49 protein-coding genes and 5 pseudogenes (2 of these 54 running past the window's edge) are annotated in these 57,671 nt (G+C 59.5%); 31 read left to right on the top strand and 23 right to left on the bottom strand.

Features of this window, described 5'->3' with window-relative positions:
• The 10 genes in view from trbB to X728_RS158760 are tightly spaced (at most 36 nt apart) and all read left to right on the top strand, a layout consistent with a single transcriptional unit that may run on beyond the window.
• On the top strand, window positions 1-414 hold the end of the coding sequence (trbB, locus tag X728_RS158715) for a P-type conjugative transfer ATPase TrbB (protein WP_023831004.1). The gene continues 555 nt to the left of window position 1, outside the view; the window shows 414 of its 969 coding nt (coding positions 556-969); its start codon lies off the left edge, out of view; its stop codon occupies window positions 412-414.
• Between the two features lie 11 nt (window positions 415-425).
• A complete protein-coding gene (locus X728_RS158720; RefSeq protein ID WP_023818709.1) occupies window positions 426-734 on the top strand; it encodes a TrbC/VirB2 family protein in 309 nt (102 codons plus the stop codon).
• Window positions 734-1,006 carry a VirB3 family type IV secretion system protein gene (locus tag X728_RS158725; protein WP_023689361.1) on the top strand — a complete coding sequence of 91 codons (273 nt, stop codon included), beginning with the start codon at window positions 734-736 and terminating at the stop codon, window positions 1,004-1,006. The genes X728_RS158720 and X728_RS158725 overlap by 1 nt, the downstream gene beginning before the upstream one ends.
• Window positions 1,000-3,450 (top strand): conjugal transfer protein TrbE, encoded by a 2,451-nt coding sequence (gene trbE / locus X728_RS158730; protein ID WP_023831003.1) that lies wholly within the window; start codon window positions 1,000-1,002, stop codon window positions 3,448-3,450. Before X728_RS158725 ends, trbE begins: the two co-directional genes overlap by 7 nt.
• Window positions 3,447-4,172: a P-type conjugative transfer protein TrbJ gene (gene trbJ / locus X728_RS158735; RefSeq protein ID WP_023831002.1), complete on the top strand. Its 726-nt coding sequence runs from the start codon at window positions 3,447-3,449 to the stop codon at window positions 4,170-4,172. Before trbE ends, trbJ begins: the two co-directional genes overlap by 4 nt.
• Before the next feature lie 36 nt (window positions 4,173-4,208).
• The gene (trbL, locus tag X728_RS158740) at window positions 4,209-5,531 is read left to right on the top strand and encodes a P-type conjugative transfer protein TrbL (protein ID WP_023831001.1); all 1,323 of its coding nucleotides are present in this window, start codon (window positions 4,209-4,211) and stop codon (window positions 5,529-5,531) included.
• Window positions 5,532-6,263, top strand: a complete 732-nt coding sequence (gene trbF, locus X728_RS158745) for a conjugal transfer protein TrbF (protein ID WP_023831000.1) — start codon at window positions 5,532-5,534, stop codon at window positions 6,261-6,263.
• Window positions 6,253-7,281, top strand: a complete 1,029-nt coding sequence (trbG, locus tag X728_RS158750; protein WP_023724107.1) for a P-type conjugative transfer protein TrbG — start codon at window positions 6,253-6,255, stop codon at window positions 7,279-7,281. The genes trbF and trbG overlap by 11 nt, the downstream gene beginning before the upstream one ends.
• A 10-nt stretch (window positions 7,282-7,291) precedes the next feature.
• Window positions 7,292-8,509, top strand: a complete 1,218-nt coding sequence (locus X728_RS158755) for a TrbI/VirB10 family protein (protein ID WP_023830999.1) — start codon at window positions 7,292-7,294, stop codon at window positions 8,507-8,509.
• 13 nt (window positions 8,510-8,522) lie between these two features.
• Window positions 8,523-8,801, top strand: a complete 279-nt coding sequence (locus X728_RS158760; RefSeq protein WP_023692449.1) for a DUF2274 domain-containing protein — start codon at window positions 8,523-8,525, stop codon at window positions 8,799-8,801.
• A gap of 366 nt (window positions 8,802-9,167) precedes the next feature.
• Here the strand turns inward: X728_RS158760 and X728_RS158765 are convergent, their stop codons facing one another.
• The 4 genes from X728_RS158765 to X728_RS158780 form a co-directional block, all read right to left on the bottom strand.
• The gene (locus X728_RS158765) at window positions 9,168-9,440 is read right to left on the bottom strand and encodes a hypothetical protein (RefSeq protein WP_155923938.1); all 273 of its coding nucleotides are present in this window, start codon (window positions 9,438-9,440) and stop codon (window positions 9,168-9,170) included.
• Window positions 9,441-9,841: 401 nt separating this feature from the next.
• Entirely contained in the window at window positions 9,842-10,057 is a 216-nt protein-coding gene (locus X728_RS158770; RefSeq protein WP_023692447.1) for a hypothetical protein, read from the bottom strand.
• Between the two features lie 303 nt (window positions 10,058-10,360).
• Window positions 10,361-10,756 carry an avidin/streptavidin family protein gene (locus tag X728_RS158775; protein ID WP_023692446.1) on the bottom strand — a complete coding sequence of 132 codons (396 nt, stop codon included), beginning with the start codon at window positions 10,754-10,756 and terminating at the stop codon, window positions 10,361-10,363.
• A 392-nt stretch (window positions 10,757-11,148) separates the two neighbouring features.
• The gene (locus X728_RS158780) at window positions 11,149-11,916 is read right to left on the bottom strand and encodes a hypothetical protein (RefSeq protein ID WP_023825853.1); all 768 of its coding nucleotides are present in this window, start codon (window positions 11,914-11,916) and stop codon (window positions 11,149-11,151) included.
• A gap of 123 nt (window positions 11,917-12,039) precedes the next feature.
• On the opposite strand from X728_RS158780, the gene X728_RS158785 reads away from it, so the two are divergent.
• The 7 genes from X728_RS158785 (at window position 12,040) to X728_RS1000000167720 (ending at window position 19,418) form a co-directional block, all read left to right on the top strand.
• Window positions 12,040-12,255, top strand: a complete 216-nt coding sequence (locus tag X728_RS158785) for a hypothetical protein (protein WP_023830997.1) — start codon at window positions 12,040-12,042, stop codon at window positions 12,253-12,255.
• A 255-nt stretch (window positions 12,256-12,510) separates the two neighbouring features.
• Window positions 12,511-12,939 carry a hypothetical protein gene (locus tag X728_RS158795; protein ID WP_023830996.1) on the top strand — a complete coding sequence of 143 codons (429 nt, stop codon included), beginning with the start codon at window positions 12,511-12,513 and terminating at the stop codon, window positions 12,937-12,939.
• Between the two features lie 597 nt (window positions 12,940-13,536).
• Window positions 13,537-14,637 (top strand): hypothetical protein, encoded by a 1,101-nt coding sequence (locus X728_RS158805; protein WP_031195063.1) that lies wholly within the window; start codon window positions 13,537-13,539, stop codon window positions 14,635-14,637.
• Window positions 14,627-15,073: a hypothetical protein gene (locus X728_RS158810; RefSeq protein WP_023830993.1), complete on the top strand. Its 447-nt coding sequence runs from the start codon at window positions 14,627-14,629 to the stop codon at window positions 15,071-15,073. Before X728_RS158805 ends, X728_RS158810 begins: the two co-directional genes overlap by 11 nt.
• 29 nt (window positions 15,074-15,102) lie before the next feature.
• The gene (locus tag X728_RS1000000172060; protein WP_023829607.1) at window positions 15,103-15,234 is read left to right on the top strand and encodes a hypothetical protein; all 132 of its coding nucleotides are present in this window, start codon (window positions 15,103-15,105) and stop codon (window positions 15,232-15,234) included.
• Between the two features lie 496 nt (window positions 15,235-15,730).
• Complete coding sequence (locus tag X728_RS158815) at window positions 15,731-17,461, top strand: amidohydrolase family protein (RefSeq protein WP_081732347.1); 1,731 nt, start codon at window positions 15,731-15,733, stop codon at window positions 17,459-17,461.
• Window positions 17,462-17,822: 361 nt separating this feature from the next.
• On the top strand, window positions 17,823-19,418 hold the full coding sequence (locus X728_RS1000000167720) for a glycoside hydrolase domain-containing protein (protein WP_023830991.1): 1,596 nt from the start codon (window positions 17,823-17,825) through the stop codon (window positions 19,416-19,418).
• Between the two features lie 148 nt (window positions 19,419-19,566).
• On the opposite strand, the gene X728_RS1000000170190 is transcribed toward X728_RS1000000167720, so the two are convergent.
• On the bottom strand, window positions 19,567-19,875 hold the full coding sequence (locus X728_RS1000000170190) for a hypothetical protein (protein ID WP_155923848.1): 309 nt from the start codon (window positions 19,873-19,875) through the stop codon (window positions 19,567-19,569).
• Between X728_RS1000000170190 and X728_RS0134545 the strand changes: the two genes are divergently transcribed.
• From X728_RS0134545 to X728_RS158825, 5 genes and pseudogenes are all read left to right on the top strand, one after another.
• Window positions 19,847-20,209, top strand: a complete 363-nt coding sequence (locus X728_RS0134545; protein ID WP_023830990.1) for a plasmid partitioning protein RepB C-terminal domain-containing protein — start codon at window positions 19,847-19,849, stop codon at window positions 20,207-20,209. The genes X728_RS1000000170190 and X728_RS0134545 overlap by 29 nt on opposite strands.
• A gap of 1,126 nt (window positions 20,210-21,335) precedes the next feature.
• Window positions 21,336-21,803, top strand: a complete 468-nt coding sequence (locus X728_RS0134540) for a hypothetical protein (RefSeq protein WP_023830989.1) — start codon at window positions 21,336-21,338, stop codon at window positions 21,801-21,803.
• Window positions 21,800-24,762 (top strand): annotated as a pseudogene (locus tag X728_RS1000000172235) (TrlF family AAA-like ATPase). Before X728_RS0134540 ends, X728_RS1000000172235 begins: the two are co-directional and overlap by 4 nt.
• 11 nt (window positions 24,763-24,773) lie before the next feature.
• Window positions 24,774-25,433, top strand: coding sequence for a hypothetical protein (locus tag X728_RS158820; protein ID WP_155923937.1), 660 nt, complete (start codon window positions 24,774-24,776; stop codon window positions 25,431-25,433).
• Entirely contained in the window at window positions 25,412-26,281 is an 870-nt protein-coding gene (locus X728_RS158825) for a hypothetical protein (protein ID WP_023830987.1), read from the top strand. The genes X728_RS158820 and X728_RS158825 overlap by 22 nt, the downstream gene beginning before the upstream one ends.
• A 278-nt stretch (window positions 26,282-26,559) precedes the next feature.
• On the opposite strand, the gene X728_RS158830 is transcribed toward X728_RS158825, so the two are convergent.
• The 10 genes from X728_RS158830 to X728_RS1000000167715 all read right to left on the bottom strand — a co-directional run bounded on the left by X728_RS158830 (window position 26,560) and on the right by X728_RS1000000167715 (window position 40,918).
• Window positions 26,560-27,546 (bottom strand): PAN domain-containing protein, encoded by a 987-nt coding sequence (locus X728_RS158830; RefSeq protein WP_245266088.1) that lies wholly within the window; start codon window positions 27,544-27,546, stop codon window positions 26,560-26,562.
• 35 nt (window positions 27,547-27,581) lie between these two features.
• Window positions 27,582-28,247: a PAN domain-containing protein gene (locus tag X728_RS1000000168500; protein ID WP_245266087.1), complete on the bottom strand. Its 666-nt coding sequence runs from the start codon at window positions 28,245-28,247 to the stop codon at window positions 27,582-27,584.
• Window positions 28,248-28,275: 28 nt separating this feature from the next.
• Entirely contained in the window at window positions 28,276-29,463 is a 1,188-nt protein-coding gene (locus X728_RS158835) for a glycoside hydrolase family 3 protein (protein ID WP_023692438.1), read from the bottom strand.
• 3 nt (window positions 29,464-29,466) lie between these two features.
• Window positions 29,467-30,399, bottom strand: coding sequence for a PAN domain-containing protein (locus X728_RS1000000168495; protein ID WP_023692437.1), 933 nt, complete (start codon window positions 30,397-30,399; stop codon window positions 29,467-29,469).
• Window positions 30,396-31,139 (bottom strand): PAN domain-containing protein, encoded by a 744-nt coding sequence (locus tag X728_RS158840; protein WP_023692436.1) that lies wholly within the window; start codon window positions 31,137-31,139, stop codon window positions 30,396-30,398. The genes X728_RS1000000168495 and X728_RS158840 overlap by 4 nt, the downstream gene beginning before the upstream one ends.
• Window positions 31,140-31,200: 61 nt before the next feature.
• Window positions 31,201-32,154 carry a hypothetical protein gene (locus tag X728_RS158845; protein ID WP_023830985.1) on the bottom strand — a complete coding sequence of 318 codons (954 nt, stop codon included), beginning with the start codon at window positions 32,152-32,154 and terminating at the stop codon, window positions 31,201-31,203.
• The gene (locus X728_RS158850) at window positions 32,151-34,856 is read right to left on the bottom strand and encodes a virulence factor SrfC family protein (RefSeq protein WP_023830984.1); all 2,706 of its coding nucleotides are present in this window, start codon (window positions 34,854-34,856) and stop codon (window positions 32,151-32,153) included. The genes X728_RS158845 and X728_RS158850 overlap by 4 nt, the downstream gene beginning before the upstream one ends.
• Window positions 34,857-34,867: 11 nt before the next feature.
• On the bottom strand, window positions 34,868-37,993 hold the full coding sequence (locus X728_RS158855) for a virulence factor SrfB (RefSeq protein WP_031195053.1): 3,126 nt from the start codon (window positions 37,991-37,993) through the stop codon (window positions 34,868-34,870).
• 37 nt (window positions 37,994-38,030) lie between these two features.
• On the bottom strand, window positions 38,031-39,293 hold the full coding sequence (locus X728_RS158860; protein WP_023830982.1) for a hypothetical protein: 1,263 nt from the start codon (window positions 39,291-39,293) through the stop codon (window positions 38,031-38,033).
• Entirely contained in the window at window positions 39,290-40,918 is a 1,629-nt protein-coding gene (locus X728_RS1000000167715) for a serine protease (RefSeq protein ID WP_245266086.1), read from the bottom strand. The genes X728_RS158860 and X728_RS1000000167715 overlap by 4 nt, the downstream gene beginning before the upstream one ends.
• Before the next feature lie 496 nt (window positions 40,919-41,414).
• Between X728_RS1000000167715 and X728_RS158865 the strand changes: the two genes are divergently transcribed.
• The gene (locus tag X728_RS158865; protein WP_023692429.1) at window positions 41,415-42,212 is read left to right on the top strand and encodes a PAN domain-containing protein; all 798 of its coding nucleotides are present in this window, start codon (window positions 41,415-41,417) and stop codon (window positions 42,210-42,212) included.
• Window positions 42,213-42,320: 108 nt separating this feature from the next.
• Here the strand turns inward: X728_RS158865 and X728_RS158870 are convergent, their stop codons facing one another.
• Window positions 42,321-43,067: a hypothetical protein gene (locus X728_RS158870; protein ID WP_023692428.1), complete on the bottom strand. Its 747-nt coding sequence runs from the start codon at window positions 43,065-43,067 to the stop codon at window positions 42,321-42,323.
• Between the two features lie 735 nt (window positions 43,068-43,802).
• Between X728_RS158870 and X728_RS01000000166485 the strand changes: the two are divergent.
• A pseudogene (locus X728_RS01000000166485) lies at window positions 43,803-44,506 on the top strand (tyrosine-type recombinase/integrase).
• A 62-nt stretch (window positions 44,507-44,568) separates the two neighbouring features.
• On the opposite strand, the pseudogene X728_RS1000000168490 reads toward X728_RS01000000166485, so the two are convergent.
• Together X728_RS1000000168490 and X728_RS1000000172230 are read right to left on the bottom strand one after the other, a co-directional pair.
• Window positions 44,569-45,051, bottom strand: a pseudogene (locus X728_RS1000000168490) (IS30 family transposase); the annotation flags it as partial.
• Between the two features lie 54 nt (window positions 45,052-45,105).
• Window positions 45,106-45,570: pseudogene (locus X728_RS1000000172230) on the bottom strand (IS30 family transposase); the annotation flags it as partial.
• A 717-nt stretch (window positions 45,571-46,287) separates the two neighbouring features.
• Between X728_RS1000000172230 and X728_RS1000000171420 the strand changes: the two are divergent.
• Entirely contained in the window at window positions 46,288-46,872 is a 585-nt protein-coding gene (locus X728_RS1000000171420) for a hypothetical protein (protein ID WP_245266085.1), read from the top strand.
• A 304-nt stretch (window positions 46,873-47,176) separates the two neighbouring features.
• Here X728_RS1000000171420 and X728_RS1000000167710 read toward each other — a convergent pair whose 3' ends face one another.
• Together X728_RS1000000167710 and X728_RS1000000170180 are read right to left on the bottom strand one after the other, a co-directional pair.
• The gene (locus X728_RS1000000167710) at window positions 47,177-48,217 is read right to left on the bottom strand and encodes a LysR substrate-binding domain-containing protein (RefSeq protein WP_023830980.1); all 1,041 of its coding nucleotides are present in this window, start codon (window positions 48,215-48,217) and stop codon (window positions 47,177-47,179) included.
• 1,196 nt (window positions 48,218-49,413) lie between these two features.
• The gene (locus tag X728_RS1000000170180) at window positions 49,414-49,692 is read right to left on the bottom strand and encodes a DUF1127 domain-containing protein (protein WP_023697496.1); all 279 of its coding nucleotides are present in this window, start codon (window positions 49,690-49,692) and stop codon (window positions 49,414-49,416) included.
• A 576-nt stretch (window positions 49,693-50,268) separates the two neighbouring features.
• On the opposite strand from X728_RS1000000170180, the gene X728_RS1000000167700 reads away from it, so the two are divergent.
• On the top strand, window positions 50,269-50,703 hold the full coding sequence (locus tag X728_RS1000000167700; protein WP_050589861.1) for a hypothetical protein: 435 nt from the start codon (window positions 50,269-50,271) through the stop codon (window positions 50,701-50,703).
• Between the two features lie 183 nt (window positions 50,704-50,886).
• Here X728_RS1000000167700 and X728_RS1000000170175 read toward each other — a convergent pair whose 3' ends face one another.
• Window positions 50,887-51,159 (bottom strand): hypothetical protein, encoded by a 273-nt coding sequence (locus X728_RS1000000170175; protein WP_155923936.1) that lies wholly within the window; start codon window positions 51,157-51,159, stop codon window positions 50,887-50,889.
• 35 nt (window positions 51,160-51,194) lie between these two features.
• On the opposite strand from X728_RS1000000170175, the gene X728_RS1000000172050 reads away from it, so the two are divergent.
• Window positions 51,195-51,323 (top strand): hypothetical protein, encoded by a 129-nt coding sequence (locus X728_RS1000000172050; RefSeq protein WP_023830978.1) that lies wholly within the window; start codon window positions 51,195-51,197, stop codon window positions 51,321-51,323.
• A 949-nt stretch (window positions 51,324-52,272) separates the two neighbouring features.
• Here X728_RS1000000172050 and X728_RS1000000168475 read toward each other — a convergent pair.
• On the bottom strand, window positions 52,273-52,554 hold the full coding sequence (locus tag X728_RS1000000168475) for a helix-turn-helix transcriptional regulator (RefSeq protein WP_081732343.1): 282 nt from the start codon (window positions 52,552-52,554) through the stop codon (window positions 52,273-52,275).
• Window positions 52,555-52,745: 191 nt separating this feature from the next.
• Here X728_RS1000000168475 and X728_RS158880 point away from each other — a divergent pair, with 191 nt between their 5' ends.
• Window positions 52,746-53,120, top strand: coding sequence for a hypothetical protein (locus tag X728_RS158880; RefSeq protein ID WP_155923934.1), 375 nt, complete (start codon window positions 52,746-52,748; stop codon window positions 53,118-53,120).
• 2,958 nt (window positions 53,121-56,078) lie between these two features.
• The gene (locus tag X728_RS158885; protein WP_023713651.1) at window positions 56,079-56,291 is read left to right on the top strand and encodes a hypothetical protein; all 213 of its coding nucleotides are present in this window, start codon (window positions 56,079-56,081) and stop codon (window positions 56,289-56,291) included.
• On the opposite strand, the gene X728_RS158890 is transcribed toward X728_RS158885, so the two are convergent.
• A complete protein-coding gene (locus X728_RS158890; protein ID WP_023830974.1) occupies window positions 56,280-56,564 on the bottom strand; it encodes a hypothetical protein in 285 nt (94 codons plus the stop codon). The two genes, X728_RS158885 and X728_RS158890, sit on opposite strands and share 12 nt — an antisense overlap.
• Before the next feature lie 73 nt (window positions 56,565-56,637).
• On the opposite strand from X728_RS158890, the pseudogene X728_RS01000000166455 reads away from it, so the two are divergent.
• Both X728_RS01000000166455 and X728_RS158895 read left to right on the top strand, forming a co-directional pair.
• A pseudogene (locus X728_RS01000000166455) lies at window positions 56,638-56,858 on the top strand (hypothetical protein).
• Window positions 56,859-57,075: 217 nt separating this feature from the next.
• Window positions 57,076-57,671, top strand: the 5' portion of a protein-coding gene (locus tag X728_RS158895; RefSeq protein ID WP_245266084.1) for an outer membrane protein. The gene runs 16 nt beyond the window's last position; the window shows 596 of its 612 coding nt (coding positions 1-596); it begins with the start codon at window positions 57,076-57,078; the stop codon falls past the right edge of the window.

Below are 57,671 nucleotides of genomic sequence, written 5' to 3'. Positions count from 1 at the left end.
CAATGCGCGGCCAAGGACTGCGTTGCCATGAGGACGAGGCGGGGCTCCATCACACTCGCCGATCTCGTACGCTCGACCTTACGGCTGAGGCCCGACCGCATCATCGTCGGCGAAGTCAGAGGCGCGGAAGCGCTCGATATGCTGAAGGCATGGAACACCGGACATCCCGGCGGCATTGCCACGGTTCACGCCAATTCGGCACGCTCCGCACTCTATCGTATTGAGCAGCTCGCCCAGGAAGCCGTTGTCACCGTTCCCCGCCGGCTGATCGCCGATGCCGTCGACTTGGTCATCTTTATTGCCGGAAGAGGACCCGCGCGCCGCGTTGACGCGATCGCCGAGGTCACGGGTCTCGACGGCAGCGGCGACTACGCCGTCACCCCGCTCACACTTCCGCAACTCCAGCAGCTCTGAAAGGTCACCTCATGCGCAATAAGCTTCGCTTTCTTTCGTTCGCCGCCGTCGCGCTTCTTCTCACGGCCCAGGCCCACGCTGCCGGCTCCGGCATGCCGTGGGAACAGCCGCTGCAGCAGATTCTGGAATCGGTGCAGGGGCCGGTCGCCAAGATCCTCGCGGTGATCATCATCATCACCACCGGTCTGACCCTTGCCTTCGGCGACACGGCGGGCGGTTTCCGCCGGCTGATCCAGATCGTCTTCGGCCTGTCGATCGCCTTCGCGGCCTCGAGCTTCTTTCTTTCCTTCTTCTCCTTTGGCGGCGGGGCAGTCGTCTGATGAGCACCGGAGAGCAGCATATCGAAGGCTTCGAGGTTCTGGTCCATCGGGCGCTCACCGAGCCGATCCTGCTCGGCGGCGCGCCGCGGGCGGTGGCGATCCTCAATGGCACGGTGGCCGCGGCCATCGGCCTAGGCCTGCAGCAGTGGATTGCCGGTCTGATCCTCTGGATCGCCGGCCACACGCTCGCGGTCTTTGCCGCACGGCGTGATCCGGATTTTGCCAGCGTGCTTGTCCGTCATCTTCGTCAAAAGGGCTGGCTTGCATGCTGAAGCTTTCCGAATACCGCGGCAAAGCCGACCGGCTTGCCGACCATCTGCCCTGGGCAGCACTCGTCGCGCCCGGCATCGTGCTCAATAAGGATGGCAGCTTCCAACGGACATTGCGGTTTCGTGGCCCCGACCTTGAAAGCGCGACGGAGGCCGAACTCATCGGCATATGCGCGCGGGCAAACAATGCGCTGAGAAGGCTCGGCTCTGGCTGGGCATTATTCTTCGAGGCCGAGCGCATCGAAGCGCTGGGCTATGCGAGCTCGGCCCTTCCCGATGCTGCCTCATGGCTGATCGATGAGGAACGGCGCGCGGCCTTCGAGGGCAAGGTCGCGCATTTCGAGAGCATCTATCATCTGACCTTGGTCTTCATGCCTGGGCCCGATGGCCAAGCGCGCGCGGAAAGTGCTCTCGTCGACTCGCATGACTTGGGAGGGGAAAGAGACTGGCGCCAGGAGCTTGCCCGGTTCCGAGACGAGACTGACCGCGTTCTCGATCTTCTTTCGGGCTTCGTGCCCGAGGTGCGCGCGCTCGACGATGCCGAGACCCTGACGTACCTGCACGGCACGATCTCGACACGCCGTCATCCGGTTGCCGTGCCGGAAACGCCAATGTATCTCGACGGCGTCCTGGTTGACGCGCCGCTGACCGGCGGCCTAGAGCCGATGCTGGGCGAGCAGCATCTGCGCACGCTCACAGTTCTCGGCTTTCCGAACGTCACCCGGCCAGGAATCCTTGATGCGCTCAATAACCAGGATTTCGCCTATCGCTGGGTGACGCGCTTCATTCCACTCGACAAGGCGGAAGCCACGAAGACGCTGACTCGGCTCCGGCGGCAGTGGTTTGCCAAGCGCAAATCGATCGCGGCTATTCTGCGCGAGGTGGTGACCAACGAACCGGTGCCTCTCGTCGACAGCGACGCCGACAACAAGGCGCTCGATGCCGATGCAGCACTGCAGGCATTGGGCGGCGATCATGTCGGCTTCGGCTATCTCACCACAACGGTGACGGTGTGGGATCAGAACCGTAAAGCCGCCGCGGAAAAGCTTCGCGCCGTCGAGCGGATCGTCAACGGGCTCGGCTTCACCACCATTCGCGAAAGCATCAATGCCGTCGAAGCGTGGCTTGGTTCATTGCCGGGTCATGTCTACGCCAACGTTCGCCAGCCGCTCGTTCACACGCTTAACCTTGCCCATCTCGTGCCGCTGTCGTCCGTGTGGGCAGGTCCAGCGGAGAACGAGCACCTTGCCGAGGTCACCGGCGATTACGCTCCGCCGCTTCTTTTCGCCGAAACCAGCGGCTCGACGCCGTTTCGGCTTTCGACCCATATCGGCGATGTCGGCCACATGCTGATTGTCGGGCCGACCGGTGCCGGCAAGTCGGTTCTGCTTGCCCTGATCGCTTTGCAGTTCCGGCGCTACGCTGGCGCGCAAATCTATGTCTTCGACAAAGGCAATTCGGCCCGCGCCGCCGCGCTTGCCATGGGCGGCGACCACCATGCGTTGGGTGCGAATGGTGCGCTTGGTTTCCAGCCGCTGCGCCACATCGACGACCCGGCCACACAGAGCTGGGCGGCCGAATGGATCGCCGGCCTCATTGCCCACGAGAATGTCACCGTCACCCCGGAGGTGAAGGAGGCAATCTGGTCGGCGCTCACCAGCCTCGCCACCGCGCCGGCGCAGGAACGCACGCTGACTGGCCTGTCGGTCCTGCTTCAGTCCAATGCGCTCAAATCGGCATTGATGCCCTACACGCTCGACGGACCATTCGGCCGCCTGCTCGATGCCGATGACGACCGGCTGGCCATCTCGGATGTGCAGTGTTTCGAAACCCAGGAGCTGATGCACAGCCAAGGCGCTGTGCTGCCTGTGCTCACCTATCTGTTCCATCGTCTTGAGGACCGGTTTGACGGGCGGCCGACGCTGCTCATGCTCGACGAGGCCTGGGTCTATCTCGACAACCCGCTCTTTGCCGCCCGCATCCGCGAATGGCTTAAGGTGCTGCGTAAGAAAAACGTCTCCGTCATCTTCGCGACGCGGTCGCTTGCCGACATCGCCGGCTCTTCTATCGCACCCGCAATCATCGAGAGCTGCCCGCAGCGCATTTTTCTCCCCAATGATCGTGCGGTGGAGCCGCAGGCACGGGCAGCCTATGAGCGCTTCGGTCTTAATGAGCGACAGATCGAATTGGTCGCCCGCGCCACGCCGAAGCGCCACTACTATCTGCAGTCGCGCCGCGGCAATCGCCTCTTCGAGCTCGGGCTAGGCCCGATCGCTCTTGCGCTTTGCGGCGCCTCCGACCCGGCCGCGCAGACCCTGATCGACAATATTCTTTCCGAAGAAGGGCAGGGCAGCTTTGCCGCCCGTTTCTTCAGTGCGCGCGGCCTGGATTGGGCTGCCGAGCTTCTCCAGCAATTTCCTCAACCTAACAAGGAGCAATCGTCATGATCGGACGCCGCCTTTTTACTAGCCTGGTCACCGTTTCCCTGATTGCCAAACCGATCGCTGACTACGTCCAGCCGGCCTATGCGCTCATCGTGTTTGACCCGTCCAACTATACGCAGAATGTGCTGTCGGCAGCACGCGCATTGGAGCAGATCAACAACCAAATCCAGTCGCTTCAGAACCAGGCGACCATGCTGCAGAACATGGCGCGCAACCTTCAGCGCCTGGATTTCTCTTCCGTGGGCCAGCTTACCGGCTCGCTCCAACGGATTGACGGTCTGATGACCCAGGCGAGCGGCCTGAGCTTCGATCTCGACAAGCTGCAGGACCAGTGGCGCCAGCAATATCCGGAAAGCTACGACGCCACCATCAAGGTCAGCGATGTGGCGAGCGCCGCGCGCGAGCGCTGGCAGAGCGCCATGCAGGCGTTCCGCCAGACCATGAGCGCGCAGTCGCAGATCGTCGAGAACGTGCAGGCCGATGGCGACCTGCTTACCGATCTCGTCAATCGCAGTCAGGGCGCGGCAGGTGCCCTCGAGGCAAGCCAGGCTACCAATCAGCTGATCGCGCTTTCGACCAAGCAGCAGATGCAGATCCAGACGCTGCTTGCGACCCAGTTCCGGGCCGAAGCCGAGGATGCGGCGCGCAAGGCGCAGTCTGAGGAAGCCGCTCGCGAGACGACGAAGCGTTTCCTGGGCACCGGCACGGCTTATCCCGGCAACTGAGCGGCAGTTCTTCAAGACAACGAGGAAGGCGGCGACATGAACGACCTCGGAGTCATCGATCGCTTCATGGAGACCTTTACCCGCTACATTGACAGTGGGTTCGGTCTGCTTTCGGGCGACGTCGCCTTTCTCACCACCATTCTGATCGGCATTGACATCACGCTCGCGGGCTTGGTCTGGGCGTTCGGCGGCGAGCCCAACATTCTCGGCCGGCTTGTTCGCAAAGTGCTCTATGTCGGCGCCTTCGCCTTCGTCCTGAACAATTTCAAGAACCTCGCCGACATAATTTACCGCTCCTTTGCCGGTCTCGGCATCAACGCATCGGCCGGCAACCTGTCCGCCGACAGTCTCCTGCGGCCAGGCCGCATTGCCGCGGCCGGCTTCGAGGGCGCCTGGCCGCTCCTCAATCAAGCGAGCCAGCTAGTAGGCTTCCCCGAGATCTTCGGTAACGCGCTCACCATCTTCGTGCTGCTTCTGGCCTGGTTCCTGGTCCTCATCGCCTTCTTCATTCTTTCCATCCAGCTCTTCATCACCATCCTCGAGTTCAAGCTCACCACGCTGGCCGGCTTCGTCCTGGTGCCCTTCGCGCTCTGGAACCGTTCGGCGTTTCTGGCCGAGCGCGTGCTCGGCAATGTGATTTCGTCGGGCATTAAGGTGATGGTGCTTGCCGTCATCGTCGGCATCGGCTCCACGCTCTTTGGCGAGTTCGCTTCCACCCTGCAGGGCCAGGAGCCGGACCTGGCGGCGGCCATGTCTCAGGTGCTGGGTGCGCTGGCGCTGCTTGGGCTCGGCATTTTCGGCCCCGGGATTGCCTCGGGTCTTGTTTCCGGCGCGCCGCAGCTTGGCGCCGGCGCGGCACTTGGAACAACGGCGGCCGCAGCTGGATCAACGCTCGTTGCCGGAGGCGCTGCGTTTGCCGGCGCGCGCATGGCAACAGGCGGCGGCCTCGCCGCAGTCCGTGCCGGCGCGGCCATGGGGTCCGCTGCCACCGTCGCTTGGCAAACGGGGCGCGCGACATCGCCCGAGTCCGGGCTGTCCGGGGTAGCTGCTGGGCTGCATGGGGTTGCGAGTGCCGCTAGCGGCGCCGCGATGCGGGGAATGCGATCCGCAGCAGAACCATTCCGCCGTAGTGCCGACGCCGGTCGCGATGCCGGCTGGACCGCGACCGGCGGCATGCCGACCGCGTCAAAGACAGGAACCTCGCCCGCTGCAGCCTCTGACCCCGCGCCGGTCTGGGCAAGGCGTCTGCGTTCCGAACAGACCGCACGCGCCCATCGCAATGCTGCCACGCAGGCGGTGCGCGATGGAGATCGGGGCGGAAGCGGCGCCAATCCCTCCCTCAATGACAAGGAAGACTAGATGCTCTTCAAGCGACCCGTTCAGCGTTATGGAAAGACGCCCGAACCCGTAACACCCTACCAGAAGGCCAGCCAACTCTGGGATGAGCGCATCGGCACGGCGCGCGTCCAGGCCAAGAACTGGCGCTTCATGGCCTTTGGCTGCCTGGCTCTGACGACGGGGCTTTCCGGTGGGCTTCTGTGGCAGTCGATGCAGGGCCGCGTCGTGCCTTATGTCGTCGAGGTCGACCGCTTTGGCGAGGCGCACGCGGTCGCGCCGGCAGTCCAAAACTACCAGCCCGACGATGCCCAGATCGCCTGGCATCTCAGCCGCTTCATCCAGAATGTCCGTCCGATTTCCACCGATGCGGTTCTGGTGCGGCAGAATTGGCTGTCGGCCTACGACTTTGCCACCGACCGAGCGGCGCTCTTCCTCAACGAATATGCCAAGGCGAACGACCCTTTCGGCCAAATCGGCACGCGCAGCGTGTCAGTGCAGGTGACCAGCGTGGTCAGGGCTTCCGACAGCTCGTTCCAGGTCAAATGGACCGAGCAGGTGTTCGAGCGCGGCAGCCTCGCCAGCACGACGCGCTGGATCGGGATCCTCACCATCCTCATCCGCCCGCCTAGGACAACCGAGCAGCTGCGCAAGAACCCGCTCGGCGTCTTCATCAACGCCATCGACTGGTCGCGCGAGCTCGACAGCGCCGCGCCAACCCCCGTTTCCCCTAAGGAGCCCGCCAATGACAAATAGAGCCCCATTGCTTCGTGCTGCCTTGATCCTGTCGGCGTCTGCTGCGGTTCTTTCGGCCTGTGCCTCGAAGCCAGTGCCGCCGCCTCAGATTTCCTATGACCACGAGGACTTCAAACCAGCCGCGATCGAGAAGGCGCCGGAGAAGCCGGTCAAGGTCGTGGAAGTGCCGAAACCGTTACCGTTGCCTGGTCAGTTGATGCCCGCACCCGGCAAGCCCGCCCCAGATAAGCGCTCGCCGGAAGAACAGGTCGCCGATGCCAACAAGGCGGCGACGCAACAACCCACCAAGTTTGGCTATGTCAATGCGGTGCAGGTTTACCCCTTTGCCGACGGCGCGCTCTACCAGCTCTACGCCGCGCCGGAGCGCGTCACCGATATCTCATTGCAGCGGGGCGAGAAGCTGACCTCGGTCTCAGCCGGCGATACGGTCCGTTGGGTGATCGGTGATACCGTTAGTGGCTCAGGCGATGACCAGCGCACTCATGTGCTGGTGAAGCCATTCGCGCCGGGGCTTGCCACCAATCTGGTCATCACGACGGACAGGCGATCCTATCACCTGCAGCTTCAAAGCACTGAGAAAACTGCCATGGCGGCGCTCTCCTGGATTTACAGCGAAGACCAACTCGTGGCGCTTCGGCGGCGCAACGCTCAGGCAGAGGCTGAAATGCCCGCGGCCTCGAACGTAGCACTCGAAAACATCCGCTTCCGCTATTCGATCACCGGCGACACGCCGCCGTGGAGACCGACGCGCGCCTTCGATGATGGCAGCAAGGTCTACATAGAGTTCCCGAAGCGCATTGATCAGGGCGAGGCGCCACCGCTCTTCATCGTCGGTGCTGACGGGGACAACCAGCTCGTCAACTATCGGATGCACGGCAACTACTACATCGTCGAGCGCCTCTTTGCCGCGGCTGAACTCCGTCTCGGCGCCAAGCAGCAGCAGGTGGTGCGCATCACCAGGACCGACGGACGGCAACTGCCGCGGCGGATATCGCTCTTTTCGCGTTTTGGCAGGTGAGGGGAGGCTCATGACCGACACGTCCCGCCCCAATGTTCCGCCCAAACTCGATCCCGAACAGCTGCAGCTGCGGGCCTCACCGCGCCGGGCCGTGCGCTTCAAGCGCGGCATAATCGTCGCGATCGCAGCTGTTGGCTCCGCCACCATCTTTGGCGTGACGATGATGGCGCTGCAGGGGCCGGCACTGCGCCTGAAGCAGCAGGCTGAAGAGCTTTACAGCACCGACCGCAACCCGACCGCCGAGGGACTTGAATCGCTGCCCAAGGACTATTCCGGGAGCAAGCCGAAGGCTCCGGTGCTTGGACCGCCGCTGCCCGGGGATCTCGGCCGTCCTATTCTCGAGCACCAGCGCCAGCTTGGCATCGCACCTGGGCAAGACGTTTCCGCCGAGGCGCAGCGGCTTGCACAACAAGCGATTGAGGCGCGCGAGTCGCAAGTCCTCTTCCGCATCGAAAACCGGCCCCAGCAGACGGAAGCTTTTGGCAATGGGCAGGGCGGACGTTCGCCTTTCGAGACGGCGTCTCCGCAGCCAGATACCGAAGGCCAGCGAGCTTCCGTCGCGCCGGCCGAGGGCGACCAGAACAATCAACAGCGCAAGCTCGATTTCATCGATCAACGGAACACCGGCGGGATCTACAACCCGCATGCACTGCAGACGCCGGCTTCGCCCTATCAGATCATGGCCGGTAGCGTGATCGCTGCAAGCCTGATCACCGGCATCAATTCCGATCTGCCCGGCCTTGTCGTCGCCCAGATCACCCAGAATGTGCACGACAGCGTCACCGGCAGCATCCTGCTCATCCCGCAGGGCTCACGGCTGATCGGCACCTACGACAGCGTTGTAGCCTTTGGGCAAAGGCGCGCTCTGTTGGTGTGGCAACGCATCGTGATGCCGGACGGCTCCTCTACCGAAATCGACAATCTGCCCGTGACCGACGCGGCCGGCTATGCCGGGCTCGAGGACAAAGTGGATTTCCATACTTGGCAGCTGATCAAGGGCGTCGCGGTGGCCACATTGCTGGGGGTTGGTACCGAGTTGAGCTTTGGGGAAAATGAAAGCGACTTGGTCAAGGCAATTCGTGAATCCGCCCAGCAGAACGTCAGTCAAGCCGGCCAACGGATCACGGAAAAGAACCTGAACGTCCAACCCACGATCACTGTCCGCCCTGGTTGGCCGTTGCGCGTCGTCGTGCACAAGGACCTCGTGTTGCGGCCATATACGGGGTGAACAGGAGGACTTGATGGCTAATTTGAAACTCGGAAAACTTCCGGACCGGACACCTTCGAAGATCACCATCACCGTTGGCGCCGACTTGAGCCAAGCACTTAATGACTATGCCGCACTTTACCGTCAGACCTATGGCGAGTCCGAAACCGTGGCTGAACTGATCCCCTTTATGCTGGTCGGATTTCTGGAAGGTGACCGGGCATTTGCCAAGGCCAGAAAGGAAGGTTTACTGGGCGCTGGCGCGTCGGAGAAACCACGAAGGCAATCATCTTCCACGCTGGACAACGGGTAGCGCTTGGTGTCGTTTGGTCGCACGCTAGGTTCTTGATCCTGACCGCGTTGCGGCCGGTCCCAGCGAGCGCTTCGCAAAATTGAGATCAGGCTTTCGCTTTACGCGTTGAGGTAGGTTTTCTTGGCCGGAGCAGCCTTCCTTCCCAAACCTAACGATTTTGCAGCGCTTATCAGGCGGCGAATAGTTCAGGGCGACCACGGGATAGTCCTTCGCCAGTCCCCACCTCGCCTGGTATGTATCGGGGCCGTGCATGCGTGCGATCTACCGGTGGGAGTTTTTCTCGAGCCTTTCGGCCCGTCCGCCAGTTCCTTCGATCATTTCTTGAGCAGCGAATTCGCTTCCTCCCGGAAATATTCCCCAAGATGGTCAAGCAAAGCATGGATCGAACGCGGATGGCTTGGGGTCTGCGAGGTGAGCGGGGTCGCCACGCCGAATTAGGGCATGTAGCCAAGCCCACTGCCGCGGTTGCGGTTGGTCCGGCAAAGCGGCGATGAGCTCTGCGGTCTCGGCGTCGGCCTGTTGCTGTCGCAACGCGACCAGAGCCGCCTTTTCAACCGCTTCTGACTCGCCGTCGACCAAGCCTTCGAGAAACTCCACAGACTCCTCGATCGGCATCCATCCCGCAAGTTCGGCGACCATCAGACGGTCCGAACTGTCTGTGCACTCGCTCATGCGAGTGATCGTCTCGACCAAGCGTCGCCGTGGTGCGGCACGGCACAGCAAGCGCCTAATTTGATGGCGAACGGGAACCGGCGCTGCGGCGTGGTCGCCCAGCAGGACGTCCGCTGCCCTTTCGGCATGAGCTCCAACAACAGGTAGGCGGCCGACTCTGCGCGGGACGCAGCACGCCGGCGGTGATGAGCCGATCGCGAGTCGCGTCTGCAACGGCCAGTCTGGCAGCAACGCTGGCCGTCCACGGATAGATCGCACTCCCATCAAGTAGCGTGCCAGCGAGACGGAGCAAAGCATATCCGTCGCTGGCATGGAACGCGCCTGGGTGCGGTCTATCGTCGCCCTTCGCCAATATCCGATCGATTAGCTCATATTCGCTGACAGCCGGCCCAGCGCTCGCTTCCGGGAATTCGGCAATAGATCGCCGCCAATGTGGGACGTGTAAGCGACAGCAGCACGTCGTCAGGGAGGAACTTAGGATCGCGGCCGGACCGGCGGAGATGTTCACGCACTTGCGCCAAGGTGAAGTCAGGCACGGCCACTTCGCTCAGCCCCTCGGTCGTCTGATGCAGCAGCCTCGTCATACGATTCTCCGCTGAAATCACCGTCCTGATACCCAGGCGCGCCCAGGGCACCGCTGCCAATTCGGCGGCTAGATCCGGATCGGGCCAGGTGGTCGAGGAACAAGGTCAGCCAGACGCCGTCCTTGTTGCCAAGTTGCGGAAATCCTCGCAATTGGCAAGCTGCGGTCAAAATCGGTGCGCCAAATGGTCTGACGAACTTATACATCCAGGACAGGTAAGACCGGCTATTCTAGCCTTCGTCAGATCACAGGTCCACCATCGCCGAACCTTCGAGCGAGAGCAACAGCCGAAACCTGGCAGCGGCTATTCCCGAACGAATTGATCCGCACCTGCGTTGATTGAAGCCCACATATCGTCGGGTTCCTCGGCATCGGCAACGTTTTGCGTCATCTGCCAAAGAGTGTCGAGAACGTCTGAACCATCTGCAGCGGTAGTCAGTTGCCCTACCCAAGCAGTTATCGCTGCTACCGGCCAGGCGACGACAAACGAGATTAGATCGCCATTTACAAATCCGGCCACGTCTCCGGTCAAGGACTTCCCGCTCCCGCTTTTCGCGGTCGTATATGAACCGGACACTTTGTTCCCCACAACGGCAAGAAACATCTTCGAACCAAGCTCGTTTTTCCAATGTCCGGCAAAGTCGGGACCGTTGCCTGAAGTCATCGAAAGCAGCTTGAGCGCCGTCTCAACTTTTCGCACGTTACATTCCTCCCAAGGTCGACCTTGTGTGGCTTATATCCAAAGGGAGCTTGACGAAGCAAGGCACGTTCCGTCAGTTGTGGGAGAAAAAGGGGTGATAAGCAATCAAGACAGAAAACCAGCCAGCCTAGATTCACCACTCGTCATGGCCGATGAATCCAATGCGCTGACGACGGCGACAAGAGACCGCCGCCCTCCGGAGCCAATCCATCATTCCAACCAATCTTTCTGTCCCGCATTGCGCTTTGTTGCCGGCAATAGAAGAACGACTCTGTCCAGGATCTGATTTCAGACAGAATTGTTGCCCGCACCGGACGGCAGTTTCTAGACGCAGATATTGAATGCACCCCTCAGATCGGCGCACTCCCCCTGCGCCACTGAACATTCGCTGACTAGCATTGGGCTTGTTCTCGGATTGCCGCTTCGTGTTCGCGTACGAGTTCTTGGAAGCTAGCGAACGCGACGTAGAACAGCATCTGTTCTCGCTCCAGCAAGGTCACAATCTTGGCAAGGTCGAGCGGCTCACGTCCGCCGAACCCGTAACGGACCTGGCCCGTCTTCTCGTTGACGATCCGCGTTACGAGTTGCGTCATTCCAACCACAAACCGCGGCGAGAAACGATGATTGTAGGCATTGCGGAAATCGTCGGTGCCACCGCGGAAGGCACTTGCGCCAATGGCGTCAAGCGCGCGCTTAAGTCCTTTGTAGCCTCGCCAAGACTTGCCATACTTGTCAGCCACGTGGGGATAGATGTCGTAGTCGAGCGGCAGGTCGTCGCTCCAGGTGGCTGGCCGCTTGAGCATATTCGCCTGATGGCACAGATGGGCGGCGGCGAAGCCGAAGCGCCCCTTGACTACATAGGGAGAGTTCAAGGCGTTGGTGGCGAGTGTGTCGATGAATTCATGGGTCGCGTCAAATTGTTTCTTCTGCGTTAGCGACTGGATCACCCTTGACCAAGCTGTCAGGCTATGGACGTCGTTGGTAAATCTATTGATGGTATTGGCGAGCTCACGCCCAAATTCGTCGAGCATCCACGAATACGCCATCCATTGGACGCCAATCGGATTGGGCAAGTTCGACCAATTGTAGGGCATATAGCGCCCGGTGAGCGGCGTCCCCTTTAAGGTTTTCCGGAACTGTCGATAGAGCGAGATCCCCATAGCGAGAGTTGTACTCGACGGCGTTCAAAAAGCCATACGCGTCAGTCGCCATTTCAATCGGATCGCGCCGGTATAATTCGGCTTAGGGATTGGGTTCGAGGGCGTCGCGGATATGACGTTTGCATGGCGAACCAGCGCGATGGCGGCGCATTGACGGTCGGGAAATGGAACTTTTCCGGTGTCCTCTACCAGTTGCTTGCAACGTTGAAGGCCGGCCTCACCGCAAAGATCGAAGAAGTGGTAGCCAACCGCGACGGTGCCAGCGTCCGCATCGTCGTCGAGCGCGCGAGAGGCGGCGATGCCCAGACGCTCCAACCTGTGGTCCGCAGGGTCGACTAAATCAAGATCCGCCGGGGAATGGCGCCTTGGACTTCGCGCACGATCGTTGAAGAGGTGCTGCCAGATCTGTTTGAGGCCGCGGGCAATGGTGCACAGCCAACCGAATTCCGGTTCATCACAATCTCGATGGGACGGATGCGTTCGCAAAGTTCGTCGAGTCAATCGGCAACGCGCATCGAAATGGCAAAGGTCCAGCGGATCTCGATACCTTAGAGCTGCGCTTTCGCTGGCGGACGGAAAGAATATCACCGGAAGGTGTTCAGCCACATCGTCGAGACCTTGGACGCTCCTGAAGTGTGGCGTTTTCTGGCGACCCTCATAGTGGCGGGCTGGTCGGAGGCAGCAATCACCGATGAGATCGATGCTATGCAGGCCGAACTCGTCGATGAGCGCGAGGAGATCTCCGTCAAGCGCAAGGCGTTTGTGGCGCAGCTCCTCGGCTTAGGCACGGGGTCGGCGTGTCGCTTTTCGCAAACGCCCTGCTTCAAGCGGTCGATCTCATCCTGCGCGGCTGACCTTGGCGCGGCGCATACCGTGGATCTTCGTCAAATCGAGACGCCCTGCAGGTGGCGAGATATGATCGGACCATTGGATGTGCGGGGCGTGCCGGCGTCGATCGAAGCCCCACTTTCGGTTCCGGACAAGGCAAGACCTGTCGGCTGTGCCGCGCCGCACAGGAGATGATTGATGCCGGCCAATGCGCGATGTTGTTGGCGGCGAGGGGGGAACTTGCCGACATCGAGGCCAAGGAAGGTGTGCTTGTGAAGGTCGGCAACAGGGCGGTATCGCGCTGCGGCGGCGATGAATGCCGCACGGTGCACAGTTGGCTTAGTTGGGCTGTGTTGTGGGTCACTGGAGGCTGCACTGCTGAGAGCCTCACTTGACCAAGGCTGCTTCGCGCCTCATGTCGGTCACAGGCCCGGGCGTTACCATTCCCCGAAAGCGGACATTGCTGACGACGGCTACCCAAAGCGCATGGGCCTCGATCGACATTCATTCAAGCAACCGACAGATAGACACGCTACATTTTGAATCCAGCGCGTCTTTCAATTCCACCGTACCCGGATGCAACCAGCCAGTCCGTTCATGGTCTTTGCAGGGACCCCCGCGACTCCTGCGTGGCTCCCCGATCGCGTATGTGCCACAACGTGTTCGATGAAGTCCAGAGCGGTTTCGCAATGAATTCTGTGCGTTTCAGCTTGCTCAAAGCCGAACGATGCCGGACGATTTTCAATGCAGCCCGCACGCGGGGGTCATGACCATCCATGCTTGGAGCGCCTTATGGTTCGTCTCATCGGAGCTTTGCTCAGGTTTGCCATCGAACCGGCCTTTATCGAGCTGAAGGCAGCCCTACTCGCCTACTTGTTAGCGAGCGCCACCTGGAGCGCTGCGGCAGTAGCGTTTGCCGGGTTCCTTTTCATTGTATCTGTTCCAAATGCGGTAGCGATTTTTGAAGGGACCAAGTCCCTTTGGTCGATCTATTGGATAGTCCACAACTCCGACAAGAACTCAATCCGGACCGCAGACGTCATCCCCAACGAAGTTCTGGCGACAGAGTACGGCTACCTGCATAGAGCATTTAGGTCTGGACCGTTTGCGAAAAATGCGGGCAACATGAGAATACTTTATGATTCGACAGGTCGATTAATGGATTATCAATGCGGTTTTAACATGTTCGGAAACTCGTACTTATTTATCGGCAGCGACCTAAGTATGAAGACTATGCCGGTCTTGCAGAAATACCTTATGCTTCACGAAATCGCTCACGGATCTATGTTGGGAGGTGTCATATGGGTTGGCGCAAAATGGGTGATCTTGAGTGGAGTCGTCGCGTGCGTCTTTGGCCTCGCGGTTGCTAGACTCTCATGGTTCGGCGGCGCCTCCATAGCGCTGACGCTGCTTGTCGCATTTGTGTTTTCTCGAAAGGTCGTAGTCGAAAGCGCAGCCGAGACCTTCGCAGACGGTTATGCGCTCACTCATATCGCTCGCGAGAGTCCGGAGTTAGCGATGGCCTTGATTCGGAAACTTCTGGAGCGAATTGTCGATTCAAATAGCTTCACTTCGCAATATGATCGACTGATTAACAAATCCCGTGTTGCTAACCTCGCGGGCTATCTCAATAGACTAGAGCGGGGAATTTCCGTCGAGAAATTTGCCGGACATCGTCCGACAAATTGGCCGCACTATGCGTCAGCCTGCCTATTGTTCTTCTGGATCTATTTGAATGCCGATATCCATCGTCCCGCCACCGGACTGTTGGCTACAGTATTCGCCCTCCTCGTGATACTAACGATCTTCGCTCGCAATCAGGCCGTCCGGAAGATGCTCACGCTCGACACGGCCATCCAAAAAATGCTGGGAGAAAGTCACCATGCCATCTGAAATCGACCAATGTCTAGAGATTGTGAAGGCGTTGCGCCCTGAGGCGGCCAGTGCGATATCATCGCAGTCGCTCGATCGCCTCCTGACGGAGTTCTATGAGGGCGATCCGAAATTAGGCGAGGCGATAAAAGCACGCTCTGACCAGTACAATCCGAGGGCGCCGATATACCTTTTTCTCTATGAGATTGTTACGTTCTGCTCTGTCGTCTATTCCATATATGATGTTATCGATAAGGTAGATAAAATTACTGACATTATAGCCGATCGAAATATCCAGCTTAGTATCGTTGAGCGCGCTATAAAAAAACTCCGAAAATTTGGATTGTCTTATCCGGCTGACAAGCTGGAGCGGATCCTAGATGAGGTGCTGGACCATCTCACAAGGCCACAGCCGAGCAGCACGGGTCAAGGTGAACCACCCTCGGCAGCAACGTAGTCGATGTCCACTGGATCGGTGCCCTTGCCGTGTTCGAGGTCGAAGGGGGTGAAATCTACAACCGGATTTCTCAGTTGAAGAACATGGAAGAGGAGGCCGACAAGGCTGCCAAAGAGTGGCTGGAGCAGAGCGGCGACCGGCTTATGTTTCGGAATTGGTGACCCAGCGGGTCTGTCTGATAAACCTTTCCCGCTCTTTGAAGATATAGGTGAAAAGTTCCAACTTCTCGTCGGATAGGAGCGAATTGTCGCCCCACCGCTCATAGCGAGATCGGTCCGCTCGACGAACTGAGACCTGAAGTTTCTCATCTGCATTGGTGATGTGGCTGCGGACGATCGAGAGAAACTCGTTATGGGGGTAGTCGCCTCCAAACTCAATATCGGCGGTTGTTGTCTCTTAGATCCCGCGACTCCTGTTGTGGCACCTCAGGCGCGTACGTGCCACACCCCGTTCCGCGGTTCGCAGCGAAACTCTTGCTTTTATGCTCGCTCAATCTAGCCATTTTTGGGACCGCAGACGTTCATTCCCCCAAAGGCTGTGCATCGGCCCGCGTCAGGCGATTGTTCTCTATTAGAGCTGTGATGCTGGGCGATCGGACAGATCGACAGCAGGTCCTTTTTGACGCACATTACCTTGGGGAAACGAGGGGGCAGCCAAATGCGCAACTTGGTTGTGGATGCTGTGGGCATCCCAAATCGACGGATACTGCTACAGTGGCTGGGTGGTGCGGCAGCCGCCGCGATACTGCCCGCCTGCGTAACGCGACCGCTACCCCCGGGAATCTGCGTTGCAGATGGACGGGGCAACATCATTGATGTCCACTGCCACCTCTTCAACGCTTCGGACGTGTCAGTTGAAGGCTTTGTCAGATATGTCGTGCTCGGCGAGCACCGGGAAGAGATCATTCCGGACCTAAAAGTTGCCCGGGCGGGCGGTATTGTCGACGCGCTGGTTGTGTTGCTGGTTTTAATCCTCAGTGCCAATACGATTACCGCGAAGCGAGAAGCCGCCAATCTGCGCCGCCATCAGCCGATGGAAACACCCGAACACTTGGACAACCGCCAGACCGAGGCAGTGGCAGATGCACTGCTGACTCTTGATCAAAGCCAGCGCACGCCAAACAAGGTCGTTCAATCGATCGCCGGCGACCAGGCCGAGCCCGACTACTCTGATCTGCTCAACCAGATCTACGCCGAAGCCGGCGTTGTGACGGCCAAGGCACGTGGAGAGCCGCTCGACAAAGCCAAATCGGTTGAGGTGGCCCGTCAGCTAAAGGGCAAAGGTTCGAAAATTGCACGTTATATAGATTTCGCTCGTCTGCTGCTGGGCAGCCGTGAGGCCATCGCGCGGGAATATATCCGGGTCTTCGCAGACAAGCGCTGCGTGCAGATGATCACGCCGAGCTTTCTCGATATGCATCGTTGGTTGGGCAAGCCGCCAATCTCGTCCATCGCCGAACAAGTGGATGTCATGGATGCGCTTCAGGTTTCCATAGCGCAATCTACCGGAATGCACATGCACAGCATGGTGGGCTTCGATCCGCGCCGCTCGGCAGAAGACCGCGACGTTTTAAAGGTAGTCAAGCATGCCATCAACGACTGCGGCTTCGTTGGCGTCAAGCTCTATCCGCCGATGGGATTTCAGCCCATTGAGAACCGCAAGCTCGGCGTTCCGAAAGTACCAGAAGGCCCAAAAGGGGAGAGCATTGAACACGCGCTTATGGAACTATACGATTGGTGCGCGGCCGAAGATGTGCCGATCATGGCGCATGCGGAAAACAGCCTTGGTTCAGTTTGCGGCTATGGGCGTCGTGCAAGCCCCGAGTGGTGGCGCAAAGTGCTTGCCAAGCCGAACTATGCTCACCTTCGAATCAACCTTGCCCATTTCGGCGGCTTCGACGAAGCACTCGACATTGGGGGCAATGCCCCTCAGGGACTAAGATGCGAGGCAGATAAGTACTCTGGGCCAGTGTGGGAGGAAATTATCGGTGCGACGATCAAGGACGATGGTCGTGGCTTTCTGTTCGCTGATTTGAGCTATCTCAGCGAACTGACAATCCCGGATAGCCAAGAAGAAGAGCGCCCTGAGATCCGCCGCCGTTTGGAAGCGTTCCGTATCGCTTACGATCCAGACGTGCGCCACCTGATGTACGGCACCGACTGGACCATGATCGCCAAGGAACTCGACAACAACAACTATCTCGCAAATCTCGACGCGCAACTTCGCCTCGCCGGCTTCACGCCGGACCAGTTGCAGAATATCTACTGGCGCAACGCCGTCCGGTATCTGGGCTTGGGTCGCGGAGAAAGGACACGCGGTCGCTTGCAGCGCTACTGCGCCAAACGACACCTCCCTGACGCTTGGCTGATGGCCTTCGATGCAGGTTGAGCGCTTCAAATTGGATTTCGCGGAACATGTGGTTGATCATCTCGCGTATAGCGAACCAGCCGAAAGCCAACAATGCACTCGCAAGCGCAAGCAAAGGGCATAACAGAACAACCACAATGGGATCAGAAATTGGCCTCGGGTTGATGAATATACAACGCAGGATGCAATTTGCAGTCTCAAGTACCTCTTAGCTGTCTTAGTGCGCCGCAGCAAAATATGAAATTCTTAAGCAAATCAAATGGTTGGTCAATATTTCAAAATCCACTGAGAATGCATATCAGTGCAGTCGAGATGCATATCTTGACTTTCTAATGTGGCGAGTTCAGTTTGTCGTCGCCAATGTTAAGGGGGAGGATGAGTTATGGTAGCAGAGCTCGAGGGCCTCGATCTTGATATCTCTGAGTATGAATATGACGAATTTGTACTCGAGTACCAGAGATTGGGAGGGAAATTTCCGATCATAGATGCCAGCAGTAAAACGACAAATATCACTAAGTGCCTAAAGAAGGAGGGTATAAACACAGTCATACGTTATTATTGTCGCGCCTCACAGGGATCGTGGAAAATCATCAGGGAACCGGAAGCAACAAAGCTTATTGCGGAAAAGCTGAGCATTGCGGTCGTCCATGAGATCGGAACGAGCCTTTCGCTCTTTTCTTATGCATCTGGGAAGTTGGATGCCGACTATTCGATTAAGTATGGGCGTGAGGCGATCGGCCAGCCCAGCGGCTCAGCCATCTATTTTGCCATCGACTTCGATGTCAGCGAGTCAAGCATAATGCAGCGCATTGTCCCGTACTTTCAAGGTATCAGGGATTCAATGGCTGCTGCCGGCTCTATTTACAAAATCGGCGTGTATGGAAGTGGGCTAACTTGCTCGACGCTGCTCAAAAAGGGCCTTGTTGAGTTTACATGGCTTGCACAGTCCACTGGTTGGAGCGGTCATGGGGCCTTCAAAGACAGCAATCTTTGGAGCCTTCTGCAGAAGTACCCGTCCACTAACCTGTGCGGGATCGGCGTTGACTATAACGAAGCTCAAGGTGGCAAAGATTTCGGCGCGTTTAGCAGTCTTGCTGCTCTCGTAAAGCCAACTGCGGCGGCCGCTGACGAAGAGTGGGAAATCCTGCTCGCCGCGCGTGCACTACAAGGTCTCGATCCGGACATGGAAGCCCGCACCCTTTTGCTCATCCAGGAATGCGCGAAGCAGGGCGTCAAGATGGTGGCGTCCGGCGGAGTTAGAACGCCTCAGGTTCAGGCCAAGCTTTGGAAGCAATCGCGAAGTGCTACGCAGATCAAGGCGGCTGTTTCCTCCCTTCGGGCGCAAGGCGCGCCCTTTCTTGCAGATGTGCTTGAGCAGACGAGTGCACCCAAAGGGCAGCATGTGACGAACGCGCTACCAGGCATGAGTTGGCACCAATGGGGCGAAGCGGTGGATTGCTACTGGGAAGTCAACGGCAAGCCCGAATGGGATCCTGATGCCGTTCATGGCGGGGTCAAAGGGTATCACGTTTACGCCGACCTCGCCGAGACCAAGCAGATCGGGCTTAACGCAGGGGGGCATTGGTCGAGCTTTAAGGACTGGCCGCATGTCCAGCTCAGAAAGGCGGCAGGCCCTAAGAGCCTTTATACTGTTAAGGAAATCGATAAGCGTATGAAGGATCTGTACGGCGAGCGCCTCGACGTCGGACCCGACCTCTTCGAGCCGCATGAGGGCGGTTATGCACAGGCGGACGAGACTGGATTTGTGGAAGCATTCCGGAATGTCATAACCGATCTACGCGAGGCGAGCGGCACGGCCGTGAGCAACAAACCCTATTTGTTCCCGGATGGCATCTACAAGGTCGAACTTACCTTGGGGATAGGTGGAGGAGCTTCGTCGGAAGAGGGAGCAAACAACCCAAGCTTGGCAATTCCCGGGTCTGCCAAGATTATGATCTCCGGGATCAACAAAGAGTAGAAATCGCAAGTCGCGGGCGTCCTTGCGTCGCTCGCTCGGAGTAGCATCATGCCGCTCCTGTATCGATACCCGGAGATCGTGCCGTTCCTCGACGACACGGATGACTACGAGACGATGCGGCGGAGGCGCGCGTCGGCGACGTGACGTACTAGTCGTGACGCAGCGCGGGCTCCACGACGGGGGACAGGTGCTCTTCGAGCAACGCGAGGAAGGCTGGGTCGTCGTCGCCGGCGACACGATCGTGCGCATTACGGCCAAAGAGGAGCCCAAGGAAAAGCCGTCGATAGGTCGCCGAAAGAAAATCGAGGAAGAGGAAGTTTCGACGAGGGCTGCCGACGATATGGCGAGCATTGCGAAGCTCCTCCCGGTTGCCGTGGATAAGCTTTCGTCGAAGACGGGTCCTGACGGGATTGGAAATTGCCCGGCTGATGGTTGCTATGGAGCGGGTCACGTTCACGTACGCAAAGATCCTTGTCGCTTTTACGCCGCGCCCGCTGCTGGCCGAGGGTTTCGATCCGGCGATGATTGCCAACGTGTCTGAAGACCAACTGGGCGCGATGACGGCTGAACTTGGCGGGCTAAGCAGTGAGTTTTTAAGCGCTGTGGAGCGACGTGGCTCCGTGAGCCTGATACTGGTCGTGGCCAGTCGCTATTTTGACCGACTGATGGATAATGCCAGGGTAGTGCGATATCTGGCGCGCAATTTTCCGTGCGATTTCGAAGAGTTTCACAATTTGGCGATGCCGCGCCCAAATGAGTGGATTGGTGTAACCATCATACGTCCTGGCTAGTCCGCAGGCGCATGGCAGCGACGGCGGCTTTGCTTCGATGTCGAGGCGACGCGACTTTCAAATCGATCGATGGCAGGTAACTGCAATGCCATCGGTCCGCGTCGGGCCCCAAACCGGTCGTCAGATAGTTCTACAATTCGCGATCGACTGGGGTTCCCGGAAGCTTTTCGAACTTTCTGGGTCGCTTCGCAGTCCGAATTGCGGGTGCTCATGGACAAAGTAGGATACCAGATTCGGCTTTTGCATGGCTCTGGAAGGGATCGACCCCTTGGCACGTTGCGCCCGATAGCGCGACGGCACGACTTCCAAGTACCATGTTATGAACGGCCGCTTCGCGCCGCATGCCGGTCATTCAGAAACACGCCGCTTCTTTCGCTGCCATTGCGATGGTCGGTCGGGCGATCTCAGCTATCGACCCCGGCTCGCTACGTATGCATTTTAGCTATACGATAATGAACCAGTATTGTTTGCTCTGATACACTGCGCGCGGGCAACACGCCTAGGACTTTTTTGCTTCGTCTCCAACTATGGCTGTTGATCATGTCCGAACGAGCCACGAGCACAAAATCCAAGCTAACCATCCTGGAAACGGTCTATCCGCCGATTTCCAATCAGGAGGCCGTCTGGCTTCAAAATGATCCAGAGGTTGAGGCGCTGTTCAGGCAGAGCGACTTCTACGTGATCGCCGGTCGCGCCGAAGCCAAATACTTGAACCTCGTCATCGACCCCGACACCTACGTTATAACCTTCGACTTCGCGATTGGGGACGATTTCCGCGACCCCGTCGAGATCCGCATCCGCGACCTGCCGGCCGTTGGGCTATCGGAAGCCGAATCCTTTTGGATCGAAGCTGGCGAGAAGGGTATCAGGGTCTGGGACGGACCTATCGGCGAGCTCGGCTCTAACGTTCTGGAGTGGTTCACGACCGAGAAGTTGATCTGGAATCGGTCACTGGGGTCGCGCCGGTATCCAACGCTTCGATCGTTACCGCGAGGCCGCGACCTACGATCTCCTCTATGTCGGCATCGCCAAAGTCGGAGACAGCTTCGACCGTCTCATAAGCAATGGGCACAAGGCCCGCACGGCGATTCTTGGCAACGAGCCCCAGCGCTATCCCGGAGCGCGGGTGACCGACGAAGTCTATTTGTTCCTGTTCAACGTCCAGCCGCTGATCATGACGACCTCCGAACCGGAGCATGACTTCGAGAAAGAGGATTTCAGCGGCGCCTACGATCATAAGCGCATCGTCGCCGACGCCGAGAAGGCCTTCGTTAGCCTCCTGAAGCCCGATTACAATGTGGTGAGGTTCGCGAGCTACCCGAAGGGCACGGACGGCCTCAACGGCTCCGACTTCGTTCGCTACGGCTACGCGATCTGCGAGGCAGTTTCCTTCGACACGCCGCATGGGCGGATCAGGGGAAGCCGGGACGCAGCCACCGGCTTCATTACCAATGATGCTGACAGCATCTTCATCGAAGGAAACACCGTGAAGCTGTTCGTCTCGGGTGTCGACTTCCCGGCCGATCCGCCGCTGGCCGCAACGGACGCGGCTTCGCAAGTCAACCAGAAGGAAGAAAAACAGGGGGGTGTATGATCAATCGCGGTTCCGAATGGCATCGATGGGAGCCGCATATCCATGCGCCCGGCACCCTGTTCAACAACCAGTTCAAAGGCCCGAACGCCTGGGGCGACTATCTAACCAACCTTGAACAGGCGATGCCCGTTATCCGCGCGATCGCGGTGACCGACTATTATTGCGCCGACACCTATCAGGACGTCGTCCGGGAGATGAGGGAGAACGGCCGCCTGCCAAAGGTTGCGCTTGTTTTCCCCAATGTCGAGCTCCGGCTCGACGTGGCGACGGTGAAAGAACGCTGGACCAACATCCACCTGCTCGTCTGCCCCGACGATCCGAAGCATGTGGCGGAGGTGGAGCGATTTCTCAGCCGACTGAGATTCGAAGCCTTTGGCGACAACTTCGCCTGCACGCGAGAGGACCTCGCGAAACTGGGCCGGAAATCCAAGCCGGAGCTGAGCGACGAGCGGACCGCGTTCCGCCACGGGGCTTCGCAGTTTAAAGTCAACTTCGGGAAGTTGCGCGAAGAATACGGCAAGAGCGATTGGGCGAAAGAAAACATCCTGATCGCCGTCGCAGGGGCCGAAACCGATGGCACTTCCGGCATCCGGGATGCCAATGACGCAACCTTGCGGCAGGAAATCGAGAAGTTCGCGCACGTCATTTTTGCCAGCAGTCCGGCGCAGCGCGATTTCTGGCTGGGGCGGAAAAGCGGCGTCGGAGAGGACGTGCTTCGCGAGCGATACGACGGCTGCAAGCCCTGTCTGCACGGCAGCGACGCGCATGAGCAAGCTACCGTCGCCAAACCCGTGGGCGACCGCTATTCCTGGATCAAGGGCACGATGGAATTCGATGCGTTGCGCCAAGCCTATATCGATCCCGCCGGTCGGGCCTATGTCGGCCCTCATCCCCCGTTTCGGGCCACCCCCGCACGTGTCATTGCGGAGATAGAATTGATGGGTGCGGACTGGGCACAGACGCCTAGGCTCGCCCTCAATCCGGGTTTGGTCGCCATAATTGGTGCGCGCGGCTCGGGCAAAACCGCGCTCGCAGATGCGATTGCGGCGGGCTGCGACGCCACGGACGGCCGCTTGAGTAACGCGTCGTTTATCGTGCGGGCCAGTGAGCATCTCGACGGCGTCGGCGTCCGGCTGACCTGGGAGACCGGGGATCCATCTGTGCGCCCTTTGCTCGACGATGCCTTCGATCCGTCGCTCTATCCGCGGGCGCGCTATCTTTCACAGAAATTCGTCGAAGAGCTGTGCTCGGCCGACGGGCTCAAGGACGAATTGCTGAGCGAGATCGAGCGGGTCATCTTTGGAGCCCACAGCACGCTTCAACGCGACGGCGCGACCGATTTCGGCGAACTGCTGGAGCTGAGGACGACCGTGTTGCGCGACAACCGCAGCCGCGACGAGGACGCCATCGCGACCCTCTCCGACCAGATCGGGCTCGAACGCGAGAAGCAACGCCAGATCACCGGCCTCAGGTCGCAAATCACTCAGAACGAAGCACTGATCGCCGGCTACATCAAAAGCCGAGACACATTGGTGACCGTCGGCAGCGCGGAACGTATCGCGCGGCTGAACGCACTGACCGAAGCGGCCGATCACGCCCGGACCCAGATGCGGTTGTGGTCGCAGGAGAGCCAAGCCCTGCGGTCTTTGCAGAACGACGTGTCGGATTCCGGACCAACCGTGCGCCGATGGCGCTGCGGATGACCAAGCAGAACTTTGTCGGCGCGCATCTGGATGACAACGCATGGGAGGTATTCCGGCAGACCTACGCCGGGAATGTCGATGGGACATTGACCGAGCGCCTGGCCAAGGCCGAGCAGGCAACGGCCGGGTGGCGGGGTAAGGAGATGCCACGTAAGGCGAGCGACCAGGAGCCTTATGTAGCCGACGATGCCGACCTGATGCGATTGTCGCTCGGCGAACTTGAGGCTGAGATCGGCCGTATTCAGCGCTTCATCAACATCGATACCGACACCGCCAATCGCCTGCGAACGATAACCTCCAAGATCGGGGACGAGAACGCTGCACTAAAGCGCCTGAAGGAAGCGCTGGCGGATTGCGAAGGCGCCGCGGTGCGGACCACCCAACTTCAGTCCGATCGAGAGCAGGCCTATTTGCGAGTCTTCGTGTCCATCGTCGCGGAAGAGCAAGTGCTCCATGCGCTGTATCGCCCGCTCATGGATCGCCTCGCGCAGGCGTCCGGCACGCTGCGCAAATTATCGTTCTCGGTATCTCGCCATGCGGACGTTCATCGCTGGGCGACTGAGGGCGAAGGCTTGTTCGACAAGCGGCGCACCGGCCCTTTCAAAGGCGTGGGCACGTTGGAGACCTGGGCCAACGCGTTGCTGAAGCCGGCGTGGGAATCGGGCGATCCGAAAGCCGTAGCCGATGCGATGGTGGAATTTCGTCAGGCCCACCAAGCCGAGCTTCTCGATCTCTCCGAGGTGCCGCGATCACAGCAAGCGGATTACCGCTCCTGGTTGAGGCGGTTCGCCAAATGGCTCTATGGCAGCAGGCATATCGAGATCATCTACAGCATCGACTACGAAGCCGTTGATATCCGCAAGCTCTCTCCAGGCACGCGCGGCATCGTCCTGTTGCTGCTATATCTCGCCTTGGACGACAGCGATGACCGCCCGCTAATCATCGACCAGCCGGAGGAGAACCTCGATCCGAAGTCGATCTTCGACGAGCTGGTCGAGCTGTTCATCGCCGCGAAGAATGTGCGCCAGGTCATCATGGTGACGCACAACGCGAACCTCGTCGTCAACACGGATGCCGACCAGGTCATCGTCGCGTTTTCCGGCACGCATACGCCTGGCAAGCTGCCACCCATTCGCTACTTGTCGGGTGCTCTCGAAAGCGCGGAGATGCGCAAGCATGTCTGCGACATTCTGGAAGGTGGCGACCGCGCCTTCAAGGAGCGCGCACGGCGACTTCGCGTCCGTCTCGATCGATGAGGACGGACGACATGGAGAGCGAATTGGATTCCGTTCGCATTGGTCGCATCGGCGAACGGCAGTTCGAAGTGCTCTGCGAGCGCGCAGGCCTCTATTGCAACAAGAGCGTCGTCGACATGATGGGCTGGGATTTCATCGTGGAGTTCCCGATGGCGCCGGCCGGTCAAGCGCTACCTCTCGATCAACGCCCCACCAACGCCGCCCGGGTTCAGTTGAAGTCGACGCTCGGCCGTACCGGCAATCGTATCCGCCTCAGCCTGTCCGCCATCGATCGCTTGGCCAAGGACCCTCGGCCGGCGCTCATCGTTGTGTTTCGGCTGCGAGCCGACGGTGAACTCCAATCCGCTTATCTTGTCCACCTTGTTGGGAATGAGCTCGCGCGCGTACTCAGGCGATTGAGACTGGCGGAGGCTAGCAAGGCCCACGACATCAACCACACCGATATCAGCTACGATTATGAGAAAGTCGGGGTGCGCTTCGAGCCGACCCCCACAGGCTTATTGGCGGCCATAAGTGCAGCCTGCGGTCAAAATCCTGGCGCCTACACGATTGAGAAGCAACGGCAGCTCGCCGAACTTGGATATGAGAAGGGTCAGATCGAGGCCGAGGCACTTATCCAAATCGAGGGTGGGAGCATTTCAGCAGTCTATTGCTTGGCCTCGCGCCCTTGAAGCCGCACCGGCTCCGCGTGTTTGACAGCCGGTTCGGCATACGCCTTCTTTATCAGGGCACGCTGTTCGACGACATCGGACAAGCAGCGCGATTCGACGGCGAAATGTTCATCGGCCCTCCGATGGCCGAGCCGCATGGAGCAGAGCTTCTCATCCGCGTCCCAGACTTCATCATCCGGCTGACACGGCCGGCGCTCAAGTTCGAGAGCGTCGGCTCGATCGATGACACGGAGCATTCGCTGGAGGAATGGGCGGAGCTGCTTCGCGCGCTCACGCTCATGGCGACGGGGCGAGCGACCCTGACGATTGCCGGAAATGACCGCATCCCGTCAATTACCTTCCCAGTCGATCAACCCATAACCGGACCGTACCTCAAGGAGATTCCGCTGATCTCCGCATTCTTGGATGGGTGGCTTCAGCTCCTCACGAATGCAGGCCTTCGCTCCACCGCTAGATTCAAGTTCGATGCGTTCTGGGAGGCAAATGAAGCACGTATGGCGGTGGACATCCTGCTCAATCCGAAATCGCAGGCTCGCTTCGAGTTCCAGACCCTCGAGATTGAAGAACCGTCGTCGCCGCCCGAAGGCCTGTATTTCAGCAGCTCGTCGTTTGCCGACACCAGCATAACCTTCAGCGCGAAGGTCTTCTTCGAGCAGTCCGATGATCCGGAATGGCAGTATCGGTCGACCCGTTTCGAAGCTCTCGATGTCCGACCACAGGTCGATGACCTTGAAGAATACGGTAGGGAGCAGGCGACGGCCTGCGATCTAAGGCTCCTTATCGACCCCAGGAACATGACATTGGCGCCTCGGATGGATACGCCCCCAACACCCTCGCACCATGAGTGAGAGGCGGCAACGGGCGCATACGGGCTTCGTTCAAATAGTAGTCAGTCAACCAGCGTGCGAGCGTCGCTCCAGGCAGCGAGTAAGCTAACAGCGGATGCCGGGGGATACGTCCTCATATGGCCGCTATGAGCCAATCACAACCGGAAGCAGTCAGTCTGCTTGCGGCCCCAAGGCTGCCGGACCGCAATGCGCCCAATCTCAGTCATTCGATCGCCGGATCTCGATTCCGGGAGCTGCCGTTCGCCGACTTGGCCATGGATCCCTAGCTCACATTCTGATTAGTCTTGGCGTATTGCTCCGCTGTCAGTTCCCCGACTGCTTGAATATTCGCCCGGTTGGTCGAAAAGGACGCAGCGCTGCTGAGATTGGGTGAATCCGAAGGCGATGCATTGGTCCAGTGCCGAGCAGCCCCGTTCGCACTCGTTGCGAGAGCGGGCGCTCAGCACCCGGAACCCGTTGCCTGAAAAAGCCTTGCCGTTGAAATACTCGAAATAGGGAGCCGCACTCGACGCCGGCGGCATGTCATCTCCCGAGATAACGCCGCTAGTAGCGCGGGCGTTCATCAAAAGTTGGCCTTGTCGCTCCTTGAGAAAGCACTTTCTGTTCCACGCGTCGTAAGTGAAAGCCCTGCACCAGCTCTCCGAAGCTCGGCACATGGATTCACACTGTTCCACGTTGTCAGCTTGACGGGTCTCTGCGGCCTTACTCTTTATATCCCTGTTGAGGAAACGCCTGAAAGATCCGGATGGTGGCGCGACGGCCACCGCCTCCTCTTCCAACTCGCCAGGCTCCGGCGGCGGTTCTGCAGCCTGTGGAGAGGCAGGTGGATTGACTGGTGGATGATAGCCAGTGACCAGACTGCGAGTGCCGGCCGTGTGTCCTTGGCTTTCCTGCGCGCCTGCTACGCTCGAGAACAGCCTGCAGACGCCGCCATGCGACGAATGATCAAAGCCCGCGCACCCCGAGCGCGCGGAACAAAGCTTGCTGCAGGCCTCAAGCGGCACGCTGACCGTGGCGCTGACCGCCCCGTTCAGGAAGGTCTGCGGGTAGCGGAAGAGCTCCTGGGCCGATTGCGCGTTTGCGGGCCGACCTCCGGCCGGCGGAACAACAGCAGCCGCAAATGCGACCACAAACCCTATCAGTAGTCCAACGGTTCTGCCGCTTAATTGCCGAATGCGATCAGCAAACCTCCGCGGGCACGCAGGATGCATGTCCGATGGTGGCTCGGACACTTGGAGCACCTGCGGATTGTTCATCTGTGACATTGGTTGCCTTTCTCCGCCGCTTTCCGAAGAGAGCCTCAAAAGCTTCCGGGACCGCTCAGCGGACATTTCCGGGATGCGAGAACCGAGAAGGTCCCAAAATGGTTGTTGCAGATGCGGAACTTAGACGGACGTGCCCTCGACGCCGAGGAGGTCGGATCTGGTGAGGCCGCTTTTGACTTTGCTGCCGGCCGCTGACTTGTCGCCTCTCGTTGTTTTTTACGTCTTGGTTTCGCTCGGACGATCGCCGCAGGCTTGCCAGTCTTTTGCGATGTGGCGCTTTTCTGCTTCGTCGCTTCCGCTTCCGACGCACCCTGGCTCGGCTGCGATGTCGGTTGAGCTGCGACTGGCGGATTGGCTGGCGGACGGTAGCCCATGACGAGACTGCGTGTTCCGGCGATGTGTGGCGGGCTCTCACCCGCGCCAGCCACGTTCGCGAACAGCCGACAGAAACCGTCGGACGACGAGTAGTCGAAGCCGATGCATCCCGAACGCGCGAAGCAGAGGTTTCTGCACGACTTCAGCGGCACGCTGACCGTCGCGCTGACGGTACCATTCAGGAGGGTTTGTGGATAATTGAAGAACTCTCCTGTCGACTGCGCGTTCGCTGGCAGAATCCCCGTTGGCGGCACGACAGCAGCAAGCGCGCCCGCAAGTCCCAAAAGAAGTCCCGCCATCCCGCGACGAAGACCACCTGCCAGCATGTTTCCTCCTCGCCTGCTCAGCCTCGCGCTACCGTTCCTGTAAAATGGTCGTGTCCTCGGAAACGGCCGGTGCGAGCTTCCTTTTCAGGCGCATGATGTTCTCGTAGGATTTCTGTATCCGCTCAAGCATTTCCGGGTCCTTGCGCGCTTCCTCGGACAGGAGGGCGGCAACTTTTTCCGGGACCAGGGGGTCTGGATGTTTGTCGTTGGCAAATATCAGGATGTCGTTCCCTGCCAAAACGGCTCGGCGCACCGAGTCCTCAAAGGTGATGGTGTCGGTAATGGCCTGCATCTGCATGTCGTCGCTGATAACCACGCCCTTGAAGTGCATCTTGTCCCGCAGCAGCCCGGTTAACGTCGCGCGGGAAAGCGAGGAGGGGATTTGGGCCGAAAAGGAAAGCTTGTTATTTATCACATGGGCGGACATGACCATGTCGACATCTCCCGACGCGATCAGGTTCTTGTAGGGGAGAAGTTCCTTATCGCTCCATGTCTTGGAAACGTCGGCCATGCCCTTGTGGCTGTCCTTGGTGCTGGAACCGTGCCCAGGGAAGTGTTTCAAGACCGTTAGCACTCCCTTCGCCCGATGCGCTTCGACGAAAGCCTTCGCGTATGCCTCGACCGTCTGCGGATCGGCGGAAAAGCTCCTGCCAAGCTTGCCAATGATGGGATTTGCCGGGTTGACGTTGACATCGACGACGGGAGCCAAGTTGAGGTTGAATCCCAGATCCGAGAGAGCGGAAGCGAGGTCCTGGTAAATCACGCTGGCCTCGTCTGGACTCATGGACTTAGCCACAGTCGCCTCGCTCGGCGTCTCGTTGAACCCCATGGCTCCAGTGAACCTCTGGATACGGCCGCCCTCCTGGTCGACAGCGATGAGCAGCGGGCTTGCCGCGAAACGCTGCAGGCCCTCGTTCAGTTGCCGCACTTGCTTCAGGCCGTCGATATTGCGCCCCAGATAAATGACGCCCGTGATCTTTCCTTCCTCCGCTTGCCTGACGACTCTCGCGTATCCCTCGGCACCGGGCTCGCTGCCGACAAAGCCAACCAGCACCATCTGCCCGATCATCTGACGCAGCCTGGCGTCTTCGATTATGCGATGCAGGTCGACGTTTGGGATGCGGGCTCTCGGCACTGGGGGGTCAGCCTTCAGCGGTGAGGAAAGGCCAAAAAAGGCGCAGGCAACAGCGGTGAGAAATGCGATCCGCGGCGGCATGTTTTAGTCCCTCGGAGCGACGGGATGTACAAAGTCGGGAGTGACCGTCCGGCTGTTTTTTCGCGCCGACGTCATGCCTTTTCGCCGCACCGGGTACAGGTTGGTTCCCTGGACCAGGAAACATCGGTTGGGTCTCACGGTCACCCACGTAAACCCACCGCATCCACCGTCCGAGTGACATTGCCCCATGCATTCCTGATAGGAGATCGCAGGCGATTCCATGCCGTTTCCAATGAAGCCGCTCAGGGTGAAAAGCTCCCAGTCGGCAGTCAAGGTCGGAGGAGGGGCCGATGGTTTAGCCTTGAAATAGAGGCCGGACCGTCCCAAAGGGTAGGATTGCACGAAATCGAAGCCCGATTTTAAAAAGCATCGATTCACCTCCTGATTGTAGGTGAACGCCCGGCAGGAGGTTCGGCTGTCACACAGAGCCGAGCAGCTTTCGGCGTTGGGCGCATCGATGCCTTTTGACACGAGATCGCCCCCCCAAAGGTCAACCCCGCTGAAGGACGCATAGTACCAGGACTCGGCATTGGCGGGATCGTGATAGCCTGGAATCCGCTGGCGGGTGCCGCCGGTCGAGAGCGGGTCAGGTTGTGCTGAGGCGACCGCTGGAAACAAACGGCAGAGGTTGGTTGAAGAGGAGTGATCGAACCCGGCGCAGCCCGAACGCTCCAGGCAGATTTTCCGGCAGTCGTCCAAAGGTCGCCGGAACTCGGCACTGGGGGTTCCCCTCAATGCGGTCTCTGGATATTCGAGAAGTTCGCCTCCTGACGCCTGCGCCAATGCCTGCGTAGCAATTCCAGGCATCGCAAGCGAAAATGTCAGCAGAAACGCCGCCGACGCTGTTCCGACCACGCGCAACCAATGCCGCCTCCGCTGCATTCCGCTTCCCTTGGCCCAACCCATGAAACCGATATGTAAGAGCGGTTGGGTCAAGGACTGATCGACCCTTCGCAGTAGGTGGTGCGAAGGAAATTCTCGTATGCGTTGGCGTGGTTCGAGCCCGTGTCGCTAGCGTCGACGCAAAGCGAGCTCAGCAGGTTGTTGGCTTGCGCATTGCCCTCTAGCGCGAGTTCGAAATACGAACGCGCCGCCTTATTGGAGTCGATCGCGTCCACGCGGTCCGGCGCGAAGGTCCTTGGATCATACCATTTCGCCATTTCGAGCTTCGCGTCCTGGTTGCCTCTCTGCATTGCGAGATTGATCGCCTGCAGCCCGACGCTCCGGTCTCCGCGCTTGAAAGCCTCCTCGCTTAGCGCGAAGAGTTCATGGCCGTCAGTGTCGGTTTCCTTGAGCTTCGCCAGCCTGGCTGCAAGCGGAGGATTTGTCGGGTCGGTGTAATTTGAAAGCAGGCTGCGCGTCGCAGCGGTCGAACCCACGTTCACGCGTCCGGCGCCCACGCTCGCGAACAGGCGGCACTCGTCCTTTTGAGAATGGTCAAACCCCTGACATCCCGAACGCGCCTCGCAGAGTTTCCGGCATTCTTCTATCGGCTTGGAAAACTGGGCGCTGACGATCCCGTTCAGCAGAGTGTCCGGGTAGTTGAAAAGCTCGTTCGCCGCGGAATTTTCCTGTGCTCCCGCTGACAGGGTCATGCCCAGCAAGATTGCAGCAGCCATAGCCGCCATGTACCCCCTGAAGTGGAGGAAATACTTGTCGAAGCTGCTCTTCAGCATGCCATTGTCCCTCTGACGGTTCCATAGGCGGCGAATTGCCGGACCTTGTGATTTTCAATCATTATTCCAGCGTCCCCTCGCAATAAGTGTCCTTCAGGAACCCATTGAACCCAAGGTCTTGAGGAGAACTCGCGCTCTTTGCGCAGAGGGAGCGGAGCATTTCCCTGGCCGCTGTCTCGCCTTCTACCGACAGTTCGAAATAGGCCCTCGCCGCCCTGTTCGCATCCGGTCGATCTGCTCTGCTGGGCTCGAAGGAGCTTGGATCGTACCAGCGCGCAATCTCGAGTTTCGCGTCCTTGTTGCCCCGCTCCATCGCAAGATTGATCGCCTGCAAGCCGATTCCGCCGGCGCCTTCCCGGTATGCCTCGCCGCTTAGGGCGAACAGCTCAACGCCGTTAGTGTCCGTCAGCCTCAGCCTCTCGAAACGCGCGAGCAAAGGCTCGGGGTTGTTGAACCAACCCCTGCTGTCGGCAATGTAGTATCCTCCCCCTGCCAGAAGCAGCGCCAACGGGATCAGTAGGTACAAGAACCGCCTCTTCTTTGGCGGCTGGGCCAAAGGCTGGGGTTTCGGCTCCACCACCCGTGGCAGCTCAACAACCTGTTCGAGGGCCTCTTCAAGCTCCCGTTCTATAGCCTGAGGAATGGACATCTTGAAAGGGGTCAGTTCCTGGGACCAAGCTCCCGGGCTGGGTGGGATCGGCGGCCAGAAGGCGCTCCCCTCAATGTCATGGCCTTCGACTTCGATCTTCACCTGCAGGTCGACCGGGATCTGGTCGCAGACCTCGGGTCCGACGACCAGCGTGGCCGAATTCGCGCCGCGGCTGACGACCGCTGCCTCTACGGTTGCGGGACGCGCCTGCCATCCGGCGGCGCCAAGATAGGGAGCGTCCTTGGACTTGCGCATGATCGACAGTCGCAACCCCGGAGAGCTGCCTAGTTCCTGCGGGAACGTGATCAGGGCATGCCCGAACAGGCGCGTCTCGTCCTCGCTGACTTTGACCGCAACCTTGTTCATCGAGCAGTCCCAACGGGCGCACCAAGCAGCGGCGCGGACTCATCGAGCGCGTCCAGTATGGCCCTCAGGCGCTCGTTCTCCTCGACGTTTATAATGATCCCTTCGCCCGAGAGGACGTTGTCAGTAACCACTTGGTGGAAGGCGTACATCCACTCCGAGAGCGCGAGGTAGGAGAAGTTCCGCCGCTCCACCCCAAGCCCGTCGCAGTCTGAAACGCTCGGACGGCGGGCAAAAACCCTAACTTCACCGTTCTCAGTGCCGTCAGGAGCCAGAGGCCGCTTGTTCTCGGGCATCGCGTCGAAGCCAAGCGTGCTGACGAAACGGTTGATGTGGCTCGTGGCAAGAAAGCCAGCCTTCTCGAGCAGGATGTCGGACCTTTCGACTGAACTTCCCGAGAGCTTGGCAAGGTCCCTGGCTATGCGCTCTTCGAGCCCCGATCGCCGCGCGGCAGATGTAAGCTCGGCGACCAACTCGCTTGCGGACTCTTGCCCGAGGCCAATGGCCTGCAACGCATTGTCGTTTCTCGCGAGTGCGAAAAGGCCGTCCGTCCAATGCCTGATGGCTGACCGGGCGAGATAGGCTTCGCGCGGCAGCGCTTTCTGCGAAACCGACTCCCCGGAGGAAACCACGGCCGCGGCCACCTTCTTCTTGCTGCCGGGCAATGGAGGGGCGCCGGGCCGCGGAGGCGCCGGTCGCTTCTTCGCCGCGGCGTCTGTCCGTCCTTCGGAACCTTCCTCCGGCGCGTTCTGCCGCTTGAGGCGGTTGCCGTACTCGATGTGAAGGTGTTCGGAGATTCCGTTCTGCGATATCTGCAGCATCTTCATGGCGGTCCCGAACTGGTCCCGCTCCCAAACCTCGGTGAAGTTTGCGAGAATCTGGTCCGAGACTTCCCGACGCTCGGCTATCCGCTTGTTGATGTCGCTTTCGATGAAATACGGAGCGAGCACACGGCGGATATCGTGGGCTATGTCCCCGACGCGGCCTCGTATCTGTGAATACTTGATGTCGGGACGACAGATGGCCGCGAGGTTCTCCGCCAGATAGCTTACGCCGCCATCGTTCAGCCTGAGGGCCTCGTCGAAGGCCTTGGCCGGCTCGCGGAAGTGCTGCTGAACTTCACTGACCTGAAGATACGCCTCGCGCAGCGCGGCGACCTTCGCGACCTTGTCGGGCAATATCTCGGTCTCCACGCCGCCTTTGTACTTGATCAGGGACTCTGCCTTGAAGTTCGGGTTGCGCAGCCAGTAAGAGTTGTTGAAAGGCCTGTCCGGCATCCATTCGAACGGCCACTTGTGGGCCTTGCCGAAAAAGCGCGTTAGCGAGGCGCCCAGGCGCGCGCTGAAACGATCCGCCAGGCTCTGTCCTTCCTCGCCCGCCTTTTCGCTGAAGTGCATGTCGAACATCGTCAGCACCAGGAACAGCGCAGTCTCGGTCCGGGCCCGATCGAGCGGGCTTTCCCCGTGCGAGGTTCTGATCCAGTCGTCGATCATGTCGGGAAGGGTCGCGACGTCCTGGTTCGAGGGCTTGATGCACAGCAGCATGCTCGAAAGCTCCTGCTCTGCAACGTAGCGGTCGAAGAGGTAGGCAACCTTGCCCCGGACGAAGAGTTCCTTGAGCGCGTCGGGGTTGCCCTCGATGAAGGCCTGAAGGTCCACCTTCTGCCTGCTGCGAGCGCCCGGGAAGTCCAGGAGGTCTGTGTGCTCGAAGAACGGCCATGGCTGTTCCGATATCGCAATCCGGAGTTCAGCCACCAATGCGGCGATAACGGGTCTCGGCAACGAAACCGTCGATCCTTTCATTGGCCGGATCAGCAGCTCGTCCTGGCCGGATTTTCCGAGCCCCCGCAGCGTCTCGACGTCTATGATGCTGCTTTCCCGGGGAACCAGCGCCTCGACAGGGCAGTAGGCATCCTTGGCGAACCCAAGGCTCTCAAGGGCGGTGACGAGTTCGACGAAGAGATCGGTAAATTTCTGCAGACCGCCCCATAGCACGGAAAAAAGGTCGCCGCGGTCGGCAATGGAAAGCCGGGAGCCAAGGAAGGCCGCTTCCTCCCAGTAGGCCCCTAGCGTCTCGATGTTCGGCAACCCGGCGAACTGCTTCTCGAAATACTCCTGGAGGTCCCACACGTCCTCCTCGGCCAGGCCATCCGTCGCTGCCTGCGGCATAGCCCGGCTCTTCGCCCTTTCCAGGGTGGACAGGACGGTGTCGGAAGTCAGCGGCGCGCGTTTCTTCGCGTCTCCGTCAAGGAAGAAGCTGTTGCCCAGGACCTTGGCCACGTCCGTTTCGCTCAGCATCCTCAGCACAACGGGCGCGCCGGGCGGACTTGGCTCTTCTCGAACCGAAAAGCGGGTGACAAGCCCGGTCGACTCCCGATCGCCACCGGGGTTGATCTCCCGGATGAAATCGACCTCCCGCCCGAGATCGCCGAAGCGAGCCATCAAGGGCGCGCTTCCATTGCGGGCCAGGACGGACACAAGATAAGACTTGCCAGCCTGGCTGGGGCCGAACACCCCGACGCACATGGGGCGGTCTATGGCCAGCATCGCCTTCCGGGTGGCAACGATCGACTTCTTGAGCTGCTGCTCGGCGCCCGAGCGCGTGCTGCCGACCCGCTCCGCGTTTGCTGAGGCTCCGATCCAGACAAGGCCCTCCTGCGCCGATTTCAGCGCCGTGTCGCAGGTCTTCTTCAACTCTTTACGCATGCCTTCAGCTTTCACTGGATGGAGATAATTCCGGTATCGAGCCAGTAGCCGTCGCCCGCCTCGACCGCGAGCGTGTCCAGCTTCAGCTCCATGATGCGCTTGACCGGAGAGCCGTCGGCGTCCTCCGCGTCCTGAACCACGAACTCCTCGCGGGTCGCCTCGCTCGTAAGAAGCGCGATCTCGTTCGCCTCGTCGTCTTCCGGCACCTGCACATTGCGCGCGATCGTGACGCGGACCGGCTTTCGCACGCTCCGCGCCGATCGCGTCTGCGCGGTGGTCAGCTTGTAGAGCGGAGTCGCCACCCAGCGCTCCAGTGGAAGCTGCCTGAAGCCAATGCGAAGCGGGCTGTGGTAGTCGAATTCCGCCTCGGCTTCCGCCGTTGCGGCATCGAGGTCGATGTCCGAGAAAAGCAGGGTTTCGTCCGGCAGCACGGAGCTGCCCTGAAGCCGACCGATGTACCGGGCCGTCGACTTCATCCGGAGGTACTGGGAATAGAGGGTGAAGTTGGTGATCTGCCGTTCCGCGAGCGCGCACAGCATTGCGCCCACGACCGCGGTCGTCTTTGGATCGTCGATGTGCGTGTTGCTGACGCCCCGGAAGGGATACCACGTGCCGACGCGATAGTCCTTGATCGGAATGACGCGGTCAGGCCGGACCGACATCTTGTTCATGAACAGGCTTATCATCTGTGGCAGGCGCATCGGCCGCCCGGTCAGCAGCACCACGTCAGCGTCCAGATGGTTGATCGCTTCCGCGATGTTGTCGAACACGCCGTCGAAGATCGACAGGACGCACTCTTCGACCGCCAGCGGGTCGACTGCTATGTCGCAGTCGGAGACCGTGAACTCTCCGGCTCCCAGAGCCCCTATGCTGTCCTTGAGATATCCGAGGATGCGCGCGTCAACCGGAATGTCGCCTCCGGCCGTCGTTCGTCCCCCGGTCTCGAAGAAACTGCCTGCCTTCCGGATTTCCGTCTTGCGGCTCGTCGCAGGCATCGCTTCGCATTCGGACAGAACCGCGATGGCGATTGGCTGCAGAACCTGCAGAACGAACTGGCGTCGCAGGTGCTTTTCCTGCTCGGACATGTTCGGGTTGTCGCCTGCGAAGCGGTCCTTGAGATAGTTCCGCGCGTTCGGGAGGCCCGCTTGAGCCAGGCCTTCCTCGAGCCTGGGTATGACAAGCCGCTCGATAACCACCTTGAGGAGGTCGTCCCCCGCGATACGGAATCCCTCCCGAAAGTTCTGGTCGGGGAAAAGGGCGACATTGTCGGTTTGAAAATAGGTCGTAACCATGAGGTCGGTGGTGCCGCCGCCCACGTCGACGCTGGCGACGCGCAGGGACCGTTCGAGCTTCTCCTTGGCCTTGGACGCCGGGAGCGCCTTCGGCCTCTCCCTGTCCTTGCCGAGCATGTCGAACAGCGTCCTGATCGACCCGCCCAGCTTGTGCACGGCCTCGCCGTAGAGATAGACCAGATGAACTGAACTCGCCTCGTCCCAGGAGCAGTGGATTTCCGGACGCTGGCTGTTTATGCCGCTGTCGCTGTCGCCCCATCCCGACAGGGACCAGAGAAGCTTGACCGCGGCTTCTGCGCGCGACCGCAGGATGCGCTGCTCCTGGATCGGGGTCGCTGACGGGATCGTCAGGATGATCCTGCGCAGGCGTCGCGGAGAATCTTTGAGTCTTCTCTCCCGGCGGGTGCCGGGGTTGTTCATCATCGACATCGCCTGCGCAATGATTTCGACAAGCATGAACGTGAAGAAGGACGACCTCGAGAAGCAGAAGCGGCTCGCCGTCTGCAGTTCGCTCTCTTTGACTTTCAACCTGAACTGGCGCCTGTCGCTCTCGAGCTGTTCGAGGACGTCGCCACGGTCGTTTATGAAGCGGTACATGGAGCGCTCGATCAGCGGCTCGGTTCCCGCATGGCCCGCCGAGGCCGAGCGGAACTTCCACTCCTGGAGAACCGGATCGGAACTCCACAGGTACCGCTTCGGCGAAGAAAGCCCCGTGGCCGCCTCGGTGCCTTCCGACTCCCCGCGCAGGCGGGAGGCCTCGGGGCCGATGCGGAGCAGGCTTGGCCAAAAGAATGCCCGCGGTCGGCCTGACCGCCTGGCGATGTCTTCCGCTCCGAATTCCCCGGCCACCAGTTCGCACTGGCTTTCGAACGGATCGCGATAGACGAGTTCGGGCTTGGAAAGGTCGCGCAATTCCAGCACGACGGAGTTGTTGAGGTCGACGTTCACGTCGTCCGGGAACGACTGGATCAGAAGTCCGCACGACCGCGAGTTCCCGATGTCGAGCACCAGGTCGACGTCGACTGGATGGACGTTCCTGTTGTCGCTGACCGTGTCGATGAGGGTGACGCGAACGGGCTTGATCACGCTGGCGAGAAACTGGACGAAGGTTATGTAGCGGGCGAGGTGCTCGAACTGGAAAGGAAAGTCATCGGGCCTCAGCTCCTTGCCCTTCCTCTGAAGCTTCTTGAAGGAGTGGAGGATGTCCCTCAGCCAATCGTCCAGCCATTTCTGGGCGTCCACGGGCCCTTGTCCGGGAACGTCGACCTTATGGGACAGGAACGAGATGACGTCTGGAAGCTGGCTGACGAACCGGAACGATTCTGTCCGCATCGCGTCTTCCGGACAGGGCGCGAGATAGGGACGGTTCGTCTTGCGGGGCGCAAGCGAGCTGTCGAATGCGAAGATTGCCCTGTGCGTTCCCTTCCGGTCGCCATGGGCGTTCCTGGTTTCCGTAACCCTTACCCGGACCCAGTCGGTCGGGCCCTGTGCGTAAATTTCGTTGCCCAGCGAGTCCTTTCCGGGTTCGATCTTGAAGAACGGCACCGGAACCCAGCGGTCGAGGAAGGTCTCGAGCGCCCTCGACTTCGCGATGTCGTATACCACGTCGTCGCCACTCGGGGGATACGGCGGCTGGTCAGAGTCGGGGTCGTCATCGTTCCAGTTCGGAAGCAGGCGGATCAGCGTCTTTCCATCCGACCCCGTTTCGCCCGGCGACACACGCTCGATGAACGACCTCGTAAGACGCGGCGAAGCGTCGAAGTCAAACCCGAACTCGACGAACTGGATGCCGCTGTCCGGCACCAGCGTGAAGCCGTCGCTGAAATCGGCGAGGTTGGTCAGCATCGATTCGTCCTGTCAGGCTGGTGGCGGCTTGCTGCAGTCATGGAACATTGAACTCCGTGACTTTCATCTGCGTCGCGTCGTGAGACTCTTCAGTCACGCTGCCCGGGTAGCTTTGAGTGGCGTCACCCTTCTTGAGGATGACGTTGAAATCCGTCCGCCGGGCAGGATCTCCGCGCTTGTTGAACATTCTCAGGTAGACCTCGTAGTGTCCGGGCGGTGGCTTGCTCGCCCACGTTATGTGTTCGACCGGCTTGGTGCTCTCTCCATTGAGATTCATGTCGATGTCGTGCACGCCCCCGCATTTCGGCTGTCCGTCCAGAAGCACCATTCCGCCGTCCGGGCACTTCACGAAGAGGTCCAGGTCGGTCCGGTTGTTCCAGATGAGCGTCACCTGCGTCTGGCCTTCCGCACCGCCTGCGCTTTCGACGCGATTGTCTGCTTCCTGCGCTGGGTCAGTCTGCTCGGCCCTTGGCGCCGGAGCGGGGGGCTGGCACGAGTTCAGGTGCCGCCGCAGCTGCTCCTCGATGACAGCTTCTTCCGACATGAGTTCCCGCGTGCGCAAGCTACTATGGTCGACAGTCGGCTGCGGCGCCGCAAGGGCGCAGTAAGCGCCTCCGCCCTTTCCAAATGCGGTGACTCCGAACGGAAGGACCAAGCCGCAAGCCGGGAGCAGCAGCCACGCGGTCGCCCCCGCGAGTGCTACGGGAACAAGCCAAAGAAGCCTGCGGGCGACCGACTGCCACCAGGCAGGTCCAGCAGATCGCACGGGCCGCTCCGTTGCTGTGTCCGCAACAGAAGCCGTCGGCGGGCGGTCCCGGGCGGCTTCAGCAATCTGTCCCTTGCCGCTGGTTTCCGCGTCATGTTTTTCGTAACCCCATGCCGTAAGCACGAGCACTCCGTCGCTCTCGTCGGAGCCGCCGGAAACCCATACGTTCTCGTCGTCGGGGAATGTCACCGCGTTGCGCAGCGCAGTAGCCGTCGAGCGGGCTGCCGGGTCGGTGCGAGCCTCATGCGCGGCGGCCGCACGAAGAACTGCGCGGACGGATTGGTCGAGCCGCGCCTTGTAGACGGACGCCGTTTCGGGCGGGAGGTCCGTCAGCCGGACAAGAGGCTCGTCGCGCTCGGTATACCAGTCGATCCCAGAGCCGTCCTTTCGCGGCACCGGTTCGGCCAGCTCGAGCCCTATGCCCCCGGGGAATTCCCGTCCGAGCACGGCTTGAAGCCTATGGACCGAGCGCTCCGCGGTCGACCCGAGGGAACGCATCAGGCTGAGGGTCGTGGTCGCGACGAACTGGCTCATTTGACAGGGCCTTCCGTTGGCCCTGCGGCCGCGGCTATTCCCGTGGCCGGATTACACGGCTGATCGGCGCCGGCCACCGTCACGCCGTTGGCTGACAGGAACCGGATGGCGTCGCTCGCGCCGAGGGAGAAGTTCAGCTTCTGAACGTTCCCCCCGTCGAGGACTATGAAGGTGTTGACTCCGACGGCCCGGCCGCAGGCGTCCGAAAGGGGACCTCCGCTGTTGCCGGGGGAAATGTTCGCGGAATGGGTAATGACCTTTGCCGCCCCGCCCTGAGGCATGGCCATGACGTTGCCCTGCGTGACGACCATCTCAAGATTGGCAACCCCCGTGGTGTCGCCATTGAGGATCGCTCGATAAGTGCTGTCCATCGACATCACGAATGACGGAAAGCCCCCCGCGATGACGCTGTCCAGCCTGGCGATTTCCGTAGAAAGGTGCAGGGGCCTCACAGTGCTGGGGGCATCATCCACCCGAAGGAGGGCAAAGTCCGGATTTCCAGTCTCGCTGCTTGCGGATCTTGCAACGACACGGGCGGGAACCGCACGCCCGAGTGCCTTGCTGGCGACGAATACCGTCCCCCCGGCGCCCTCGACAACGTGGTTGTTGGTGAGGATTTCCCTCTGGCTCACAAAGAACCCGCTTCCAGTGCTGAGGGAGTCCGCCGAGGGTGCGAGCACGAGGACCGTCGCCGAGTCCAGGGCGGCGAGAAGCGAATGCGGTGAGCCGGGGGCAGGCGCCTGCCCGCGGGCGGCTCCTGACGCGCCGTTTTCTGTTCCACCGCCGGACTCATGGAGCGGCGGACCGAGAACAGATGAATCTGCCTCGCATGCAGCCTTTGCGAGCTCCCTTTTCATTTTGCCGATTCGCTCTTCAAGGCTCCGGTTGACCTCCTCGTTGTTCACGAGTGGAGCTGTCGGTGGCGGCGGGAGCGCTTCCGGATAAACGAGGTTGCCCGGCGAGGCCGCGTAGATCAGGCAGGCGGCGAACACCAACGAAAGGGCAGCTATGGGCCAAAGCCAAGACTGTTTGTGTCGAGCTGGCGCCGTTGATTGAGCCTCTTGCGTGGATGCTGCGGTGGCCTCGGGTGCAATCACGCGCCGCGGGGGAGACAGTCCGGCAGTGGCGAAACCTCCCAGGGCAGCCCACGCCTGACCAGGCACCCGGGGGGACATGCCGCTTGGAAGGTAGGGGCCAATTGTCTGCTCGCTGTGCCGCACGAATGCGGCGCGGGAGGAGCGGGCTTCCTCCGGCAGCACTCCCCAATTCGTGAGGACGGCGTTCTCGCCGACGGCGACGATAGAGGCTTCGTCCGCGACATTGAGCATCGCCCCAACGGTCCCGCCGATTTCCCGGTCCGCCAAGGCTGGTCGAAGCGCCTCGATCCGCGCGGCCAAGTTCGACTCGATCCGCGACCGTTTTCCCCGATCGAGTTCGCCCAGTTGCTTCGGCTCCTCGTCGAAGCTGCTGAACCACGCCACGACCAGGCGGCCGCCCTCCTGCTCCTTGGCGTTCGGTTCCGCGAACAGCCGCGAGGTGTTGTCCCCGCACAGTTCATCTATGCGGGCGAATGCCGTTTCGCAGTCGCGCCACAGCGGTTTCCCTGCGACAGCTAACACGTCCACGGCACGCGCGGACGTTGAACGAACGAAGTGGACATTGCCCCCCCGAGCCATTAGGCACCTTCCCCTTGCCGCAATAAATCGTTGACCATGCGGCGTCCCCGGCCTCATATTTCGACGTAAAAAACGCAGTGTCAACGAGCCCTCAAGTAGATTCGACTCAGATGCTTAACCTGTAGCGGGCTCGCAGCCTATTTCACGTCTTGGCGACCGTTTCTATCTTGAACCCAATTTCGCGGTGCTCATCCCCCATTTATAGCTGGAAATGCAAATTCTGGAGAATTACGGTGGCGCCGGGCTGGTATTGCCGAGCCCTAAAGGGGCATTGCCTACGGCAAAGAAAAATGAGGCAACAGGAAAGATCGCGACCTGTCATGAGAATCCTGGCTGGCCGTCTAGTTCGACCCTTCACGTCGCCAGTCATGACATCAAGCCGGCGAACTTCGCTGACTTGGCGATCAAGTCCACTTGAAACAGAATAACAGCGGCCGGGGGAAACATGTTTGCGCATCTTTTTCGCTGCGGATTCCAAGAGTTCGTGCTCGGAGTCGCCGGGTCGTCTCTGGCAACTCTCGTCCTTCTAGTCGGCATTCAACCGATCGGCGCGCAAACCACGGCAGTGTTCTTCGACTATCCCGGGACCTCACTGAACGGGTTCGTCAGCGCGCAGGTCATCGCACCCTTGGAGGCGTGTCGTTCCCTTTGCACCTCGCGTTCGGGCTGCGTTGGGTTTGACCACTCGACCGAGGGCGGCGTTTGTCGGCTTTTGGCGAGCGTAGGCTCCGCCAGCCAAAATCGGCTTTCGACGGCAGCCACGCGGAACCTGGTCGCCGGCTATCGTCCTCCCTCAAATCCACCCGAGGCGCCTTCCGCCGTCCAGCCGAAACCCGCAGTTGTGCGCTCGGAGCCGCCAGACATCAGTGGCCGCAAGGTGAGTTATCGATCGATTCCTGGCGACCCGAGGCCGATAGGCTGGGTCTATATCAATGTCTGCAGCGGAGCCCCGGTCGATGCGGCCTCAATTCGCAGTTCGATCAACGGATATGTTTTTGAATCGTTGCGCGTCATTCCGGGCAGAATTGAACAGTTTGACAGGAACACCACACCGCAATGTGCGCTGGTGCCCAAGGCCGTTGGCTATGCCTCGCCGAGCGCCGAGGAATGGAGAATTGGAGCGGTGCTGGAGGAGATGCGTCCGATCCTTCGTGCTGCAGGAGTGGGAACGCGCGCGGACGGTCTATTGCCCATGCAAGGTTCTGACCGCTACCGCATCGATATATGGCTTAGTCACGAGTGAATGCCTCGGCTTCACTGCGGGAATCGTGATCGGGATGTCCCAAGACCCTTCGACGCTAATATGCGAAGGTAAGCCCCACCGAATGGACACTTCAACGGCTCGATCCTATCAGCAGCCATCGAGTGCCTTTATGCCTTCGATGTAGTCCTTGCCGCCCTCATTCACTGTCCTCACTTCGGCGCGGCCAGTGCATGTCGTCGCACCCTTCCTGAACGCATAGCTGACGAAGAACAAGTCTTCTGCCTTCGCTTGTATGCCGAGAAGCTTAAGCGGCGCCTGCATCCCTCCGTAGAAGCCACTCAGGGCGGCTGCGGAGAGAGGACCCTTGGTGCTCTTTTCTGGAACTACAAACCGCGCCGCCTCCTTGCCGTCCCCAGTGCCGAGGGCCAGATAAAACGCCCGCACGACAGTCGCGGCAGTGCCATATTGTTCAGTGATGTCCTCTTCAGGCGCGATGCTCCCGACAACGGCCATGAGCGGGGCTCGGTGATTTGCGTTATTTGCAGCCCATCGATCAACGACGCCGACAGTCACGCGGCGTCCGATCAACGATGCCATGGCGCTTTCCATACCGCCCACCGGCACGACGTGAACCTCGCGGAAACTGGATGCGGGATCAGCAAAGTCCGCGCCCTCAAGGCAGATGTCGGCATCCAGTTCCAGTAGGTAAGTCGGCTCGGGCTGATCTCCTGCCTGCACGTCTTTGTAGTTCGGCGGCCCGGGAAGTATCCGACGATCGAGTTGGCCGCTCAGCTGCGATGGCTGCCCTTTTGAGATGTCGTAGCAGGCGGCCTGCGCTCCGCTGACCGCAACGACACCGTAGAAAACCAATGCGGTTGCCCCAAGATATTTCATAGTTCGCTCCCCACAAAGCCAATGCCATATGGCATTCATTCATGGCGTCGTTCAACCGATACATGACCGAGTGTTTTTAACCCTCGTTCTTTGCAAGATCGTCGCCAAATGCTCGATGCGCATCATAACCTCGCCGCGTGACGGCTGGGTCGGCGAACGTCAGGCAAGAGTCGGGCAGCATGTGCGCGCAGGCACTCTGTTGGTCGCCGTCGTTCCTCGGAGCGTAGGTCGTGGCCAATTTTCAAGGAGACACAGATTGCCGCGTTGTGCATTGGCGGCAGGATTGCAGTATCAGTCGAGCCGTCCCCGGGAGGGACGCATTGAGAGCTTGTCGCCAGCCAGCGGGGCACAGTTTGCACTCCTACCGGCAGACAACTCGGCCGGCAATTTCACCCACATCGTTCAACGCATACCAGTTAAGATTACCTTAGATCAGGGGAAAGCAGGCCTCGATTGCTTGCGACTCGGTATGTCAGCTTTCGTCGCAATGTCACCTGCTAGGCATCCCGGACGACAGAGTGGAACCGCAACGCGCAAATTGATGATCTGAAGTGATGGCCGACGACGGGAGGAGCTCGCCCGCTCCCATGACCAGACACGAACGTCGTCAATGGGACGGCAGCGAAACGTCCGCCTATTCACGACTTCAGCCCAAAAGCTGCCAGTCAGCTGCCGGCCCCGCAACAGTCTAGCGGCGTTTCTCTGGTGGCCAATCATGGCTGCAGGAGAAGCGAAATGGGACACTCGTGCTACGACCTCACCGACTCCGACCGCCGGGCATGGAATGCCGGGAAGAAGGTCGGGACGAAACGACCTCTGAAACCTCGACAGATATGGGCGATACGCTTCTTTCTCGATCGAGAGCTGCGTCTGCGAGACAGAGCGCTCTTCGATTTGGCGATCGACAGCAAGTTGCGCGGCTGCGATCTCGTCAAGATCAAAATCGGCAACCTCGTGGTAGGACCGGAAGTCCGAACTCGCGCGATGGTCATCCAACAGAAAACTGGCCGACCTGTTCAGTTCGAGTTGATGAGCGACGTACGCTCCAGCCTTCTCGCATGGCTGGAGCGACGCGGCGGAACAGTCGATGATTACGCGTTTCCGAGCAGGATCAATCCAAGGGCTCACATGAGTACAAGGCAGTATGCACGCCTCGTCGNTCGATGATTACGCGTTTCCGAGCAGGATCAATCCAAGGGCTCACATGAGTACAAGGCAGTATGCACGCCTCGTCGTGGGTCGAGGCGATCGGGCTTAGACCAGAGGAATACGGAACCCATTCCCTGCGTCGCACCAAGGCCTCGATTATCTACAAAGCGACGGGAAATCTGCGAGCCATCCAGATTTTGCTCGGTCATACTAAGATCGAGAACACGGTCCGCTATCTGGGAGTCGATGTTGAGGATGCTCTCGAACTTTCCGAGGCAACTGAGGTTTGATCAGGTGCGGCTCCACTTCACGAGTGGAGCCGTGACCAATTTGCGCCGGTGGGTTCAACCGGTCATCGTAACACCTTCTGTAGCCTATCGGCCGGCGTTTCGAAGTCCAGGGTTTTCGGGGTCGCTGATTGAGCTGCAGGGCGACGGCGTTGAGTTGGGCCTGCGAGACATGGGAGAGGTTGGTTTCTCTCGGGAAGTACTGCCTGAGCAGACCGTTGGTATTTTCATTGCTGCCGCGCTGACAGGGACTTCGCGGATCGCAGAAGTAGACCTGTAGATCGGTTGCAACGGTGAAGCTCATGTGCCGAGCCATCTCCTTGCCCTGGTCCCACGTTAGCGAGCGTCGTAACTCTTCGGGCAATGTGCCGATCGTCTGGGCAAGGGCCGCCACGACGGTGGCCGAGTCCCTCCTCGCCACCTTTACAAGCATCGTGAACCGGCTGTGTCGCTCCACGAGGGTGGCGATGTGCGTGTCGTTCGCGCCGGTGAGCAGATCACCCTCCCAAATGGCCTGGGATGGCGCGATCCTCAGCCTCGGCGGGGCGCTCGCGGATGGAGATCATATCGAGTATTTGTCCTTNGCTCATGTGCCGAGCCATCTCCTTGCCCTGGTCCCACGTTAGCGAGCGTCGTAACTCTTCGGGCAATGTGCCGTTCGTCTGGGCAAGGGCCGCCACGACGGTGGCCGAGTCCCTCCTCGCCACCTTTACAAGCATCGTGAACCGGCTGTGTCGCTCGACAAGGGTGGCGATGTGCGTGTCGTTCGCGCCGGTGAGCAGATCACCCTCCCAATGGCCTGGGATGGCGCGATCCTCAGCCTCGGCGGGGCGCTCGCGGATGGAGATCATATCGAGTATTTGTCCTTGCCCCGTCCGGCTCTGTGCGCCTTTTGCGAGCCGCATCTGTCGTTTGGTACACAGGTGCGCTGATAGTTCCTTCTTGAGCGCCCCTCGCGACTGGATGAATCGACTGCGATAGATCGCTTCATGAGATATCCGCATGCTTGGATCGCCTGGGTACTCTCGCCTCAGCCAGCCCGCTANGACTGCGATAGATCGCTTCATGAGATATCCGCATGCTTGGATCGCCTGGGTACTCTCGCCTCAGCCAGCCCGCTATCTGCTCCGGGGACCATTGCAGCGCTAGCTTTTGCGCCACCTGCCATCGTAGCCGCCCAGAGCTTGCCAGGCGACACTGCTTCGGGCGCAGCGCTCGCACCCAAGCATGCTTGTCGGCCCGGGTTGCACGATACGCTTGTGCACCGCCATTGCGCGAGATAACGCGACATATTGTCGATGGGGATCGCCCGAGACTTCGTGCAATAGCGCGGATCGCAAGACCCGCCGCGATCCCGCGAGAGATCTCTTCGCGTTCCGCCAGCCCGAGCGCCAAGGCCCCTCTACGCCTAGCTGACGGAGCAATGCCGCTGCGTAAGGATACGATCCGCTGAACGCCGGTCTTGTTCCGGCGGTCAAGTGCTCTGACCTCGGTTCCATCGCTCCCAAAGCTCGACCTTCTGCGCTGACGTAAACCAGATCCGTGAGGTCACCATGAAACACCTCTTCATCCTCTCAGATTAAAGCGGGTTGCGACGACCGGTTGAACCCGCCGCCTCATTCCGGTCGTTCGCCCACCTTCCGAAAACGGGTCGCCGGCGGTGAACTCAACTCTAACTTGTCGTCAGTAAGTTGTGTTCCGTGCCTCCTGGCCTAAGCGATTGCGTTCTTGCAATATCTCAGCTCAGCTCCGGCGTTAATTTAGATCAATCTAATGGACCCCTAATGAGTGCGCGCTTATCGACGGCCATTAGGATCGGGGAAGCCGGAAAGGCGATCTTCCGAAAAACTCAGAGCTTTCCAAGCCGAGAATTCGGAAAGCATGCAGACCTGAGCGAACGCGAACACGTCGGTGTTGAACCGATGCTTTTGGCGCTTTCTATGGAGCTGGCACTCAAAGCGTGGTTCGTCTTCGACCATGAAAATCCAAGAGTCGTCAAATCGCACAACCTGATAAGGCTGTTTGATCGCCTAAAGCCCGAAAGCCAAGAGAAACTCGACGCGGAGTTCAAAAGGTCANTCGGTGTTGAACCGATGCTTTTGGCGCTTTCTATGGAGCTGGCACTCAAAGCGTGGTTCGTCTTCGACCACGAAAATCCAAGAGTCGTCAAATCGCACAACCTGATAAGGCTGTTTGATCGCCTAAAGCCCGAAAGCCAAGAGAAACTCGACGCGGAGTTCAAAAGGTCAGTGGTCCCGTATCATCCCAATGGTTTCTACATCGAGTACAGCATTCGTCACATTCTGTATCAACACCAAGATNTGCCTTCACCGACTGGCGCTATCTTCACGAGGCAAAGAAATCGATGATGTTCGATCAGAGTGCTTTTGAGGCAACGCTCGAAATGGTGCTCCGTGAGTTCGAGAAGAGGTATCGNCGATGATGTTCGATCAGAGTGCTTTTGAGGCAACGCTCGAAATGGTGCTCCGTGAGTTCGAGAAGAGGTATCGGATTGAGCGGGTGAAGCCGCTTTGGCCATCCTGAATGTAGTCAGGATCGGAGGCCACGATGCGGCCTTGATTGTTTCGAGCGGTAGCTTTGGGACCGGAGCTTTCCTTGCCGGAAGGGCTAACGACCGCAACGAGGCGGGCAGCGGCCTGACCGTCCCGGGCTTCAGGACCACGTGGCCTCGTCCGAAACCCACTTATGGAACGCGGCGATACGAGGGTCGGTCCAGCAATCTTTTCTGCAACACAAATGATAGGCCTCCGTGTCGTCAGAGATCTGCATATCTTTGAACGGCAGCACCAGTTCTCCCTTGGCAATCTCGTCGTGAAGCACAGAGAGGTCTCCGATCGCGACGCCCTGGCCCATGGCCGCGGCACGATAGGCCATATCGGCACTGGGAAAAACCTCACCCGAGTTCACGTCAAGAAGGTTCGGCGCAAATCGCCCAGCCCAAACTTTCCAATCGTGCCGATCAGGCGTCTCATGCAGCAGGTTATGGTGAACCAGGTCGGCAGGAAACGTTATTGGCACGCCCCTCTCCAGTAGCTTTGGAGAGCAAACTGGGGTGCCGAACGATTGCAACACCAACACCGCCTCGATATCTTTCGGCCGATTTGGATAACCGCAGTCAAAGGCGAGATCGAACTCACCTCCGAAGAAAATTTCCCAGTCAAAAGGAGCGGTCGTTACCCGAATACCGATTGCAGGCCATTGCTGCTTGAAACGGTCAAGCCGCGGTAGCAGCCACCGAATGGAGAAGGTGGGCGGGCAGATAACCTTCAGATGCCGAGGCTGGCGTTGCACGTCTTGAGCNTCCCAGTCAAAAGGAGCGGTCGTTACCCGAATACCGATTGCAGGCCATTGCTGCTTGAAACGGTCAAGCCGCGGGAGCAGCCACCGAATGGAGAAGGTGGGCGGGCAGATAACCTTCAGATGCCGAGGCTGGCGTTGCACGTCTTGAGCTCCCGCGGCAATGCTTTCGAACGCGGCCGCCAGGATCGGTTGAAAATTGCGCCCCGCATCGGTCAAAACCAACCGGCGCGGCAATCGTCGAAACAATTCCACTTGCAATGCTGTTTCCAACAGCTTGACGTGCCTGCTGATCGCTCCTTCGGTCACGCATAGCTCCTCAGCCGCGCGCGCAAAGCTTTCGTGGCGCGCGGCTGCTTCAAAGGCCCGAAGCGCATTGAGTGAAGGGAGACGCATCGACTGTCACTACCTCAGGAATTCTGAGCCTATCCCAGAGAAAGACTGGTTTGTAGCCGGTACGCTGTCTGCCTACGCTGTCATCTGCAAGCGCGAGGTTGGCACGGAGGCCTGACGGTGAGCAACAATCTTCTTGCATCGACGTTTCAGGACTTGTCCCATGAGGTTCGAGCAATCAGAATAGCTCGCTATGTCTCAAGATGGCGGCAACGGCATTTCTACCGCCGTGACCTAGCGCGACTATCGGGGGTAGCGCCGCACATGATCGACGATATTGGATTGACGGAGGACGAAGTGGAGTCTGAACTTGCAAAGCCATTCTGGCGATGATCGGATCCTGACTAGGCCGACCACTTGAAAGCTGGAACCCTTTGTCGAGTGCGCTAAGCTCCCCTTCAGGTCAAGTCACGACGCGCCCACGCCAACCCTGAATGTCCGGCCTTGAAGATTCGCAGACCGAAGCTGCCGGTCAGCTACCGGCTCAAAAAATCTACCGGTCNTCCCCTTCAGGTCAAGTCACGACGCGCCCACGCCAACCCTGAATGTCCGGCCTTGAAGATTCGCAGACCGAAGCTGCCGGTCAGCTACCGGCTCAAAAAATCTACCAGCAATGCGCCTTAACTCGACCAGAGAGTTCAATTTTGCAGCGGCCCAAATGGAGACATCGCCGGCGACCACGCCGGACGCCGCGGTTGCGCCTCAAAATCGTTGTTAAAGAATGGCCCCTAATTCGGCTGATCAATTGCCGCCCTCAAGCGGCCTCAGCCCGCGGGGCTTTCCCTTCTCACCAATTTCCCGTCTGGTTCTGCGCTGCACTCTTAAGCGCGAGAGAGGCNATTCTGGCGATGATCGGATCCTGACTAGGCCGACCACTTGAAAGCTGGAACCCTTTGTCGAGTGCGCTAAGCTTCCCCTTCAGGTCAAGTCACGACGCGCCCACGCCAACCCTGAATGTCCGGCCTTGAAGATTCGCAGACCGAAGCTGCCGGTCAGCTACCGGCTCAAAAAATCTACCGGTCAGCAATGCGCCTTAACTCGACCAGAGAGTTCAATTTTGCAGCGGCCCGAATGGAGACATCGCCGGCACCACGCCGAACGCCGCGGTTGCGCCTCAAAATCGTTGTTAAAGAATGGCCCCTAATTCGGCTGATCAATTGCCGCCCTCAAGCGGGCTCAGCCCGCGGGGCTTTCCCTTCTCACCAATTTCCCGTCTGGTTCTGCGCTGCACTCTTAAGCGCGAGAGAGGCGGATGTATCGAAACTGTCGGCGCAGGCCGCCTCGACGTCTGCTTTGGTTAAGCCAACGTCGCGCAGAAGGAAGTTGGACAGGTGACCAAGCCCACGCTTTATGTTGCGGCGGGTCCGCCACTCACAGACAAGGGCCAGCAACCGTTCGAGCGGAGGATCAAAAAAAGTGCGCGGCACGCGCAGTGCGGTCTCGCCTAGTGTCGTTTGCGTAATGTTACGCCAGGTCATGGTAGCCTCCGTTGGGGGATGCACGAATGACGACCACCATCATGGCAGAGGACGGGAAGGCGCCAGCGCACCTTCGGAAGCACTCCGCTTCAGATTGTGAACTGGCCTTAGAGCTCCGCAAGGCCTAACCTGCGGCAAAGGAGCGGTCAGCCATGACGCGACGGCCTTACGGACTGGTCTGCCCGATCTCGCNCAAGGCCTAACCTGCGGCAAAGGAGCGGTCAGCCATGACGCGACGGCCTTACGGACTGGTCTGCCCGATCTCGCACGCCTGCGAGTTCCTGGAGCCCCGCTGGACGATCCAAATCCTGACCGAACTCTGGAACGGCTCGACCCGCTTCAATGACATTCGCAAGGGGGTGGGCAACGTCTCGTCCGCCCTCTTGTCGAGGCGGCTCAAGGACATGGAAGCGTTGGGCCTGGTCGAGCGCGTCGAGGACGGGGCGACGGGCGCCATCTGCTATTTCCGTACCCAGAAGTCGATAAACCTCGNGCCTGGTCGAGCGCGTCGAGGACGGGGCGACGGGCGCCATCTGCTATTTCCGTACCCAGAAGTCGATAAACCTCGAGCCGGCGATGAACGCGTTAGCGGAATGGGCGCAATGCAACATCGAGGCGGAAATCGCGCTCGACAACGTAGATGTTTCGACCCTCATGTGGGCTGTGCGGCGAAAGATTGACCTCGCTGGCCTGCCGCGGCGGCGCGCCGTCATCCGCTTTCATTTCCGCGACGATCCCCCACCGAAGTGTCCCCATTACTGGTTTGTGGTCGAGCCAGGCGCGGACTTGCCCGAGCTCTGCTCGCTTGACCCCCGCCGGGACGTCGATCTTTACGTTGAGACCGGCGTTGTTTCACTGGGAGCCATCCTGGAGGGCCGATCCAGCATTGAGCGTGAGAAAGAAAGGGGCGGCCTTTTCCTCAGCGGTGACCCCGGCCTTGCCCGCAGCATGGACCGTTGGCTGCGAACCTCGGTCTATGCGGCGCTTGAAGGAATCGTCCAGCTTTCTTGAAGGCCATGTTTGGAGTGCAGCCTTGCGCAACCCGCCCAGGACGACAAAGCCATTTGGCTGGCCTCAAAAGCTATGGTGCAATCGTCCGTTGTTGATTGCTGCTCAGTTAAAGCCGCCAGTCCGCATTCGGCGCCAATGCTGCCCGAGGAGCAATGCGCCTCTGAGGTGACCAGAGTGAAGAAGCTAGGCCAAACCCGCACGACGGGCGCCTTCTCTGATTGCAGCAATGGCGACAGGATTGGTAACCGGATAGGTTCTGATGAACACCTCAGCCGTGAAATTCGGGAACTCGTCCTTCAGTCGCGAATTGATCCTGGCGACCTGAGGAGTTTCATTGAGCATCGCATGAGCCATTGCCACAAACAGAAGGGTGGCGGGCGAATCTGGCGCAGATTGACGTAGCGCGACCAGTGATTCACGGTAAAAGCCAAGAACGTAGCTGCATCGAGCGAGCATTCCATNTCATTTGGAGCAGCCACCAACACTCGGTCATGTTCTTCGACAGCAGCTTCGACATCGCCCTGCAATGCCCGAAGATCGGCAAACATTATGCGGGCGTAAATGTCGGCCGGGTCGAGCGCCAGCGCTTGCTTGACACATTGGCTCCAGCTCTCGATTGAGCCGGAAAGGTTGTCGGTAAACCCGTTGATAGCTTCCACAGCATGCGCAAGTGCCAGCGCGGTCCAAGCTCTTGCTANAGCGCCAGCGCTTGCTTGACACATTGGCTCCAGCTCTCGATCGAGCCGGAAAGGTTGTCGGTAAACCCGTTGATAGCTTCCACAGCATGCGCAAGTGCCAGCGCCGTCCAAGCTCTTGCTAGACCCGGGTCGAGTTCGATCGCACGCGCCAGTAGCCGTATCGCCTCCTTGTTCGACTCACGGGTGAAAAGGTGCTTCTGCTCAAGCCCAAGCAGATAGCAGTCATAGGCCTGCAAACTTGCTGGAGCCTTCCGACGAGCCGCATCGCGTCGCAGATTGGCGAGCTGACCGTGGCAAGTTGCAAGGACATTGATGACGTTTTCGGTCACGCTGTCCAGCATCGCAAACAGGTTGTTCGCGGAACGATCGTAACGCATCGTCCAGACATCGACCCCTGTGTGGGCGTCGACGAGTTGGACGCGGATGCGCACCCGCTGCCCGTCCACTTGAAAACTTCCCTCGATCACATAGTCGGCATTCAACTCTCGTCCGAGAGCTCGCACGTCAACATGCCGTCCCTTGTAGGAAAGCATTGTTTGGCGGGCGATCACCGCAAGGTCCCGGTAGCGAGAGAGATCAACTATGAGGTCCGCCGACAAACCATCAGCGATACGAGTCCAGCGTTCTTCTCCGCTCAAATTGTCGAACGGGAGAACTGCGAGGACCGGCGGACCCGGCTCGTCGGTCGAAAGACTTCCGGGCCCGATCCGATAAGCCGGCGAGAGGATTGCCTACGGCGCGAAGCATCGTTCTATTTTCCTTGCTGCCGACCTGTGGCCAGAACCCGATGGCCTTACGTCAGGATGAAAATACTACAGATGCGATATCGAAAACACTGCATTTGCACGATTCCATGCGATGGGTCAGCATCCTAGTCTCTGCAGATCGGCAGGGCAGGNTCGGTCGAAAGACTTCCGGGTGGTGCATGGCTGCGGTCCTGCTGGCGGTGATCGGCAAGTAACCCAGCAAGCGCCACTTTACTACGAACATCGAGCTTCCGATAAATGGCCGAAAGATGGGTCCGAACGGTGGTAGGCGCTATGAAAAGTGTTTCGCCGATTTCGCGATAAGTCATTCCCTCCGCAAACTTTGCCGCGACCATCAACTCCCGATCCGATAAGCCGGCGAGAGGATTGCCTACGGCGCGAAGCATCGTTCCATTTTCCTTGCTGCCGACCTGTGGCCAGAACCCGATGGCCTTACATCAGGATGAAAATACTACAGATGCGATATCGAAAACACTGCATTTGCACGATTCCATGCGACGGGTCAGCATCCTAGTCTCTGCAGATCGGCAGGGCAGGTTGCTGGCAGGCCTGGTCGATTCGGAACACGGAGGGCTCCATGACAAAGTTGTCTGTCTTGACCGTAATACTGGTGCTTTTGGTGTCGGTGGGGCAATGCTTGTCCGAAGGTACCCAAACCAACAGCAAACTGACTTCCGAAGAAGCGGTGAAAGCTGCCAGCTCTGAACTGTATTCCGACATTCTCGTGCGAGCATGCAGGAACGGATGGCGGTATCCGCGCAGCTACATCGAAAATGGATTCAGGCGCCACCTGGCGGAGCTGAAACTGCAGCTTGTCGATCAGGGTTACAGCGTCGTACCCAACATGACCGTGAATGATCTGCCCGTCCGAGTACCGATATCGGAGACCAAACGCCGTCTGGTTGGCTCGCGCCAATTCAGCTGTTCCCACCCATACTGGCGCTATGAATGACTCCACGCGACGGTGTGCAATCTGACAGCCTGATTTCCGGCGGTTCTCCCCAGGTTGGAAGGAGGCGTTGACGAATGGCAGGTTGTTATTCCAGGAGGAGTGACACTCCTCCTGGAGCTGTAAACAACGTCATGGAATGACCGCTCTTCGGCTGCGTGGCTCCGCAAGCTGCCGATCCGCTACCGGCCCTGTTCCAGCCGTCAAGGGGCCGGCCGGTAAGAGCGCCCGCTAAACTTGGTCGTCAAAGCAGCGTATTCGTCAGTTGACAAGGCAAACTTCNGTGCAATCTGACAGCCTGATTTCCGGCGGTTCTCCCTAGGTTGGAAGGAGGCGTTGACGAATGGCAGGTTGTTAGTCGAGGAGGAGTGACACTCCTCCTGGAGCTGTAAACAACGTCATGGAATGACCGCTCTTCGGCTGCGTGGCTCCACAAGCTGCCGATCCGCTACCGGCCCTGTTCCAGCCGTCAAGGTGCCGGCCGGTAAGAGCGCCCGCTAAACTTGGTCGTCAAAGCAGCGTATTCGTCAGTTGACAAGGCAAACTTCGCTCGATGACCGTGAACTCGAACGGCAGCTTACCGACGAGCGCTTCCTAGAAGCAGACCGTCCGGATACGGCCCCAAATGAGACGTTGGAAGCATTGAGGGCAGGGGACAGTTCGTGGCGCAAACGAGATAGCAGCTCCGAGTGGTCATCGCTGTTCGCGAAACGGTCGATTCCTGGAAATCGCAATGTCGTGTATCGACTAACGCGCTATCTCGGCTCGAGGACCAATTCAGGTACGCGCCTGACATTAGCTGTTGAGCATAGATCCGTGCGTCCCGGAAAGCGGACGCGGCACGATCCGGGTTAGGCGAGTAAGATACGCTCGATGACGGCGGCGCGCGCGGAACCGTCGCAACCAAGGATGAAGCTGTTGCTGGAGTCGAGCGGGCATTCACGCGGCCATTGCCGGAGCAGATCGGCGCTAGGACGGCCCAGCAGCCTTTGTCGCGGGGGGACACTTTGCGGCGGGCGGGCCGCTGGGCTCGACCGGTGAGACTCAGCGCCGTCCGGCAAACAATATGCGCACGACTGCCAATGCCAACGAATCATACAAACGGAGGAAGTAAGCGATCTAACCAGCTATCGCCATTTCCGATGCGAACGCCTAAGCCTTTTATGAGACCTAAGCGCAGCTTGCAGGCCGCAGCATGGTCCCAATTTGGGACGAATAGTTTGGCACCCATATTGCACCCACATCTTTCGCCGGCTGATCCCCGGTCCTGATCGCGTACTCTGATCAGGTGTAAGGCTCGCCGGGCTCGAGGTAGTTGGGGTCTTCGCCCGGCGAGTTGTCTACCAATGCGCAGTCACAGCCACACGGTGACGCCATACTCAAGCATTCCGCGGTTGTGCATCGCCCGACCAAGGTCCGATCGGTATGGGACTTCAGTCGCGCAAAGGGCCGATACGGTCTCCGACTCCGGATTTTTTTGCTAGATTTCAGAGGGTTACAAAGCGCTTCGCAGTCGTCAGTCGCTCATTGCAACAAGCATTTATCTAAAGTTCATTCAGTCGAATTAGGAAACTCTTATAAGCCGCTCTATAACGAATCGGCGAGGTGGNCATTTATCTAAAGTTCATTCAGTCGAATTAGGAAACTCTTATAAGCCGCTCTATAACGAATCGGCGAGGTGGCTATTCGCCTGAGGAGGTACCATGACATCCCGAAAAACGCTGTTGGCAGCGCTTGCCGCGCTTGCGCTAGTGACCGCTCCTGCTTTCGCTGGCGCGGGTGGAAATGGTGGTGGTCACGGCAATGGTGGTGGTCACGGCAATGGCGGTGGTCACGGCAATGGCGGTGGTCACGGCAATGGCGGNATCGGCTCACGCCGGAAAGAAGGCCTCGGGCGAAGACCAGGTCGCCGTCGACGACATTGAGGTCGCCGCGACGCCTAAGGACAAGAACATTCACGCCAAGCTTGGCCGGCTGAACTCGCTGCAGCGCAACATCAACGCTTACATGAACTCCAAGAGCAAGAAATTCGCCGGCATTCAGGCTTATGTGACAGCGTCGGCGGCCGCCAAGGAAGCCCAAGCCGCGGTAGATGCCGCCCAAGCCGAAGTCGACGCGTTGAACGCCAAATTGAACGACCCGAATACTCCGGCCGACCAAGTCCCGACCCAGGAGCAGATTGACGCAGCGCAGGCGGCGCTCGATGCCGCCAATATAGCGGCGGCCGATGCTGCTGCCGCCGTCCCGTCGCTGGATGACGCGCTCGCCGATATGGCCAACAAGCCGGTCGACGCCGAGGTCACCGAATGGGCCAACGGCGTGCTTGCCGAGAAGATCGACGAGATGGCTGCCAAACAGGCTCCTGAGCCAACACTTTAAGACCCGTCACAGCTGAAGCGATGCTAGCCGAACGTTCAAGCCGCCGGGTTACACCCCCGGCGGCTTTTGGTGGCTCGACGGAACCACTCAGGGAAATGCGTTACGCAGCGATGAGCCAAGCTCCGTTCACCGGCTTTTTGTATATTACGGAACCTGAAATTTGGGAGCATGTTGATAGAACGGCAGCGAGTGGGTGTTCGCTGCCGGTCGAGGTCCCGCAAGACTCGGCCGGGCTCGCACCACCTCGCCGGTCGGTGCGAGCCCACCGTCGCGCGACCAAGCGAGCTTCCCTTTCTCCGCCCCTCACGCGCAATTGCATCTGGTCGATCGTTGCGACGATCGCAGCCGCCAGCGCTTCCGCCTCATCCATGAGCCCCGCCCCATAGAGACCGTTCACCGCTTCCTCGCTAGGCAGCACGCCGGGCGGGCAGTGGTCCTCGATTGTGTGCCGGATGAGCGTCAACGCTGCCCGACATTCGGCGGCTTCGATCTTCGTAACCATTGAAACATTCACCTTAGCTAAAATGTTCCGGAACCGATTTCAGGCTGGCGGCTTGAGACGGTGAGGGAAGAACACTAGTCATGCCCATCAGACGAAAAGCCGTGGATGCCGGGATTTTTAAGCCTGCCGAATTGGCCTTGCTAGGGCGCGTTTTCGAGCAGCTTAAACTCGTCGACGACCAATCACCCGATGCGCAGGGCCGGTTGGCCTCTCGGATCATTGCCAACTACATGGCCGGGATAAAAGATGAGGCCGAACTTCTCTCGCTTTCGAAGCAGCCGTTAGGGCGGTAAGGTCGGGAAAGCTAGAGCTTCACCAGCCGCACAACCAAGCGCGACCGTCACCACCGGGCCACTCAGGCTGACCGTTACGGCGTCCTTCTCGACCCGTGTGGCGCTGCCGATCAGTTCGATGGTCTGACCTTTGACCACCTTCGTGGTGCTATCCCGAACGGAATGCGGAAATCCGTAGGTCGGTATCGACACGCTGATCCTGTCGTCAGTGACGCGTCGAATAATGGTGGCGTCGATCGCCACCTCATCGCCGATTTTGAGACCACTAGCCATGCACTGGAGTCTGGTGCGGCCGTCTCAGGGGTCAAGTAGCGGAACCTGATATGCGCTTTGAACTTATCGGCTGATGAGCACACGCGGTTTCAATTTGCTCGATCGCTGGATCGGTAACAATCTCCCCGAAACGGCGAAGGCAGACACGGTTTCGATCAGTGAGCACACACACAATTGTATGCCGACGCTAAGGCGCTGGGGATCAGGCGCGAAGAGATCGACGAAGAAGTTGACAGCCTATATCGAACGCTTGTCGATGCTGTGGCGCACTTTGATCCTGGCTTGACCGAATGAGTGTTCGCGGCAGGAAGTTTCTCGACAAATGGGTAGCCGAAAGTTGCCCATTGTGGCGCGAGGCGATCCGATCGCCGCCAGCGGATTGGCAGAGGAGGCTCATGCCACCTGTGGGCAGCTGCTCATGCCCGCAGCCGATTTGACTGCCAACTGTGGCAGAAAAACAACTACCCCTAACGGCGCGCTCTGCTACCAAAGGGCAGGTCAGGAGATGCCTATGAAGACGCTGCTTCTTGGTTTGTCGTTGTCTCTGATAGGGTCTTCGGCGTTTGCTGCCGATGCCGTTCTCGAAGAAGTCACCCCAGTTTTTAGCTGGACAGGTGGGTATATCGGTCTTCAGGCAGGCTACGCCCGGAGCGACGGGAATATACGCCAACGCAGCGGCCGCGGCTTCGTTGAGACAGATCCTGACGGGTTCCTTGGCGGTCTCTACGCCGGTTACAGCTATCAGATGCCGAGCAATATCGTCATTGGTGTGGAACTGGACGTCGTGTATGCGAATGTTGATGGCAGCGGCCAAATATTCGCGGCTCCAGGTCTCCCGGTTCCGGGCGGCATCGCGATCGAGGAACTGAATTGGAGTGGGGCNTATATCGCGGGCGGCGTTGCATATGGCGGCATCGACACAAGCAGTAATACCGTCTCAGGTTCTTTCGGAGATACACTCACAGGATGGACGATAGGCGCCGGCTTGGACTACGCCATGACCGACAATCTTCTGCTGCGGGCCGAGTACCGCTATACTGACTTCGGCACTGAAGCGTTGCCAAATGGTAAGGTTGATTTAAAGACCAACGAAGTTCGCTTCGGCAT

Source organism: Mesorhizobium sp. L103C119B0 (assembly GCF_000502235.1).
In the GTDB taxonomy this organism is placed as follows: Bacteria; Pseudomonadota; Alphaproteobacteria; order Rhizobiales; family Rhizobiaceae; genus Mesorhizobium.
The sequence above is the reverse complement of the archived record's forward strand: the minus strand, read 5'-3'. Positions and strand labels throughout refer to the sequence as shown.

Coding starts and splice junctions, on each gene's coding strand:
- X728_RS158805 (WP_031195063.1), top strand. CDS start 13,537: ATGGTTCGTCTCATCGGAGCTTTGCTCAGGTTTGCCATCGAACCGGCC.
- X728_RS158845 (WP_023830985.1), bottom strand. CDS start 32,154: ATGAACAAGGTTGCGGTCAAAGTCAGCGAGGACGAGACGCGCCTGTTC.
- X728_RS158830 (WP_245266088.1), bottom strand. CDS start 27,546: ATGTCACAGATGAACAATCCGCAGGTGCTCCAAGTGTCCGAGCCACCA.
- X728_RS158810 (WP_023830993.1), top strand. CDS start 14,627: ATGCCATCTGAAATCGACCAATGTCTAGAGATTGTGAAGGCGTTGCGC.
- X728_RS158815 (WP_081732347.1), top strand. CDS start 15,731: ATGCGCAACTTGGTTGTGGATGCTGTGGGCATCCCAAATCGACGGATA.
- X728_RS1000000170180 (WP_023697496.1), bottom strand. CDS start 49,692: ATGACCTGGCGTAACATTACGCAAACGACACTAGGCGAGACCGCACTG.
- X728_RS158880 (WP_155923934.1), top strand. CDS start 52,746: ATGACAAAGTTGTCTGTCTTGACCGTAATACTGGTGCTTTTGGTGTCG.
- X728_RS158855 (WP_031195053.1), bottom strand. CDS start 37,993: ATGCTGACCAACCTCGCCGATTTCAGCGACGGCTTCACGCTGGTGCCG.
- X728_RS158860 (WP_023830982.1), bottom strand. CDS start 39,293: ATGAGCCAGTTCGTCGCGACCACGACCCTCAGCCTGATGCGTTCCCTC.
- X728_RS1000000168500 (WP_245266087.1), bottom strand. CDS start 28,247: ATGCTGGCAGGTGGTCTTCGTCGCGGGATGGCGGGACTTCTTTTGGGA.
- X728_RS158725 (WP_023689361.1), top strand. CDS start 734: ATGAGCACCGGAGAGCAGCATATCGAAGGCTTCGAGGTTCTGGTCCAT.
- X728_RS1000000170175 (WP_155923936.1), bottom strand. CDS start 51,159: ATGCTCGCTCGATGCAGCTACGTTCTTGGCTTTTACCGTGAATCACTG.
- trbJ (WP_023831002.1), top strand. CDS start 3,447: ATGATCGGACGCCGCCTTTTTACTAGCCTGGTCACCGTTTCCCTGATT.
- X728_RS158870 (WP_023692428.1), bottom strand. CDS start 43,067: ATGAAATATCTTGGGGCAACCGCATTGGTTTTCTACGGTGTCGTTGCG.
- X728_RS158820 (WP_155923937.1), top strand. CDS start 24,774: ATGGAGAGCGAATTGGATTCCGTTCGCATTGGTCGCATCGGCGAACGG.
- X728_RS158890 (WP_023830974.1), bottom strand. CDS start 56,564: ATGGCTAGTGGTCTCAAAATCGGCGATGAGGTGGCGATCGACGCCACC.
- X728_RS1000000172050 (WP_023830978.1), top strand. CDS start 51,195: ATGTTCTTCGACAGCAGCTTCGACATCGCCCTGCAATGCCCGAAGATC.
- X728_RS158785 (WP_023830997.1), top strand. CDS start 12,040: ATGGCGAACCAGCGCGATGGCGGCGCATTGACGGTCGGGAAATGGAAC.
- X728_RS0134545 (WP_023830990.1), top strand. CDS start 19,847: ATGGTTGCTATGGAGCGGGTCACGTTCACGTACGCAAAGATCCTTGTC.
- X728_RS158720 (WP_023818709.1), top strand. CDS start 426: ATGCGCAATAAGCTTCGCTTTCTTTCGTTCGCCGCCGTCGCGCTTCTT.
- X728_RS1000000167700 (WP_050589861.1), top strand. CDS start 50,269: ATGAACGCGTTAGCGGAATGGGCGCAATGCAACATCGAGGCGGAAATC.
- X728_RS158850 (WP_023830984.1), bottom strand. CDS start 34,856: ATGCGTAAAGAGTTGAAGAAGACCTGCGACACGGCGCTGAAATCGGCG.
- X728_RS1000000167720 (WP_023830991.1), top strand. CDS start 17,823: ATGGTAGCAGAGCTCGAGGGCCTCGATCTTGATATCTCTGAGTATGAA.
- X728_RS158835 (WP_023692438.1), bottom strand. CDS start 29,463: ATGCCGCCGCGGATCGCATTTCTCACCGCTGTTGCCTGCGCCTTTTTT.
- trbG (WP_023724107.1), top strand. CDS start 6,253: ATGACAAATAGAGCCCCATTGCTTCGTGCTGCCTTGATCCTGTCGGCG.
- trbE (WP_023831003.1), top strand. CDS start 1,000: ATGCTGAAGCTTTCCGAATACCGCGGCAAAGCCGACCGGCTTGCCGAC.
- X728_RS158885 (WP_023713651.1), top strand. CDS start 56,079: ATGCCCATCAGACGAAAAGCCGTGGATGCCGGGATTTTTAAGCCTGCC.
- X728_RS158865 (WP_023692429.1), top strand. CDS start 41,415: ATGTTTGCGCATCTTTTTCGCTGCGGATTCCAAGAGTTCGTGCTCGGA.
- trbL (WP_023831001.1), top strand. CDS start 4,209: ATGAACGACCTCGGAGTCATCGATCGCTTCATGGAGACCTTTACCCGC.
- X728_RS158765 (WP_155923938.1), bottom strand. CDS start 9,440: ATGGTCGCCGAACTTGCGGGATGGATGCCGATCGAGGAGTCTGTGGAG.
- X728_RS158755 (WP_023830999.1), top strand. CDS start 7,292: ATGACCGACACGTCCCGCCCCAATGTTCCGCCCAAACTCGATCCCGAA.
- X728_RS158780 (WP_023825853.1), bottom strand. CDS start 11,916: ATGGGGATCTCGCTCTATCGACAGTTCCGGAAAACCTTAAAGGGGACG.
- X728_RS158770 (WP_023692447.1), bottom strand. CDS start 10,057: ATGACGAGGCTGCTGCATCAGACGACCGAGGGGCTGAGCGAAGTGGCC.
- X728_RS158840 (WP_023692436.1), bottom strand. CDS start 31,139: ATGCTGAAGAGCAGCTTCGACAAGTATTTCCTCCACTTCAGGGGGTAC.
- trbF (WP_023831000.1), top strand. CDS start 5,532: ATGCTCTTCAAGCGACCCGTTCAGCGTTATGGAAAGACGCCCGAACCC.
- X728_RS158760 (WP_023692449.1), top strand. CDS start 8,523: ATGGCTAATTTGAAACTCGGAAAACTTCCGGACCGGACACCTTCGAAG.